Consider the following 57,671-nt stretch of genomic DNA (forward strand, 5'->3'; position numbering starts at 1 on the left):
TACTTCAAGGGCTACGTGGTGGGCGGCGATCTCCGCGCCCAGCTCGCCACCGTCCCCACGCTCGAAGTCCTGCGCGAACTGCTGGACCAGCTGGACCCCGAGGCCCCGTATCCCGGCGTTGACGCCGAAGGCCCCCGCGGCCGCGCGGGCTCACCCAAAAAGACAGCGCTGCCGGAACACTGGCTGGAATCGCGGGAGCTCAACGCCGCACAAAAGTCCATCATTTCCGCAGCTGAACTCAACATCTCAGGCGGCTAAACACCCATGACCTTTCCGCAGGCTTTCCAAACCGCAGGCTATACCGACGTTGACCTTGCACGCTGGGTCACCGAGCCTGCCAAAAACACCAACCGCACCCAGTTCGGCCGCGACCGCGCCCGGGTGCTGCACTCCTCGGCGCTGCGCCGGCTCGGGGCCAAGACCCAGGTCGTGGCCCCGGACACCGACGACTTTGTCCGGACCCGGCTGACCCACTCCCTGGAGGTGGCCCAGGTGGGGCGCGAACTCGGCAATGCGCTGGGCTGCGATCCCGACGTCGTCGACGCCGCCTGCCTCTCACATGACCTGGGCCATCCGCCGTTCGGCCACAACGGCGAGACCGCGCTGAACGATATAGCCCATGCCATCGGCGGGTTCGAGGGCAACGCGCAGACCCTGCGGCTGCTGACCCGGCTGGAGCCCAAGATCATTGCGCCCGACGGCGGTCCGGCCGGCCTTAACCTGACCCGGGCCTCCCTCGACGCCGCCACGAAGTACCCGTGGTCCATCGCGGACGCGCCGCTGGTGAACGGCCACCGGACCACCAAGTTCGGTGTCTATGAAGACGATTTGCCCGTCTTCACCTGGCTGCGCGACGGCGCCCCCGCCGGCCGCTCCTGCCTGGAGGCACAGGTCATGGACCTGGCTGACGACATTTCCTACTCCGTGCACGACGTCGAAGACGCCATTGTTGCCGGCCACGTACAGCTCAAGTGGCTGGACAACCCGGACCAGCGCGCCCGCGTCATCGGTTACACCCAGCAGTGGTACCTGCCCGGCACCGACGGCGCAGCGATCGAGGAGGCCCTCAAGCGGCTCGAAGCTGATCCGGTGTGGGTCCGCGAGTCCGACGGCAGCCGCAAGTCCATGGCCGCGCTCAAGGACATGACCAGCCAGCTGATCGGCCGGTTCTGCAACAGTGCCCTCGAAGCCACCCGCATCATCTACGGCACCGATCCGCTGACCCGCTACAACGCCGAGATGGTGGTTCCGGAAGAGACCAAGCTGGAGATCGCCGTCATGAAGGGACTGGCCACCACCTTCGTGATGACCACCGACCAGCGGCAGCCGCTGTATGAACGCCAGCGCGAGATCCTCACCGCCCTGGTGGCCCAGCTGTCCGCCACGGGGGATCGGCACCTGGAACCGATGTTCGCTGCCGATTGGCGGGAAGCGGCCGACGACGGCGCCCGGCTGCGCGTGGTCGTGGACCAGGTCGCCTCCCTTACTGACGGGTCCGCGCTGGCACTGCACGAGCGCCTGGTGGGCCCGGTTCCCTCGCTCTGGTAAAAACATCTGGTTGTCTCGGATGAAAAAGGACCGATAACTCTGGCGCCGCCCGGTGTGTCTCGTTAGTGTTTCGGCTCTGAGGTGTAACATCCACCCCTTCGGTTACCACTGGCCGCAGGAGCACCTCTACCGGACAACTCTCACGGGGGACTCTTCATGAGCGACCAGCCACACCCATCCCGTTCGCGCCGGCTCAGCGACCCGCTTCCGCCGTCCGCCCGACGCCGCAGCCGGTGGGGCATCCTGCTGGCCGCCCTGCTGTCCCTGATGTTTTTCGTCCCGATGGCAGGCCCGGCCAACGCCGCCGTCGATCCGGAACCGCCGCGCGGGCCGGCTCCGGCGTCCGATGCCGGCACTGACATTGTGATCACGTCCCTGGGCGAAGGACGACGGAACATCTCCGGTTATCTGCCGCCGCTCGGGGCCACCTGGCCCATTGACACCTATCCCACCTCCCGTCCGGCGGGCTACGAGACAGAGAACGTGGGTTTTGCGGGGGTCATCAACACCCAGGAAGTGGGCGGGACCACTACGGCCCAGATGTACTGCATCGATCTGCGCACCTCCACACGGGTGGGCATCGGGTATGAAAACGGCACCTGGGACGAATCCAACGTTCCCAACATCGGATATGTGAACCGGATCCTGAATACCTACTACCCGAGCACGAATCTCCCTGCCGGTGTCACCAACAACAATGATAAGGCCGCGGCCGTGCAGGCAGCCATCTGGTTCTTCACGGACGGCTATGTTGTCAACCGCACCAACAACCTGTATTCCACCGTTGCCTCGATCGTGAACGACACCATCGCGGCCGGGCCGCTGGACGAACCGGACGCCCCGGATATTTCGATCACTCCCGCCACTGCCGAAGCAGCGGTAACCGGTGTCGCCGGACCCTACACCGTGACCTCGGAGGCCGATGAAATCACCGTGACGACCGATGAAGGCTTCGGTCTCTTCGCAGATGAAGCAGGCACCGTACCGCTCACCAACCCCGTCGCCAGCGGTACGCAGGTGTGGGTGCGGAGCGAGGACGGAGGCACCGGGCCAGCCGCCATCAGTGCACGGGCGGTAGTGACCGTTCCCACCGGCAGTGTGTACCTCTATGACGGGGCGACATCCGGGGTGGACGCTGCCCAGAAGCTGATCCTCGCGGACACCCGGGACCTGAGCTCCGCAGCCAGTGCCACGGCGACCTTCTACGAGGTCGGAGCCTTGACGGTTACCAAGTCAATAGAGGGTCCGGCCGCCGGCAGCCAGGGTGCGGTGGTCATCAGTATCGATTGCGGACCGGGATACCAGTTCACCTTCAACATCGACGCCGAAACTACCGGGGCGTCGTCGGAGACCTTCACCGACATTCCTGCGGGAACCGCCTGCACCATCACCGAGCCCACCAACGGCACCACTGCCAGTGTGCAGGTCAGCACTACCATTGTGCCCACCGCTGTCACCATCCCCTCGGGTTCAACGGCAACGGCAACCGTTACGGACACGTACACCTTCACACCGGGAACGCTGGTGGTCACCAAAACCAACACCGGCGAGGCAGACGGCGCCCAGGGCGAGGTGACAATTTCCGTGGTCTGCACCCTGGACGGTGCCACCACCGTACTGGACACCACTATCACGATTCCGGCGGGAACCCTCACCCCGGAGCCCGCAGAATTCCCCGGCCTCGCCGCCGGCACCATCTGCGCCGTGACGGAAACCGCCAGGGGGGAAACCACGGCTGTGTCAGTCGAGGTGGCCGGGGAAGGGACCGTAACGATTCCGGCCGCAGGAAGTGTCACCGCAGCACTGACGAACACCTACACCTTCACCCCGGGAACCCTGGCGGTCCGCAAGGACATCGCCGGCACCGGTGCGGGGCGGCAGGGCGTCGTCACTTTGCAGGTGACCTGCTCCTCCGGCCTGAACCAAACCATCACCATCCCGGCCGGAACCACCCAAACCACCACAGAGGAATTCACGGGCCTTCCCGCCGGGACCACCTGCACGGTTACAGAGACGGCGGACGGTGCGACCACGGAGGTCAGCGTGACCACGGTGGTTGACCCGGCAGGCGGCGCAGTAACCGTCCCGGCCGGCGACGGCGTTGAGGTGACCTTTACGGACACGTACACGGTCAACCCCGGAGCCCTGGTCGTGAACAAGGCCATCGCGGGGGTGGCTGCGGGCCAGCAGGGCGATGTCACCCTGCAGGTCACCTGCACTTTGGAGAGCGCAGTTGTCGCAGAGGGGACCTTCACCGTCACTGCCGGCACCACCGGAACCGTTCCCGCGGGCACCCTGACGGGGATTCCGGAAGGTGCCAGCTGTGCCGTCACCGAACCCGTCACGGGGGAGAGTGCTGAAATAGGCGTGGTGGTGGATCTGCCTGATTCCGTAACCATCACCGCAGGCGCCACTGCCACGGCCACAGTGACGGACACATACAGCGAGAATCCCGGCACCCTGATCGTCACCAAGGTGATTACCGGTGAGGCTGCCGGGAACCAGGACGCCGTTGAGGTGGACGTCCTCTGCACCCTGGCCGGGGAAACTGTGTTCTTCGAAACATCGCAGATCCCCGCTGGACAGACCGGAGAGGTGGGCGCACAGTTCCTGAACATTCCCTCGGGCGCCTCCTGTGCCATAACTGAACCGATCACCGGGGCCACCGAAGTTGTCCAGGTCAGCTCCGAACTCCCGGCGGCGGTTACCATTACCCCCGGTGGCACGGAGAGCGCGACGGTCACGAACACGTACACCTTCGCTCCGGGCACGTTGACGGTTACCAAGTCCATCACCGGTGAAGCGGCCGGTGAGCAGGGCGAGGTGATCCTGGAGGTTCAGTGCGGGCCGGACGGATCCGTGCTGAGCGAGACGGTGACGATCCCTGCCGGGTCCACCGGGGATGTTTCCACGACGTTTGAGGACCTTCCCGCCGGCACCGAGTGCACGGTCACGGAACCGACCAGCGGAGCCACTGAGACCGTCCAGGTCTCGACGGTCCTGCCGGATCCGGTGACCATTCCCGCCGCCGGGGGCTCCGAAGCTACGGTGACCAACACCTACACCTTCGCTCCGGGCACGTTGACGGTTACCAAGGCCTTCGCCGGTGAAGCTGCCGGTGAGCAGGGTGAGGTTGTCCTGCAGGTTCTGTGTGGTCCGGACGGTTCGGTGCTGAGCGAGATGGTGACGATCCCGGGGGGGTCCACGGGGGAAGTTCCCACCACGTTTGGGGACCTTCCTGCCGGCACCGAATGCACGGTCACGGAACCGACCAGCGGAGCCACTGAGACCGTTCTGGTCTCGACGGTTCTGCCGGATCCGGTGACCATTCCGGCAGGCGGCGGTTCCGAGGCTACGGTGACCAACACTTACACGTACGCTCCCGGAACGTTGACGGTCTCCAAGGTCATTACCGGTGAAGCGGCCGGTGAGCAGGGCGAGGTTGTGCTGCGGGTCCAGTGCGGGCCGGACGGGTCGGTGCTGGATACGACAGTGACGATCCCGGCCGGTTCAACGGATCCGGAGAGCGCCACGTTTGAGGATCTTCCGACCGGCACCGAATGCACGGTCACGGAGCCCACGAGTGGAGCCACCGAGACGATCCTGGTCTCGACGGAACTGCCGGACCCTGTGACTATTCCGGTTGGGGGAGGATCCGAAGCCGCGGTAACCAACACCTACACGTTCGCTCCGGGTACGTTGACGGTCAACAAGACCATCACTGGTGAAGCGGCAGGCCAGCAGGGAGAAATTGTCCTGCGGGTCCAGTGTGGCCCGGACGGATCGGTGCTGGATGAGACAGTGACGATCCCGGCCGGGTCCACGGATCCGGAGGGCGCCACGTTTGGGGATCTTCCGACCGGAACCGAGTGCACGGTCACGGAGCCCACGAGCGGAGCCACCGAGACGATCCTGGTCTCGACGGAACTGCCAGACCCTGTGACTATTCCGGCCGCCGGGGGCTCCGAAGCCGCGGTAACCAACACCTACACCTTCGCACCGGGCACGTTGACGGTTACCAAGGCCTTCGCCGGGGACGCCGCCGGGCAGCAGGGTGAGGTTGTCCTGCAGGTTCTGTGCGGTCCGGACGGATCAGTGCTGAGCGAGACGGTGACAATTCCGGCGGGAACGGAAGACAATGTCACCACCACGTTTGAGGACCTTCCCGCCGGCACCGAGTGCACGGTCACGGAACCGACCAGCGGGGCCACTGAGACAGTTCTGGTCTCGACGGTCCTGCCGGAGCCGGTAACAGTGGTCGGGGCTCAGACTGTCACGGCCACGGTTACCAACACCTACACCCTGGCACCGGGCACGTTGACGGTCACCAAGGTCATCACCGGTGATGCATCGGGCGCGCAGGGTGAAGTCGTCCTGCGGGTTATGTGCGGACCGGACGGCACGGTCCTGGATGAAACGGTGACCATTCCGGCCGGAACCACGGGTGGTGTCAGCACCGGGTTCTCGGACCTCCCCACCGGCACCGAGTGCACCGTTACCGAACCTGTTAGCGGAGCAACCAGTACCGTGAATGTGGCGGCGGATCTGCCGGATCCGGTAATGATTCCGGCCGGCGGCGGGGCTGAAGCCATCGTCACCAACACCTACAGTTCGGTGGTTGCTCCGACGCCGAAACCCACCCCGGCACCGGTCAAGCCGGCCCGTCCGGATCTGCCCTCCACCGGCGCCAACGGAACCGTCGGCTTCCTCGCCGCCGGGGCCGGACTGCTCTTGGTCGGTGGCCTCGCAATGGCGGCCAGCCGCCGCAAGGCAAACAGTGCGGAGGATGACAGCAGCCATCAGCAGTAATCCGCAGTAGCAGTCAGAGAGGATCCCGTACGGCCGGTGGCCGTGCGGGATCCTCTTTGTGCGGGACCCTTCTGCACCGGAACCCTAGGGTGTGCCGCGCGTCACCAGCCACGGCGGTTAGGACAGGAAGAATAGACTGGGATCATGGCCGGCCTGATTAAACGCGAAGACATTGACGAAGTACGCTCCCGCACCGACATCAAGGCCGTGATTGACGGCTACGTGACGCTGAAGTCCGCCGGCATCGGGTCCTACAAGGGGCTGTGCCCCTTCCACGACGAGCGCTCGCCGTCCTTCCACGTCCGGCCCCAGGTCGGCACCTACCACTGCTTTGGCTGCGGCGAGAGCGGCGACGTTATCTCGTTCGTCCAGAAAATGGACCACGGCACCTTTTCGGAGACCGTGGAGAAGCTCGCCGCCCGGCTTGGCTACGAACTGCACTATGAAGACGGCGGAACCGGGCCGCGCCGCGAAGACGTCGGCAAACGCCAGCGGCTGTTGGACGCACACAAGATTGCAGCGGAATTCTTCGCCGCGCAGCTGCGGACTCCCGGCGCCCAGGCAGCCCGCGATTTCCTGCAGGAACGCGGTTTCGACCCGGCAGCCGCAGCCCACTTCGGCGTCGGCTATGCACAGCAGGGCTGGGACTCATTGCTCAAGCACCTCACCGACAAGGGATTCACCCGCGAGGAACTGGCGGGCACCGGCATGTTCTCCACCGGTTCGGACGCTTCCCGCTTCTATGACCGATTCCGCGGCCGGCTGATCTGGCCCATCCGCGACCTGACCGGAGCCGTGATCGGGTTCGGCGCACGCAAGCTTTACGAGGATGACCAGGGTCCCAAATACCTGAACACCCCCGAGACCGCGCTCTACAAGAAGTCCCAGGTCCTTTACGGCATTGACCTGGCCAAACGGTCCATTGCCAAGGACCGGCAGATCGTCGTCGTCGAAGGTTACACCGACGTTATGGCCTGCCACCTCGCGGGCATCACCACCGCGGTCGCCACCTGCGGCACCGCCTTCGGCGAGGACCACGTCAAGATTGCCCGCAGGCTGCTCTCCGATGACGGTTCCGGGGGAGAGGTGATCTTCACCTTCGACGGGGACGCCGCGGGACAAAAGGCTGCGCTGAAAGCCTTCGATCTGGACCAGCGCTTCACGGCTCAGACCTATGTGGCCGTAGACCCGGAGGGCATGGATCCGTGCGACATCCGGCAGAAACACGGAGACACCGCCGTCGCTGAGCTCATTCGCTCCCGGCGTCCGCTGTTCGAGTTCTCCATCCGCTCCACGCTGCGCAAATTCGATCTCAATACGGTTGAAGGCCGGGTTCAGGCGCTGCGTGCCGCAGCACCGGTGGTGGCGGAAATCCGCGATCCCGCCATGCGTCCGGCCTACGCCCGTGAGCTCGCCGGCTGGCTGGGCACCGATGTGGACGACGTCACCCGTGCCGTCGGCTCAGCTGCCAAGCGGTTGCGGGAGGGCAACTCCCACGCGAACTCCTCCTCCGGCAAGCCGGGGCACGACGACGCCCGCGGCTCCCAGCATGAGTCCCGGGACCAACGTGGCCAGCAGGGGAATCGGCAGAATCAGGGGAGCGGGCAGGATCAGCGCGGGTATGGCCAGTCCGTGCCTGAACCGGTGTTGGAACAGCCGGCCTTCTCCCGTCCGGACCCGCGGGATCCTGCTGCCCGCATGGAGCGCCAGGCACTGGAAGTGGCCCTGCAGCAGCCGGGACTCCTGGATGAAGGGCAGTGGGAACGCTTCAAAGCCGCCCGCTTCTCCGTTCCGGCTTACTTGGCGGTGCACAACGCGATTATTGCCGCCGGCCACGCAGGCGCAGGTCCGGCGCAGTGGGTGGAACAGGTCCGCGAGGAATTGCCGGACACCCTGCGTGACTTCGTCAGCGAACTGGCGGTCACTCCGCTGCATGCCCGGGACAACGACGCCCTCCAACGGTACTGCCGGGATATCCTCAACCGCCTCTTCGAACTGCAGGTGACGCACTTGAAAGCCGAAAAGCTGGGCCAGCTGCAGCGGCTCGATCCGTCAGCCGATCCGGCTTTGTTCCAGCAGCTGAACCGGGAGCTGATGGAGCTGGAAATGCAGCGCCGCGCGCTGCGCGGAGACCAGTAAGGGGCCCGGGTCTGCACCGATTTCGCTTCCCTGTAAAACCTCTGTAGAGTAGGACACGCGCTTTCCTCCGTAGCTCAATTGGCAGAGCATTCGACTGTTAATCGAAGGGTTACTGGTTCAAGTCCAGTCGGAGGAGCAAGAGAGAAGACCCGTGACCGGGCGGTATGCCGGTCACGGGTCTTTTTGCGTTAATCGCTGTCCACGCCAATGCCTCCAGCCCCCCCCGCCTGCACGCTGCCGGCCCGTTCCCGGGAAGGAGAGGTACGACACACCGTTTGTGGAGAATGCACTCCAAAAACCCTGTATAGTTGATCTCGCGCTTTCCTCCGTAGCTCAATTGGCAGAGCATTCGACTGTTAATCGAAGGGTTACTGGTTCAAGTCCAGTCGGAGGAGCAAGAGACCCCCTGGAAGGCAGAAAATGCCTGCCAGGGGGTCATTTTTTATGTCAGCGGACGGCTCGGGCTTCTCCCGGGCGCAACCGAAGACGCGCGACTGCCTCAAAGTGGCAACTTCTGCGGTTACACTGGGCCGGTAGATCGCCGACGACGGCCAGCCCCGGACATTCCCCGGGGGGCCGCCACCGGCCTGCTGCAGGCAAAACATCCTGTTGCCTCGAATCCGGATCCCAAGGTCCGGATTCCGCCGTGAGCGCCCCCGGGTTCCATCCCGCCGGCCGGCTCACGGCCTATCCCCGGCAACATCGGCAGGAGCCTCGTCATGACATCACACGTACACGCCCGGCAGCCCATTAGCACGGAGGACATCTTCGGTTCGCATGAGGGCGGCAAATTATCCGTCGAATCTCGGCTTCCCCTGGACAGCAGCCGGAACCTGTCCATCGCCTACACGCCCGGCGTGGCAGAGGTAAGCCGGGCGATCGCCGCAGATCCCGCACTGGCGGACACGTACGCCTGGGCCTCCCGCCTAGTGGTTGTGGTCAGCGACGGTACGGCAGTTCTCGGGCTCGGCAACATCGGACCGTCGGCCTCCCTGCCGGTGATGGAGGGCAAAGCGGCTCTGTTCAAGACCTATGGGGGATTGAACTCCATTCCCTTGGTCCTGGACACCACCAACGTTGATGAAATCATCGAAACGCTGGTCCGGCTGCGCCCAAGCTATGGCGCCGTGAACCTGGAAGACATTGCCGCGCCGCGCTGTTTCGAGCTGGAGCAGCGGCTCATCGAAGCCCTGGACTGCCCGGTCATGCATGATGACCAGCACGGCACCGCCATCGTGGTTCTCGCCGCTTTGCTCAATGCTGCGAGAGTCGTCGACCGCGCGCTGGAAGGGTTGCGGGTGGTGATCTCCGGCGCCGGCGCCGCGGGAGTGGCCTGCGCCAACATCCTGCTGGACGCCGGAATCCAAGACGTGGTGGTCCTCGATTCACGCGGGATTCTCTCTCAACGGCGGTCGGATTTCACCGGAGTCAAGGCTGACCTGGCCGCCAGGACCAATCCCCGAGGCGTGGACGGCGGAGCCGCTGAAGCCCTCAACGATGCGGACGTCTTCATCGGAGTATCCTCCGGCACCGTTGATGAGGCAGTTCTGGCCACCATGGCCCCGGATGCGGTGATTTTTGCCCTCTCCAATCCCGATCCGGAGGTCCATCCCGAGGTGGCTGCACGCTATGCCGCCGTGATTGCCACCGGGCGCAGCGACTTCCCGAACCAGATCAACAACGTGCTGGCCTTTCCGGGGGTGTTCCGCGGCGCCCTGGACAGCGGCGCGCGGCGGATCACCCCGGCCATGAAGGTAGCGGCCGCTGCAGCCATCGCAGACCTGGTGGGAGCCGATCTCAGCGCCCGCTTCATCGTCCCCAGCCCGCTGGACCCCCGAGTCGCGCCGGCCGTCGCAGCAGCAGTAGCCGCCGCCGCGCGGGACAGCTAGCCTTACGGGAAAACGCCCCTGCAGGCCGCCGCACGCAGGACATCGGCGGCCTGCAGTGTTTTTCGGCGGTTGTGGAGTTCCGGCCCGGCACCGCTTTCGCCGCAACGACAAGGCCTCTGCTTCTCGGCCTGTTCCCACCTAGGCCCATCGTGCCTAGGGTTATGCGTAGGATTAGTAGGTTTGGGGCGGGACTTTCACAACATCTACGAGAGACAGAGGAACCTTCAATGGGCGCAAGCCAGCCAGAGCCTCACCCGGGTGAATCCGAAAAGGTGGCCCACCCGTTCAAGGTGATTGCAGTTACCGTGGCGGCAGCAGTGGGCGGCCTGCTGTTTGGGTTTGACACGGCGGTGATCAACGGCGCCGTGGACGCCATTGGCGAAGAATTTACACTCAGCCCCGGGATATTGGGCTTTACGGTCGCCATCACTCTTTTGGGTTGCGCAGCGGGTGCCTGGTTTGCCGGTCAGCTGGCAGACCGGCTGGGACGCAAGAAGGTCATGGTCGGCGCTGCCATTCTGTTCGCCGCCAACTCCGTGGGTTCCGCCTATGCCTTCAGCGAGTGGGACCTGATGTGGTGGCGCCTTGTCGGAGGCCTCGCCATCGGCACCGCGTCCGTCATCGCACCGGGCTACATCGCTGAGGTTGCCCCCAGCAAGTGGCGCGGAGCGCTGGGCTCGGTCCAGCAGCTGGCGATCACCCTGGGCATCTTTGCCGCGCTGCTGTCCGACGCTTTCCTGGCTGATGCCGCGGGCAGTGCCCTCGGAGAACTTTGGTGGGGCTTGGCGGCGTGGCGCTGGATGCTGCTGGTTGGTGTCCTTCCCGCCATCGTTTACGGTGTGCTGGCCCTGACCATTCCGGAATCTCCCCAGTATCTGGTCCGCCACAACCGGGACGAAGACGCGGCGAGGGTGCTGCGCTCCGTGTCCGGGGTTCAGGACACGGACCTGAAGATCCGACAGATCAGGGAGAGTTTCAACAGCAAGAAGCCCACTTTCAAGGACCTGCGCGGCCCGAAGTTCGGACTCCAGCCGATCCTCTGGGTTGGCATGGCCATCGCCGCTTTCCAGCAGCTGGTGGGCATCAACGCCATCTTCTACTACTCCACGACGCTGTGGAAGTCCGTGGGATTCAGCGAAAGCGACTCGTTCACGACGTCGGTCATCACCTCCGTCATCAACGTCGTTATGACCATCGTGGCCATTGCCTTTGTCGACAGGATCGGACGCCGCAAGCTGCTGATGATCGGTTCCGCCGGAATGTTCGTTGGCCTTTTGATGGCCACGATTTCCTTTTCCCAGGCCGAAGGCATCGGTGACAGCGTCGAGCTGACCGGTATCTGGGGGCCGGTGGCGCTCGTGGGCGCGAACCTCTTCGTGATTTTCTTTGCTGCCACCTGGGGGCCGGTCATGTGGGTCACCCTCGGCGAGGTCTTCCCGAACAACATCCGTTCCCTGGCCCTGGGGCTGGGCGCGATGGTCAACTGGATCTTCAACTTCATTGTCACGCTGTCGTTCCCCTGGGTGAGCGACAACTTTGGCGTCTGGATCATGTACGCCATCTTCACCGTCTTCGCCGTGATTTCCTTCTGGTTCGTGAAGACAAAGCTGCCGGAATTCTCCGGACGGGACCTCGAAGACCGGGAAGGTCTGGAAACCACGTAGGCAGGATCGTCCTGTTCACAATGTGAAAGCTGGGGACAATGGTAATTTTGGGTAATGGCAACGGCGAAGGTTAATCAGGGGACGGAGGCTGGGCGCATGAAACGCTCTGCTAATACACGAAGGACCGCAGGGAATTCCTCGCTGGTCGGTTTGGCGAAAGTAATGGCCCGGCTGACCCCCCGCCAGCTGACCGACGAGCTTGGTTTGGCCACTGCCGAAATGAAGCAGAAGGGCATCAAGGCCGGCATTGCCGCTGCGTTTATGGTGGTGGCGCTGCTCTTCATCGCCGGCCTGGCCGTTGCACTGGTTGTCGCCGCGATCCTTGGTCTGGGCACCGTTATGCCGGACTGGCTTGCCGCCCTGCTCGTGGCACTGCTCTTCCTGATCATTGCCGCCGTGGGCGGGCTGATCGGATACAGCCGCTTCAAGAAGACACTGCCGCTTCTTCCGGAAGAAGCCATCTACGGCCTGCGGTATGACCTTGGCGTCCTGAAGGAAGGCCGCAGCTTCGATCCGGCCACGCTGGAGAAGAAGCCGGCGGAACCCAAGGACAAAGACAAGGACAAGAAGGACAAAGACAAGGACAAGAAGAAGGACTCGAACGAGGACGGCCCGAAACCGGCCACTCCCGAGGAGCTGCGCACCCGCACAAGGCAGCGCCGCGAACATATGGCTGCCGTACGCGACGGCCTGGCCGAAAAAGTCGATGTCAAGGACCAGATCCGGGAGCTGAAGGCACGCCGCGCGGCTCAGCACCGCAGCTCCGACTCCAACGGACAGGGCGCCGAGTCGTCGTCCAGCGATGAGATCATGGCCCTGATCAAGGAACGCTGGCAGCCGCTGACGGTGCTGGCGGCTTCCCTGCTGGCCATGGTCATCATGATGCGCAGGATCTCCCAAAAATAGGTCCCATTATCGCTGACAAGGGGAGTGGGCCGTGATCAGAGTCATCGGTGCGGGAACGCGTCCGGACCGTGTGGACACGGAACTGGACACCTTCTGGACCGTTCCGAACCTGATCACGGTCCTTCGCTTTCTCGGAGTGCCGCTGTTCGTCTGGTTCACCGTTCACGAAGAGTACGGTCCGGCGTTCATGACACTTGTGTCCGTGGGCTGCACCGATTGGGTGGACGGTTATCTGGCCCGCCGGCTGGGCCAGGTATCCCGCGTGGGCAAATGGCTGGATCCCGTGGCTGACCGCCTTGCCCTGATCATTGTCGCGACAACATTCGTTGTGCAGGGGATTGCACCCTCGTGGCTGGTGCTGGCCATTGTGATTCCCGACGCCGTGCTGATCCTCAACGCCCTGCTGTTGTTCCGCGGAAGTCCCAATCTTCCCGTCAGCACCATCGGCAAAATCCGGACCGCACTGCTCCTGCTGGGTGCCCCGCTGCTGTTGCTCGAGCTGGTCCCCGGATTTGGTTACGGCTGGCTCTCCGCCGCCGGAACGGGCCTCCTCCTGCTGGGCTGCGTGGGCCACATCCTTGCGGCGGCAGGATATTTGCGGGCGTCCTGGCTCAAGCATGGCCGGGAACGCACTGCCGCCGGTAACGGCTGATGGTCGGCATAGCCATCACCTGCGCCCTGGCCAGCGCGGTGTTCCTGGCCTTTGGCGCCCAGCGCCAAGGGAGCGCGGTCAGCGCTGACACCGGCGGCCTGGAGCTGAATTCTTCACAGTTGCTGCGGCTGCTGCGCAATCCCCGCTGGCTGCTGGGGCTGTTCCTGCTGGGGGTGGGGACGGCGCTCAACGTCACCGCACTGACGCTGGCTCCGCTGACCGTGGTCCAGCCCATCGGCTCCATTGCCCTGGTGATCACCACCATCGTGAACTCGCGGGATCAGGGCCTGCGGATGAACCGCATTACCGTCGTCTCCATCGTGGCATGCGTGGTGGGCAGCGCTCTGTTTGTCTCCCTCGCCGTCGGCGTCACCCGGGACCAGCAGGAGGTCCGCCCCGCGCAGGAGCTCACCATCGTCTTGATTCTGGCGGTGGCTGTGGTGTTCTTCGGCACACTGAACGCACTGTTCGGCCGGCGAATCGGCGCTATCGGCTTCATTGTGGGCGCCGGAGTGCTTTTCGGTTTCGTGGCCGTACTGACCAAGGTCATTGCGGCCGATTTGCTGAATCCAAACGGGCGGTTCCTGCTCAACGTGCCGTGGTACACCCTCCTGGGAATTGCCGTCGCGGGAGGGCTGGGGGCCTGGTTCGTGCAGAGCGCCTACTCCAGCGGCCCGCCGGACCTGGTCATCGCCGGATTGACGGTTATCGATCCGATGGTGGGCATTGCCATCGGCATCGGAGTCCTCCATGAACTGGTGCCGAATGTGCCTGCCGTGGCTGCCGTTGCCATGGGGGTGGCAGCTTTGATTGCTATCGTGGGGGTTGTTGCCCTCTCCCGATATCATCCGGACGTTATCCAACGACGGGCAGAGGCACGGCGCCGGCAAAAGCAGGCCGCCGCAAAAACTCCCAAAGATCAAAAGAGGGGCTCCCCGTGACCGACGACGCATCGGCCGACAAACCGCTGACCATCCTCATTGCGTGTGACACTTACCCGCCCCATCTGAACGGTGCCGCGCAGTTCGGCTACAGGCTCGCCCGCGGGTTGCACGGGCGCGGTCATGACGTCCACGTGCTGGCGCCCAATGATGTCGACGGCGGCAGCAGGAGCGATCTTGACGGGGAGTGGCCCGTCCACCGCCTTCGGTCCCACGGCGTCCCCACGCACGAGTACTGGCGCATCTGCCTGCCCTGGGAGATCAAGAAGGAAATCAGCCTGCTCTTTGACCGGGTGCAGCCCGACGTCGTTCACATCCAGTGCCACTACATGGTGGGGGAGTACACGCTGTACGAGGCGGAGAAGCGGGGCATCCGCGTGATTGCCACGAACCACTTCATGCCTGCAAACCTTGATCCCTTCCTGCCGTTTCCCCGCTGGCTCAAGAACATCGTTGCCAAGAACTCCTGGAAGGATATGGGCAAGGTCATGGGCCGCGCGGCAGTGGTCACCACGCCCACTCCGCTGGCTGCAAAAGCCATGCACGCGCACGCGTTCCTGCCGGATGTCCTGCCACTGTCCAACGGCATCGACGCAGCCGTTTACGAGCTCAAGCCCGGCGAGAGCATCGAACCACATCCGTATCCCACCGTTCTGTTTGTGGGACGGCTGGCCGAGGAAAAGCACGTGGACGTGCTGATCGACGCCGTCGCCAAAGCCCCTGACCACCTCAACGTGCACGCCGAAATTATCGGCGGCGGCGAAGTCAAGGGCAGTCTGCAGGAGCAGGTCAAACGGCTGGGTCTGGAAGGCCGCGTGGTCTTCCGCGGTCTGGTGTCCGACGAAGAACTGCGCCGGGCCTACCAGCGCGCGGATGTCTTTGTCATGCCCGGAACCGCCGAACTCCAGTCACTGGTCACGCTGGAGGCCATGTCAGCGTCCACCCCGGTGGTACTGGCTGATGCAATGGCTCTGCCGCATCTCGTGGACCCGGCCCGCAACGGTTACTTGTTTGAACCTGGAAACAGCGACGAACTCAGCGAACGGCTGACCTCCATCCTCGAACTGGACCCGGATGAACGGACCAGGATGGGTGCCCACAGCCGCTCCATGGTGGAACGCCACAGCCTGGACGCGACCCTCTCCACGTTCGAGGACCTCTACTACGGGCGGCCGCAGGGCCAGGGAACCATCTAGTTCCCGTGTCCCTCCCGCCGGATTGGGAGGAGGGACACGCCTGCCACTAGGATGTCCATGTTGCCTTCGGCGCAACACCCGCCCCGCAGGGGGCAGCACGGGGCTGTAGCTCAGCTGGTCAGAGCAGCGGACTCATAATCCGTGGGTCGTGGGTTCAAGCCCCACCAGCCCTACCGTGTGATGAGTCGGGACATCGTTCACGGATGACTCGCGACATAGGCAACACCCCGGTCTTCGGACCGGGGTGTTTCCTTTTGCACCGCAGGCCGGCAGCCCCTGCCCGCAGAAAGCGATCGTGTTGTACATCATGTTACTGATGGGTAACATGGGTGAGACCGGCTTCACAGCCCCGGATCACTGATGATCAGCAGCGAAGGATATTTCCCATGGCAATTATCGACGTCGACAACCTTCCGTACGCGGACGGCGACTTCTACGCATTTGAGGACCTGCTCTCGGACAAGGAGCGGGACCGCCTCCACGAAGTCCGGGCCTGGTTGAAGACCGAGGTCACGCCGCATGCCGCTGACTGGTGGAATGCCGGTGAATTCCCGCACCACATGATCCCCAAGATTGCCGAACTGGACGTCATGAGCCCGGTGTACCGCCAGGGCCACTCCAATCTCTTTGCCGGCCTCTGCCATGCCGAGTTCACCCGTGCGGACACCTCGTTTGCCACTTTCATGGGCGTGCATGACGGCCTCTTCACGGGTTCCATCGAGGCTCTCGCCTCGGAAGAGCAGAAGGCCGCGTGGCTTCCGGACATCTACTCGCTGAAGAAGATCGGCGCCTTCGGCCTGACCGAGCCGCTCGGCGGCTCCGATGTGGCCGGCGGAACCCGCACCACGGCCCGCCGCGACGGGGACAACTGGATCCTCAACGGTGAAAAGCGCTGGATCGGCAACGCCACCTTCTCCGACTGGGTTGTCATCTATGCCCGCGACGTCGAAGACAACCAGGTCAAGGGGTTCCTGGTGGACACCAAGACCGAGGGGTACAGCGCCACCAAGATTGAGAACAAAATTGCGCTGCGCACCGTGCAGAATGCCGACATCGTCCTGGACAACGTGGTGGTCAGCGACGATTTCCACCTGAAGGGCGCCAATAGCTTCAAGGACACCAACAAGGTCCTCAAGGTCACCCGCCTCGCCGTGGCGTGGCAGGCCGTGGGTCAGCAGATGGCGGCCTTCGACGTGGCCCGCAAGTACGCCGTGGAGCGTCATCAGTTCGGCAAGCCGCTGGCATCCTTCCAGCTGGTGCAGGAACAGCTCGTGAAGATCCTGGGCAACACCGTCAGCTCCATGGGCATGATGGTTCGCCTGGCACAGTTGGAGGACCTGGGCCAGGCCAAGGACGAACAGTCCGCCCTGGCCAAGGCTTTCACCACGGCCCGCATGCGCGAGTCGGTGGCGATGGGGCGCAGTATTCTCGGTGGAAACGGGATTGTCACGGACTACGGCATGGCCAAGATTTTCGCTGATGCCGAGGCCATCTACTCCTACGAAGGAACATACGAGATCAACACCCTGGTCACCGGGCGTGCCATCACCGGTGTTGCCGCGTTCGTGTAACCGGAAAATGGTTGACCGCGGCTGAACGTTTCAACAGAGAATTAAATAACGAACCGATCTGCCCGGTTGTTGTATCCGCAGTGCGGCCAGTCCCTCAGGGGGCTGGCCGCACTCCGTTGCCGGAGTAAATCTGTTCCTCCTTTCACTGCCGGCAGAGGCGAAGGACTTGCGCAGCGGCAGCAGGACCGACGGCCTGCGGTCGGTGACATAACGCAGTGGATTCACGTACTCGCCGTTTAGCCGCACACCCCAGTGCAGGCAGGATGCCGCGCAGTGCCCCTGCGTCGATTCGGCCAGTACTCCAATGAGTTCGCCTTCCGCCACCCGGTCTCCGGTGGATGCCGCGGCATCCACGGGTTCAAAGCTCGTCAGCAGGCCCCCGCCCACGTCCACTGTCATGACGGGCCGGTTGACCACCCGCCCGGCAAAGACCACGGTGCCCGCTGCTGGACTGAGAACCTGCGTGCCGGACGGTGCGGCAAGGTCCACTCCCCGGTGGCCGGCCAGCCAGCGTTGCGGCGGCGGACGGAAACCCCGGACCACTTCCGGTGCCGGTGAAACCGGCCAGCTCCAAGCGGGCTCGTATGCCGCGGCGGACCAGGCAAGGTCCGGGCCGGCTCCGTCCCGCGCGGCCGCGGCCGGTGCTGCCCCGGCTTCGAGCGGCACGGTGGCGGAGACCGGCAGGATCAGGAGAACAACGAGCAAGCGGCAGCCCCACGTTCGAAAGTTCATGCTTCATCGTGTGCCGGACGCCCTGCCGTTACCGGAGGATCCGGGACGGGGGTGGAAAAGTTCACTGCTGCGGCGGTCGAAGCGGCGCTGGGGAGGACGGAAGCGCCCCGCAGCTGGTGTATAGTTGACGAAGCAGTTTGCTGTGCCATGTTCCCTGCCCGCAGGGGGATGCCGCTTCCGCGTTTCACCGAAGCGCAGGCGATTTCCGGCACTGGAGACTGACTACGCGTGCCCCAATTATCCGTGACCTTCCTTCGGGAAAGCCGCGGGTGCCTTTCCATCGGTCCGGTAAGCCGGCAGGAGAGGCATGCTGACTCAGCTGATGGGCGCCAGGAGCTTCGCCCGCCCGGGCGTACAGCTATCAACCGTCAATTGGCAGCAGGAAACATGTGCTTCGGCACGCCGACTGCTGCCGGAAGGAGTGACGACATGCCCGTCGTTACAATGCGCCAGCTGCTCGACAGCGGCGTCCACTTTGGACATCAGACCCGTCGCTGGAACCCGAAGATGAAGCGCTTCATCTTCACCGAGCGCAACGGCATCTACATCATCGACCTGCAGCAGTCGCTGTCCTACATCGACCGCGCCTACGAATTCGTCAAGGCCACCGTTGCCCACGGCGGAACCGTACTCTTTGTCGGTACCAAGAAGCAGGCTCAGGAAGCCATCGCCGAGCAGGCCACCCGTGTTGGCCAGCCGTACGTGAACCAGCGCTGGCTCGGCGGTATGCTCACCAACTTCCAGACCGTTGCCAAGCGCATCCAGCGTCTGAAGGAACTCGAAGAGATCGACTTCGATGACGTTGCCGGTTCCGGCCACACCAAGAAGGAACTGCTGCTGCTGAAGCGCGAGCTCACCAAGCTGCAGACCAACCTCGGCGGCATCCGCAACCTGACCAAGGCACCGTCCGTGGTCTGGATCGTTGATACCCAGAAGGAACACCTCGCCATTGACGAGGCCAAGAAGCTGAACATCCCCGTTGTTGCCATCCTGGACAGCAACTGCGATCCCGATGACGTCGACTTCCCGATCCCGGGCAACGACGACGCCATCCGCTCGGTCAACCTGCTGACCCGCGTTATCGCCGACGCCGTTGCTGAGGGCCTGATCGTCCGCCACAACAAGTCCGGCAACACGGAAGCTCCGGCTGAGCCGCTGGCCGAGTGGGAGCGCGAGCTCCTCGAAGGTGCAGCAGCCCCCGCCGCTGAAGCAGCTCCCGCCGAAGCTCCGGCTGAAGCAGCCCCGGCTGCTGAAGAGGCTCCGGCCGAGGCCGCTGCTGAGGCTCCCGCCGCGGACGCAACAGAGAAGTAAATAGAAAGTTCCCGAATCACCGCAGCTGAGGCCAAAGTGATTTCGGGATGTCTGCTGGCGCGGCTGGCCGGAGTTTTCCGGCCAGCCGCTCTGGCGGAATCTCACCAAAACTTATAACGGGAGGACTGGAGTTCAAATGGCGAACTACACCGCTGCTGACATCAAGGCACTGCGCGAGCGCACCGGCGCCGGCATGATGGATGTAAAGAAAGCTCTGGACGAGGCCAACGGCGATGCCGACAAGGCCATGGAGCTCATCCGCATCAAGGGCCTGAAGGGCGCGACCAAGCGCGAAGGCCGTTCCACCGCTGAGGGTCTGGTTGCGGCCAAGGTCATCGACGGCACCGTCGGCGTCATGATCGAACTGAACTGCGAAACTGACTTCGTTGCCAAGTCCGCCAAATTCATCGAGCTGGCCGACAAGGTCCTGGCTGCAGCCGTTGAATCTGCTGCTGCCGACGCCGAAACCCTCCTCGCCTACAACGTTGACGGCAAGCCGCTGTCCGAGGTTGTTATCGAGGAAGGCGCAATCTTGGGCGAGAAGGTTGTTGTCCGTCGCGTGGCACGCATCGAGGGCAAGACCGTTGATGCCTACCTGCACAAGACTTCCAAGGACCTGCCGGCCCAGGTTGGCGTGCTGTTCGCCGTTGACGGTGACAGCGAAGAAGCCAAGACCGCTGCACACGACATCGCCGTGCACACCGCTGCTTACGCTCCCACCTACCTGACGCGCGAAGAAGTTCCCGCCGAGACTGTGGAAAACGAACGCCGCATCGCTGACGAGACGGCACGCGCCGAGGGCAAGCCCGAAGCCGCGCTGACCAAGATCGTTGAAGGCCGCCTGACCGGTTTCTTCAAGGAAATCGTTCTGCTGGACCAGCCGTTCGCGAAGGACGCCAAGAAGACCGTTGCGAAGGTCCTCGAAGAGGCAGGAACCGCACCGTCCGGTTTCGCCCGTTTCCGCGTAGGCGCCTAGCCCACAAGGCACTGGACCTGACGGACACGTCATCATGAACAAAAGGGGCAGTCACCAAGGTGGCCGCCCCTTTTGTTTGCCCAAAACCAGTTCTCCAATCCTGAACCACGCACGTTCCTATGCCCGGGAGGCACCATGGCCCACGTCCTGAAAGACACCGATTTGACGCGCCGCCGCGTACTGCTGAAGCTCTCCGGCGAAGTTTTTGGCGGCGGCAAGCTGGGCGTCGACCCTGACACCGTCCGCGCCGTCGCCAAGCAAATCGCCGCCACCGTTGGTGAAGTGGAAGTTGCCATCGTCGTGGGCGGCGGAAACTTCTTCCGTGGCGCTGAACTCTCACAGAGCGGCATGGACCGCTCGCGCGCCGATTACATGGGCATGCTCGGTACCGTCATGAACTGCCTGGCGCTGCAGGACTTCCTGGAGCAGGCCGGCGTCGAGACCCGTGTCCAGAGCGCCATCACCATGGGCCAGGTCGCCGAGGCCTACATCCCGCGGCGCGCCATCCGCCACCTGGAAAAGGGCCGCGTGGTGATCTTCGGCGCCGGCGCCGGCCTGCCCTACTTCTCCACCGACACGGTTGCCGCGCAGCGCGCCCTTGAGGTGCACGCCGACGAGGTCCTGATGGCCAAGAGCGGCGTGGACGGGGTCTACACCGCTGACCCGAACAAGGATCCCTCCGCCGTGCGGCTGGAAACCCTGACCTACGACGACGCCCTGCGCCAGGATATCCGCGTCATGGACCAGACGGCGATGACCATGTGCAAGGACAATGACCTGAACATGGTGGTCTTCGGCATGGAAGGCGAAGGGAACGTCACCCGGGCCATCCGCGGCGAGAAGATCGGCACCGTCGTTTCGAACTAGCCTGCTGTGCCCGGCGGTGTCCCTTCGGGACCTGAGCGGCGGCAACGATATTCCCTCGGCCTCGGACGGCCTCCGGAATAATAAAGCCGCCTTCCTCCAGCTCCCTACGGGACCCGTCGGGCCGTCATGCTGCTCACCCGCCGGCTTGAGGGCAAGGTCGGTGCAGGGAACCTAAGACCCTTTTGCGCCAAGAGGGTCCCCCCTCCGCCTCGCAAGCTCGGTGCAGGGAACCCTGACCCTTTTGGCTTAGGATGAATAAGAGAGCCCAGCCACCACCGCGTGGACATTTTTTGCGTGTTAGGAGACACCATGATCGAAGAAACACTGGCCGAGGCCACCGACAAAATGGACAAGGCGGTGGAAGTTGCCAAAGAGGATTTCTCGACGATCCGCACCGGCCGCGCCACTCCCGCTCTGTTCTCCAAGGTCCTGGTGGACTACTACGGCACTCCCACGCAGCTGCAGCAGCTGGCCTCGTTCGGCACGCCGGATGCACGGACCCTGCTCATCACTCCCTACGATGTCTCCGCACTGCGGGCCATTGAGCGCGCACTGAGCGACTCCGAGGTGGGCGCCAATCCGTCCAACGACGGCAAGGTCATCCGGGTTGTCATGCCGGAGCTGACGCAGGACCGCCGCAAGGAATACGTCAAGATCGTCAAGACCAAGGGCGAAGACGCCAAGGTCTCGGTCCGCAACATCCGCCGCAAGGCCAAGGATGCGCTGGACCGCCTGGTAAAGGACGGCGAAATTGGCGAGGACGACGGCGCCCGTGCCGAAAAGGATCTTGACGCGCAGACAAAGGCCCACACCGAGGCCATCGATGATCTGCTCAAGCGCAAGGAAGCCGAGCTGCTCGAGGTCTGATGAGCAACGACCAGCCTCCCAACAAGGCTGGCGGTACGTCCCTTGAGACTCCGGCAGCAAAGGCCACGGACATGAGTGCCACCGACGGAACAGGTTCAGACGAACCGGCGAAGGTATCCAAGCGAGAAGGCAAAAAGCCGAAAGCACCGGCAAAGCCCTCGAAGGCCGGCCGCAATCTGCCGGCTGCCATCGCCGTCGGCGTTGTCCTGCTTGGCGCGCTGCTGTCCGGTTTGCTCTTCTTCCCCTTTGCGATTGTGGCCATTGCAACGGTCTTTGCCGCCGTCGGCGTGTGGGAAGTCAGCCGGGCGCTGGAAGTGCGGGGGATGAAAGTCCCCTTGGTTCCCGTTTTGGTGGGAACCGTGGCGCTGCCCTTCGCCGCTTATTTCGGCGGCAGCGAGGCGTTGGCTTTTGCCCTCGTGGCATCGGTTGTCGCACTCGTGCTGTGGCGCACCATCGACACCGCGGAAGACGCCGTGCGCAGTATTCTGGCCGGAATTTTCGTGTTGCTCTGGGTGCCTTTCCTGCTGAGCTTTGCCCTGCTGCTGCTGGGCGAGCCCGGCGGCCAGGTTCGCGTAGCCGTGCTGCTCCTTTTGGTGGTTTCCAATGACACCTTCGGGTACATCGTGGGCGCAGTCTTTGGCAAGCACCCCATGGCGCCGAAAATCAGCCCCAAGAAGTCCTGGGAGGGATTCGCCGGTTCGGCGGGCGGGGCCACCGTTGTTGGCATCGTGGCTGCGCTCTACTTCCTGGACCAGCCCTGGTGGTTCGGCCTCGTGCTCGCCGTTGCCACGGTGGCCGCAGCAACGGCCGGAGACTTCTCCGAATCCATGATCAAGCGGGAGCTTGGGGTCAAGGACATGTCCAACCTGCTGCCCGGGCACGGAGGCATCATGGACCGGCTGGACTCGATTGTGTTCGCTGCACCCGTGGTCTTCATGCTCTCGGTGCTGCTGGTGCCCGGGGCCTAGCTCCGGAGTGCGGCAGCAGCGGCGACGCTCCCCGGCGGCAGGCCTGGCCGGCCGCAGGGGAGCGGCAACGTAGGATAGTTAAAGGTTTTCCACCAGTCTCGGCAAGCGGCATGACCACAGAGGAACAGTTAAGACATGGACGAAGCGCGGCAGGCCAGCGCCCCTTTCGAGTGTGTGGGGCGTCGGGAATACGGGTACAACACGCGGCAGGTTGATGAGTTTCTGGCTAAGGCCCGCAGCTACTACAACGCCGAAAGCCCGGCCGCAAAGGCGATAACCAGCCGCGACGTCCGCTCCATGGCGTTTGACCCGGCCAAGGCCGGCTACGAACCGCAGGCCGTGGACGCAGCGCTGGACCGGCTCGAAGATGTCTTTGCACAGCGCGAACGAGATCAGTTGATTCAGGACAAGGGCGAAGAAGCCTGGCTCCTGCAGATCGGGCGCACGTCGGCCGTCCTTCGGGGCCGGCTGCACCGCAAGCCCGGGGAACGGTTCCGCCGTCCCAGCAAGCGCAAGGTGCCCAGCTACAACGTGCAGGACGTCGACGCGCTTTGCAACGAACTGCTTGGCTACTTCGAAAACGACAAGCCGCTCAGCGTGGACGTGGTGCGCCGCGCCGTTTTCCGCGAGGCCAAGGGCCCCGAGGGGTACGAGGAAACGCAGGTTGATGTGTTTCTTGACCGCGTCGTGGAACTGATGGCCTCGATCGATTAGGGCCATCGCTGACCGGCAGCGGCGTCAGTCCCGCCGTTCCGGGGTGTGCAGCCGGGCCAGGATTTTGGCGGCGCCCGCGGGAGCGAGATCCGGCCGCAGCCGTGACACGGCGACGGTCACCATGAAGGCAGCGGGAACGGTCCAGGCCGCCGGCTGCTCCAGCCAGACCGGTGCCGCCAGGCCCGCGGTGGCCAGCACACCCCCGGCCACCATGGCGCCTCCGCACAGCACCGCTCCGGTCACCATGCCGGCCACAGCTCCGGGGGAGGTGAGCCCCCGCCACCAGATGCCCAGCACCAGCAGCGGACAGAGCGTTGACGCCGTAAAGGCGAACACCATGCCCACGCTGCCGGCGAGTGCCTGCGAGCTGGTCAGCAGGGCCAACCCCAGGGGTACGACGGCGGCCAGCACGGCCGAGAGCCGGAACCCGCCGACGCTGCCGCGGAAGAGCTCCTGGCTGACCACCCCCGCCAGGGACACCACCAGCCCGGAAGTGGTGGACAGGAAGGCGGCGAAGGCGCCGGCCGCCACCAGCGCCGAGAGCAGGTCTCCCACAGCGCCGTCGAACACCCGCCCCGGGAGCAGCAGCACCGTCGAATCCGAGCCTCCGGCGGCCAGCTCCGGCGTGTAGATGCGGCCCAGCACCCCGTAAATAATGGGGAAGATGTAAAACAGCGAGAGCAGGCCCAGCACGATCAGGGTGGTCCGCCGGGCAGAAGCCCCGTCGGGGTTGGTGTAGAAGCGCACCAGGACGTGCGGCAGGCCGAGCGTGCCGCAGAGCAGTGCAATGCTCAGTGAAATATTCCGGTAGAGGGACGCGTGCGTCTCCGGGTCCAGGGCGGCGGCAAATGCTGCACCGCCGTCGGTCCACGGCAAGCCCTCGCGGGAAAGCCGAAAGAGGACAAAGAGCACCGGCACGGCGATGGCGACCAGCTTGAGCCAGTATTGGAAGGCCTGCACAAAGGTGATCGAGCGCATGCCTCCGGTCATGACGCTTAGGCAGACCACCACCACCACCGCAACCGAACCGACCCACCCCGGCAGGCCGGTGGTGATCCGGATCGTCAGAGCGGCACCGTGAAGCTGCGGCACGATGTACAGCCAGCCGACGGCGATCACCAGCAGGCTGGTGATCCTGCGGGCGGACAGCGATTCAAGCCGGGACTGGGCAAAGTCCGGGATGGTGTATGCCCCGGACCGGCGCAGCGGGGCGACCACAAACAGCAGGAGCATCAGGTAGCCCGCGGTGTAGCCGATGGGGAACCAAAGGGCATCCACGCCGGTCACCAGGATCAGTCCGGCCACGCCCAGGAAGCTCGCAGCGGACAGGTACTCCCCGCCGATGGCCGAGGCGTTCCACCAGGGACGAACGGTGCGGGAGGCCACATAGAAATCTCCCGTGGTCCGCGAAATCCGCAGTCCGTAAACGCCGATCAGCAGCGTGGCGGCAGTGACCGCTGCCAGGGCTGCGTAGCCTGTTGCCGGGTTCATGCCGGCCATCCTGCTTTAAGGATCATCACATCAGACATCATCAACCAGATCCCGGAATCTCTGCTCGTTGCGGGCGGCGCTGCGGACATACAGTGCGCCGCAGACGATCACCAGGGGGTAGACGCCGGCCCCCAGCAGGAACCAGGGCAGCGGAACGGTGAAAAGCGTCAGGCTGGCGATCACGGGAAGGAAGGCCAGCAGCACCGGAACGCCGAGCAGGATCAGCATGAAGCCGCCTCCCACCACCAAAGCGAGCCGCAGCTGGGAGCGGATCAGCGAGTTGATGAAGAGCTCACCCACTTCGGTCTGCTCATCCAGTTCCCGCGACACGGTGTACGGAGCCCCTGATGCCGGGGCGGATCGGGGAGCGGTGACCCGCACGCGCTGCGGAGGGCCGGCCGGTGCCGAAGGCGGTCCGAAGGGTACCGGGGAAGGAGGCGCCGATGCGTCCGCCGCGGGTTCATGGTTCATGCGCGGGGCCGCACGCGGCTGGAGGCGAGTGTGCTGCGCACTCCCGGCAGGTGGCGGCGGCTGACCGGCAGCTCAGCAGACCCCACGGTAATGCTGGCACGACCGCCGGCCACCCGCACCTGCCGGATGTGGGCGCGGGACACCAGGTAGGAGCGGTGGATTCGCACAAAGCCCGCCTCGGCCCACTGCTCTTCCAATTCCGCGAGCGGAACGCGGATCAAATAGGATGCCGCGTCCGTGTGCAGACGGGCGTAATCGCCCTGCGCCTGCACATACCGGATGTCTTCGCGGCGGATGATGCGGGTGGTGCTGCCCTGGACCACGGTGACGACGTCGCTGTCCCCGGCCGCCGCTTCCGCCGCCAAGTCACAGATCCGCCGCACCGACTCGGCCAGGCGAGCGGGGCGCACGGGCTTGAGCAGGTAGTCCACCGCGGCGAGGTCGAAGGCTGCCAGTGCCTGTTCTTCGTCCGCCGTCACAAACACCAGTGCGGGCGGACGTTCCTTGCCGCCGAGCACCCGGGCGATGTCCAACCCGGACAGGGCGGGCATGTGAATATCCAGGAACACTGCGTCCACGGCATGGTTTTCAACCAGGTTCAGCGCCTGCGCCCCGCTGGAAGCCCGGTGTATTTCGCCGACCCGGGAATCCTTGCCGAGCAGGAACGCCAGCTCGTTGACGGCCGGCAGTTCGTCATCGGCAACGACCACTGAAATTTGCCGGGGACTGGGTTTACCGAGAGCGGACATGTGAATCAGGTTACAAGATTCAGGTGCGGTGGCCCGGCTGCGACTTGGGGATTCGCATGGTAATCAGGGTGCCGGCGCCCGGGGCGGTGTCGATGACCAGCCCGTGATCCTCGCCGTATACCTGGCGGAGCCTGACATCCACGTTGCGCAGGCCAACATGGTCGCCCTCGGCGTGCCCGGCCAGGACCGCCTGCAGGTATTCGGGATCCATGCCCACGCCGTTGTCTTCGACGGTGATCACCGCCATGGCGCCCGCATCGGTGGCCGTGATCGTGATGTGCCCCTCGCCGTCGGCGGCTTCCAGGCCGTGGCGCACCGAGTTCTCCACGAGCGGCTGCAGCGACAGGAAGGGGATGACCGTACCGAGGACTTCCTGGCCGATCTGCAGGCTGATCTTCAACCGGTCGCCGAAGCGGGCACGCTCCAGCAGCAGGTAGCGGTCGATGGCCTGCAGCTCCTCGGCCACGGTGGTGAAGTTGCCGCTGCGGCGGAACGTGTAGCGGGTGAAATCGGCGAATTCCACCACCAGCTCCCGCGCCCGTACGGGATCGGTGGTGATATAGGAGGCGATGGCATTGAGGGAGTTGTAGATGAAATGCGGGCTGATCTGTGCCCGCAGTGCCCGTACTTCGGCCTCCATCAGCAGGGTGCGCGAGGTGTCGAGTTCAGCCAGTTCCATCTGGGCGGCAACCCATCCGGCAACGTCGTTGGCGGCGCGGACGAGCCCGGCGCTTACCGCTGGAGCGAAGACGGCAAGGGTGCCCACGGTTTTCCGGTTGACCTGCAGGGGGCACACGAGCAGCTGCCGGCCGCCGTCATCGTCGTCAAACCCCAGGGAGCGCAGCGATGCGCCGCGGAAGACCCGGGTCCGGCCGCTTTCCAGCACGGTCCGGGACGCCGCCAACAGCCGGGTGCGGGATACGGGGACGTCCGGAAGCGAGCCCTCCCAGGCAAGGACGGCGGCCGCGTCCGCAAGGACCAGCGTGTCGCAGCCCAGCAGGGCGCGCAGATGCCGGCCGGCCTTTCCGGCTCCGGAGGCCGTGAGTCCGGCACGCAGATGGCGGGAGGCCAGCGTGGCGGTGTGCAGCGCGGCATAGGCGGCCCGCTCCGTGTCGGAGCCGAGGTCCCGCTGGGAGCGGCTGAGGCGATAGCCCAGCGCGGCGACGGCGGCCACGGCCACCAGCGCGACGGCGCAGATCACGGCGATGTCGACGGCTGGGCTGAACATGCCCTTAGCCTAGCCGCAGGCCATTCGGTTCCCCGTTCAGCGCAGGCTGCCGCACCGCTCACCGCAGGGGAGTGACCGTTCAGCGAGGCCGGGGAGAAGAATGTGGTGCTGGCCGGGCATCCATAGCAGGGTGATGCTGATCACATTTTGTACGTGCGTGCTGTCCGGCGCGTGGTGCCCGAGGGGGCTGCCGCCGGGACGTGCCCAACTCAAGGAGGAGCGATGGCAAAACAGCAATCCACCGGATCAGGCGCCCATGCGGCGCCGGTCGATTTCACGGAGGTTCAAAAATCTCCTGAGCTGCAGGAGCTGCGCAAGCGGCAGCGCAGCTTTATTTTCCCCATGGCCGTGATCTTCCTGGTCTGGTACTTCGCCTATGTGCTGCTGGCTGACTACGCCCACGACTTCATGTCCACCCAGGTCTGGGGCAACATCAACATCGGCCTGATCCTGGGACTGCTGCAGTTCGTCACGACCTTCGGCATCACCATGTGGTACGTCAGCTACGCCAACCGCCGGATGGATCCCATTGCCGCGGACCTGCGCGAAAAACTTGAGGCCAAGGGCGTCTCGCGTCCGGAGGAGACCAAATGAGAACGGTGAACATCACGGCGGCCGAGGTGTCCGCCGAGGCTGTCCGGGAAACCGGCTGGCTGAACATGCTGATCTTCGGCCTTTTCGTGGCCGTGACGCTCGTCGTCGTGCTTCGGGCCAGCCGCAACAACAAGACCGCGGCGGATTACTACGCCGCCGGCCGGTCCTTCACCGGACCGCAGAACGGCACGGCCATTGCCGGGGACTATCTCTCAGCGGCGTCCTTCCTGGGCATCGTGGGAGCCATCGCCATCAACGGCTATGACGGCTTCCTCTACTCCATCGGATTCCTGGTGGCCTGGCTGGTGGCACTGCTCCTGGTGGCTGAAATGCTCCGCAATACGGGCAAGTTCACCATGGCTGATGTGCTGTCCTTCCGCCTGAAGCAGCGCCCGGTCCGGATCGCGGCCGCGATCACCACCCTGGCTGTCTGCTTCTTCTACCTGCTGGCCCAGATGGCCGGCGCCGGCGGGCTTGTCTCCCTGCTGATGGGCATCGACTCCAAGATCGGCCAGTCCCTGGTCATCACCGTCGTCGGCGGACTGATGATCATCTATGTACTGATCGGCGGCATGAAGGGCACCACCTGGGTGCAGATCATCAAGGCCTGCCTGCTCATTGCCGGTGCGGGCATCATGACCATCTGGGTCCTGGCGCTTAACGGTTTCAACCTGTCCGAACTGCTGGGCTCCGCCGTGGAAATGTCCGGAAACCCGGAGCTCCTGAACCCGGGCCTCCAGTACGGCAAGACCGGCACCACCCGCCTGGACTTCGTGTCCCTGGGCATGGCCCTGGTACTTGGCACCGCAGCCCTGCCGCACGTGCTGATGCGTTTCTACACGGTGCCCACGGCCAAGGAAGCCCGCCGCTCCGTGGTTTGGGCCATCTGGCTGATCGGCATCTTCTACCTGTTCACCCTGATCCTGGGCTACGGTGCCGCTGCGCTGATCCCGGCCGAGACCATCACCTCCGCTCCCGGCGGCGTGAACTCTGCGGCTCCGCTGCTGGCCTTCGCCCTCGGCGGACCGGTGCTGCTGGGATTGATCGCTGCAGTGGCCTTCGCGACTATCCTGGCCGTGGTGGCGGGCCTGACCATCACGGCGGCCGCTTCCTTCGCCCATGACATTTACGCGAACGTCATCCGCAAGGGCAAGGTGGATGCCGACGGCGAGGTCAAGGTGGCCCGCCGGACGGTAATCGTCATCGGAGTGGTGTCCATCCTCGGCGGCATTGGTGCGCAGGGGCAGAACGTTGCCTTCCTGGTGGCCCTGGCCTTCGCGGTAGCGGCCAGCGCCAACCTGCCCACCATCCTGTACTCGCTCTACTGGCGGCGCTTCAACACCCAGGGCGCCATCTGGAGCATGTACGGCGGCCTGGGATCCGCCATCCTGCTGATCCTTCTCTCGCCGGTCTTCTCCGGGTCCGAGACGTCCATGGTTTCGGGCATCGACATCTCGATCTTCCCGCTGAACAACCCGGGACTGGTGTCCATCCCGCTGGCCTTCTTCCTTGGCTGGCTGGGAACCGTTGTGGGCAAGGACGACGAGTCTCCTCAGAAGCAGGCGGAAATGGAAGTCCGGTCTCTGACCGGCGTCGGCGCGGAAAAGGCAGTGGACCACTAGCCCCGCCCGACCTCAAATGCTGGGGGGACACCCGGGTTCCGTACTTCGGTACGGAATCCGGGTGTTTTGGGTTAACCCGGCGGTGCGGGTCAGCTGGGTTCAGACGCCGTTCAGGCGCCGGCCTCGCCGCGCTCCAGCAGCGGCGAGACGCGGAAGGGAATGAGCTCGCCCATGGCCAGGTTGGTGTCACAGCGTTCGACGCCGGACACCGCAAGGATTGCCTTGTTGACGCGGAACAGGTCCTCGGCGTCCTCCGCCACCACGCGCAGCAGGATGTCTGCGTCACCGGTCAGTCCGTGCGCCTCCACCACCTCGGGGATGCCGGCCAGCGCCTCGGTAATCTCCGCCAGCCGCTGCTGCTGCACGTGCACATGAACAAAAGCCATCAGCGGATAGCCCAGGGCGGCCGGGCTGATTCTGCGCTCAAAGGACAGGAACACCGACTTCTTTTCCAGTTGTGTCAGCCGGGCCTGGACGGTGTTGCGGGAGATGCCGAGGGCACTGGCCAGCGCGACCACTGTCCGCCGGGGGTCCTTTGCCATCGCCAGAAGCAGTCGGGTGTCGGTACTGTCCAGCAGGCGCATAGTGCGAAAGATTAGCACGGCGTTGAGGCGGGTCGTAGGGCATAGTGCTCAGCGATGGTGTTGATGGTTGTGCCACCTGCTGAGTGTGAGTAGTGTCACACTTATCCGGGCAACGTCGCCCGGGCATCGGTTCGGTCCCGCCACCCCTGGGGCCCAACACGGAAGGATGCGTACCGACGTGTCTCTGCATACTCCTGTTCGACCCCCTCAGGATGCCGGCGCCAGCGCGTCCGGCCCCTACGTCCAGCTGGTCCGCCCCGACGGCTCCCGGGCACCCTCCTCCTATGACCACTGGGTCTCCGATGTTGACGCCGACCAGCTGCGCAGCCTCTACGAGGACATGGTCATCATCCGCCGGATCGATACAGAGGCCACCGCACTCCAGCGCCAGGGCCAGCTGGGGCTCTGGCCCCCGCTGCTGGGCCAGGAAGCCGCCCAAATCGGTTCCGCCCGCACCCTGCGTCCCAGTGACTTTGTCTTCGGCAGCTACCGGGAAAACGGCGTCGCCTGGTGCCGCGGCGTGGATCCGGAATCCCTGATGCGGGTGTGGCGCGGCAATGCCGCCGCCGGCTGGGATCCCTTCACCGTCAACATGGCACCCACCCAGGTGATCATTGGCGCCCAGGCACTGCATGCCGCCGGTTACGGCATGGGCGTGGTCGCCGACGGCACGGACGACGCCGTCATCACCTACTTCGGCGACGGCGCCACCAGCCAGGGAGACGTGAATGAGGCAATGGTCTTCGCGGCCAGCTTCCACACGCCCGTTGTCTTCTTCTGCTCCAACAACCAGTGGGCCATCTCCGAGCCGGTGGGCCTGCAGGCACAGGTTCCGATCGCCAACCGTGCCCCCGGATTCGGCATTCCCTCCGTCCGGGTGGACGGCAACGACGTGCTTGCGGTGATGGCAGTGACCCGCGAAGCCCTGGAACGGGCGCGCAGCGGGGGAGGCCCCAGCTTCATCGAGGCCGTCACCTACCGGATGGGCCCGCACACCACAGCGGATGATCCCACCCGGTACCGCGACGCCGCGGAACTGGAGGAGTGGCGGGCCAAGGATCCGATCAGCCGCGTGGAAGCACTCCTGCGCGCCGAAGGCCATTTCACCGAGGAGTTCGCGGCCTCGGTGGCCGCCTCAGCGGATGCCGTTGCCGCCGAGCTGCGCAGCTCCTGCATCAACATGCCCGCGCCGCCGGCCCTGGACATCTTTGCCCACGTTTACGCCGAGCCCAACTCCTGGCTGGAAAACCAGCAGGCGGACTATGAGCGCTACCTTGCCCTTTATGGCGCAGAGGGCGACGGCGGCACCCACCCGGCGGACAATGCCGGAGTGAACGGAGAGTCCGCATGAGCACCATGACTTTTGGCCGGGCCATCAACGCCGGCCTGCGCGCCGCCATGGAGGCCGATCCCAAGGTAGTCCTGATGGGCGAGGACATCGGCACCCTCGGCGGTGTCTTCCGCATCACCGACGGACTCAAGAAGGACTTCGGCGGGCAGCGCGTGATCGACACCCCGCTGGCGGAATCCGGGATCATGGGCACCGCCGTCGGGCTGGCGTTCCGCGGCTACCGCCCGGTGGTCGAAATCCAGTTCGACGGATTCATCTATCCGGCCTTTGACCAGATTGTCTGCCAGGTTGCCAAGATGCATTACCGCAGCCGCGGAACGGTCAACATGCCGCTGACCATCCGGGTCCCGTTCGGCGGCGGCATCGGTTCGCCCGAACACCACTCGGAATCCCCGGAAGCCTACTTCACGCACACCTCAGGGCTGCGCGTTGTCAGCGTGTCCAACCCCCAGGATGCCTACACCATGATTCAGCAGGCCATCGCGTCCAACGATCCGGTGCTGTACTTCGAGCCCAAGCGCCGCTATCACGTCAAGGGCGAGGTCAATGAAACGCTCGACGGCGCACTGCCGATGGGCGCCGCGCGCGTTGTCACCGAGGGGACCGACGTCACCCTGGTGACCTACGGGCCGCTGGTCATGACCGCTGTCGACGCCGCCGTGGCCGCCTCCGACGAGGGCGTCTCCGTGGAGGTCATCGACCTGAGGTCACTGTCTCCGGTGGACTTCGCCACCGTGGAGGCGTCGGTGCGCAAAACCGGGCGGCTCGTCATCACCCACGAGGCCGGCCAGTCCGGCGGCGTGGGCGCCGAGATCTCCGCCAGTATTACCGAGCGCTGCTTCGACTATCTCGAGCACGCTCCCGTGCGGGTCACCGGATTCGACGTTCCGTATCCGTCTTCCAAGCTGGAACACCACCATTTGCCGGACCTCGACAGGATCCTGGACGGTGTGGACCGCGCCATGCGCCGCCCCAACTCCCTGAGCCCGCTCGGCACTGCCGGAGCCGCCGCTCTTGAAGGAGCCGGCCTGTGATCAAGGAATTCCTGCTGCCGGATCTGGGCGAAGGCCTCACCGAGTCTGAAATTGTCACCTGGTATGTGGCTGTGGGCGACAAGGTGACGTTGAACCAGGTCATTGCCGACGTCGAGACGGCCAAAGCCGTGGTGGAACTGCCCTCGCCCTATGCCGGAACGGTCGCGCAGCTGCATGAACAGGCCGGCACCGTGGTGGAAGTCGGCGCCCCCATTGTGTCGTTCGACGTGGGCGGCGGAACCGATCCGAGCAGCGGAACCGATTCCAGCAGCAAAGCACCTGCGGGCAGCGCAACCGCCGAAGGCATTGCGCCGGCCGCGTTCGCCCCGGCAGAACCACAGAAACGCACGCCAAACCTCGTGGGATACGGTGCCGTGCCGGAGCGGACCGGCAGGCCGGCCCGCCGGCGCTGGCTGACCGAAGCACCGGCACCGGCGCAGGTTGCCTCAACGCCAATCGCTTCACCGCCCGCTGCTCCGCCGCCCGCCGTTCCAGCGGGATCGGCCATCGTGGCAGATGATTCCTCGGCGCCGGCAGCTGAACGCCCGCGGTCCACTCCGCCGGTGCGCAAGCTGGCACGGGACTTGGGTGTCGATCTGACGGACATTGATGGAACGGGGCCCAACGGGCTGATCGTCCGCACCGATGTCACCCGTGCAGCGGAGCAAAACGCTGATGTGGCCGATGTGCTGGGTGATGTTGCGGCGCCGGTGCCGGACTTTGGCGCGGACCCGCTGCCGCCGTCGTCCGATGCCCTGCCGCTGTCCGTCGCTGGAACTTCCCGTGCCCGCGAGGAACGGATTCCCATTGCCGGGATGCGCAAACACACCGCGGCGGCGATGGTCGCCAGTGCCTTTACCGCACCGCATGTGACCGTCTTCCTGACCGTTGACGTCACCGCGTCCATGGAGCTGCTGGCGCGGCTTCGCGGGCAGACGGCGTTCGACGGCGTGAAACTCACGCCGCTGACGCTGGCGGCCAAGGCGGTGTGCCTGGCGCTTTCGCGGCATCCGTCACTGAACTCGCGCTGGGACGAAGCAGCCCGGGAGATTGTGCAGTACCGCTATGTGAACCTGGGCATCGCGGCGGCCACTCCGCGCGGGTTGATGGTTCCGAACGTTAAGGATGCCCAGTCGCTCGGTCTGCGTGAGCTTGCTGCCGCTTTGGGAACGCTGGCGCAGACCGCCAGGGCGGGCAAGACCACGCCGGCGGACCTTGGCGGGGGAACGTTCTCCATTTCCAACGTGGGGGTCTTCGGCATCGACGCCGGAACACCCATCCTCAACCCGGGCGAAGCGGGCATCCTGGCGCTCGGCGCGGTCCGGGAGCAGCCCTGGGTGCATGAAGGTGCACTCGCGGTGCGCCAGGTGATGACCCTCAGCCTCTCCTTCGACCACCGGCTGGTCGACGGCGAACAGGGCGCCCGCTTCCTGAGCGACGTGGGAGCGGTGCTGACGGAACCGGCAATGGCGCTTGCGCTGATGTAGCTGGCGGACGGTCCGCCGGATGCTCCGGCGGACCGCCCTCGCAGCGCCCTAGCGCAGCTCGAGCTCGAGTTCGCGCACCACGGCGCCGCGTGCGTTGGCGAAGCCCTGCGTCTCGCCCACCACGGTGAAGCCGTACTTCTCCAGGATGGCGATGGAGCCTGCGTTGTCCGCCACGGCCCGTGCCCGGATGGGCCGCTCCGAGAATTCCGCCAGGAACTGCCCGACGGCATTGGTCGTGATGCCCTGGCCCCAGTGATTGGTGTCAATCCAGTAACTGATCTCCGGGATGCCGCCGTCACGGTAGGCCATGATGCCGCCGACCACGTCGCCGTCGGCCACAATGGTGCGGACCGTCACGCTGGGGTCGTTCAGGATGGTCTGCCAGTGGTGGTCAAACACACCGCGGTCGGAAGGATTCTTGGCGGCAAACGCCGTCATATGGTTGGCGCTTGGATCCAGCTGATGGGTAAAGAATTCATCCAGGTCGGCGGGAACTACGGCACGAAGCTCAATCACAGCAGGTCTTTCTGCTCGAGGGGTTTGGTTCAGGGTACTAGGCATTCAGGGCCGCCCAGGCCATTGTTTCCAGCAGCGACCGCAGCCGTGCCGTCTCCCGGGGCCTCATTTTGCCGAACAGCGTATGCGAGGTGGAGTTGATGAGTCCGAAGACGGCCTGGGCGCGGTGCCGCAGCAGCGGGAGGCCGCAATCGGGATGCAGGGCAGACAGGGCGTCAACCCACACCTCCACGTACTGGCGCTGGAGGGACCGGACAGTGCGTTCGTCCTCGGCGGGCAGGCTGTTGAGGTCCCGGTCCTGGACCCGGATCACGTTGGCCTGGCGCAGGGCGAAGTCCACCTGGAATTCCACCAGTCCGCGCAGGGCCGCCTCGGCCGTGGCGGACTCGGCCATCACGGCCTTTCCGCCCTCCAGCAGGTCCTCGCTGACACCGACCAGGAGCGCCGACAGGACAGCGGGCTTGCCGCTGAAATGCCGGTAGACGGCCGGGCCGCTGACGCCTGCGGCGGCGCCGAGTTCTTCAATGGAGACGCCGTTGTAACCGCGTTCGGCGAAAAGCGAGGCGGCGGCGTCCAGCATCGCTGCCCGGCGGGATGCCTTGGCCAGACTTCGTCCGGTGGCTCGGGCGGCCGGTATGGGGGTTCCTTGTTTCGAAGGCGCTGCGGGGGATGCTTCTTCTTTGGCTGCGTCCATGCCAACCTTTCCGGCAGATTCGATTCACAAGCAACCTCCATTGTGGTGGACAGGTGAGTTAATAACCAATAACCTGACTTGAGTTAGCAGTCATTAACTGGCGCCGGTGCTTCCGGCATATGCGGGGAACCGCCGCCCGCGCTGAGCAGAGAGACGTCAATGGAGACCCTTGCAACCCGGCTCGATCCCGCAGCACCCGAGTACGCCCGCAACGCCGTCGCACAGGCTGAGCTTGCCCAGGACCTGCGCAAGCGCCTGGCGCAGGCCGCCCTTGGCGGTCCCGAACGGTCCCGGGACCGCCATGCCGCCCGGGGAAAGCTGCTGCCCCGCGAACGCGTGGACCGGCTGCTGGATGAAGGCAGCCCGTTCCTTGAGATTTCGCCGCTGGCGGCGGACGGCATGTACGACGGCGAGTGCCCCGGGGCGGGACTGATCGCCGGGATCGGCCTGGTGCAGGGCCGGCATGTGATGGTGTTGTCCAACGACGCCACCGTCAAAGGCGGCACCTACTATCCAATGACGGTCAAAAAACACCTGCGGGCACAGGAAATTGCGCTGGAGAACCGTCTGCCGTGCATCTACCTGGTGGATTCCGGCGGCGCCTTCCTGCCCAAGCAGGACGACGTTTTCCCGGACCGGGAGCATTTCGGCCGCATCTTCTACAACCAAGCGCAGATGTCCGCCCGCAAGATTCCGCAGATTTCCGCGGTGCTGGGTTCCTGCACGGCGGGCGGGGCCTACGTCCCGGCCATGAGCGATGAAACGGTCATTGTCCGCAACCAGGGCACCATCTTCCTGGGCGGTCCACCGCTGGTGAAGGCCGCCATCGGCGAAGTGGTCACCGCGGAAGAGCTCGGCGGAGGAGACCTGCACTCGCGCGTCAGCGGAGTCACCGACCATCTGGCGGACAATGACGCCCACGCGCTGGAAATCGTGCGCACCATCGTGGAAACCCTGCCCGAGCACGCCCCGGCCTGGGAGATCCTGCCGACCCGGCCGCCGTCGTACTCCGAAGAGGAAATCTACGGAACGGTGCCCGCGGACCTGCAGACCCCCTACGACGTGCGCGAACTGATCGCCCGCCTGGTGGACGGCAGCGAGTTCTCCGAATTCAAGAAGGAATACGGCGCCACCCTGGTCACCGGCTTCGCCCGGCTGCACGGGCACCGCGTGGGCATCGTGGCCAACAACGGCGTCCTGTTCTCCGAATCCGCACTCAAGGGCGCGCACTTCATCGAGCTGTGCGATCAGCGCGGCATTCCGCTGATCTTCCTGCAGAACATCTCCGGATTCATGGTGGGCCGCGATTACGAGGCCGGCGGCATCGCCAAAAACGGCGCCAAAATGGTCACCGCCGTGGCCACCTGCCGGGTTCCCAAGCTCACCGTGATTGTGGGCGGCTCCTTCGGTGCCGGCAACTACTCCATGTGCGGGCGCGCGTACTCGCCGCGCTTTTTGTGGATGTGGCCCGCGGCCCGGATCTCGGTGATGGGCGGCGCCCAGGCCTCCTCCGTCCTGGCCACCGTCAAGCGTGACCAGCTGGAAGCCCGCGGCGAGGAATGGGCCGTGGAGGACGAAGAAGCATTCAAGGCACCCATCCGCGACACCTACGAAACCCAGGGCAGCCCGTACTACTCCACAGCCCGGCTGTGGGATGACGGCGTCATCGACCCGGCGGACACCCGCACCGTCCTGGGCCTGGCCCTGGACGTGTGCGCCAACGCCCCGCTGCCGGAGACCTCCTTCGGCCTGTTCCGGATGTGAGGCAGAAATGACCGAAAAGCTCTTCGACACCGTCCTGGTAGCCAATCGCGGCGAAATCGCCTGCCGCATCATCGCCACCCTGCGGCGGATGGGCATCCGTTCCGCTGCGGTGTACAGCGACGACGACGCCGGCGCCCGGCACGTGCGTGAAGCCGACATCGCGGTGCGGCTGGGTCCGGCCGCACCCCGGGAAAGCTACCTCAACGTGGAGGCCGTCCTGACCGCATGCCGGGCAACGGGCGCGCAGGCAGTCCACCCGGGTTACGGCTTCCTCAGCGAGTCCCTCGATTTCGCGCGCGCGCTGGACACGGCCGGAATCGTGTTCATCGGTCCCGGAGTGAAGGCCCTGGAACTGATGGGGGACAAGATCCGGTCCAAGAACCATGTCTCCTCCCACGGGGTTCCCGTGGTTCCCGGCATCGCCGAGCCCGGACTGACCGATGAGCAGCTCATCGCCGCCGCGGCCGGGGTGGGGTTTCCGCTGCTGATCAAGCCTTCCGCCGGGGGAGGCGGCAAGGGCATGCACGTGGTGGAGCGGACGGAGCAGCTCCCGGATGTACTGCCCACCGCACGCCGGGTGGCCGCTTCGGCCTTTGGCGATGACACCCTCTTCCTGGAACGGCTCATCGCGGTGCCCCGGCACATCGAAGTGCAGATCCTGGCGGACACGCATGGCAACGTCATTCACTTGGGGGAGCGGGAGTGCTCGCTGCAGCGACGGCACCAGAAAGTCATTGAGGAAGCACCGTCGGTCCTGCTGGACGAGGCGACGCGTGCCCGGATCGGCGAAGCGGCCTGTGACGCCGCCCGGTCCGTGGACTACACCGGCGCCGGCACAGTGGAATTCCTGGTCTCCGATGCGTCACCGGGTGAGTTCTTCTTCATGGAGATGAACACGCGGCTGCAGGTGGAGCATCCGGTCACGGAAATGGTCACCGGACTGGACCTGGTGGAATGGCAGGTGCGCATTGCCGCCGGAGAAAAGCTGGACCTGGACCAGGGCGATGTCCGCCTGCACGGACACGCCGTTGAGGCCCGCGTTTACGCGGAAAACCCGGCCCGGGACTTCCTGCCCACCTCCGGTCAGGTGCACATCCTGCAGGAGCCTTCGGGGGAGGGAATCCGGGTGGACTCCTCCCTGCTTCCCGGTCTGACGGTATCTTCGAGCTATGACCCGATGCTGGCGAAGATTATCGCCTGGGGCCCGGACCGGGACACCGCGCTGCGCCGGCTGGACGCGGCGCTGGCGCAGACGGTCATCCTTGGCATCGGCACCAACATTGAATACCTGCGCCTGCTGATCAATGACCGGGATGTGCGGGCCGGACGCCTGGACACCACTTTGATCGAGCGCAAGCTGCCGGACCTGGCCTTCCGCCGCCCCGGCGAGGCGGAACTGGCAGCCGCAGCGCTGGCGACGGCGGAGGGACTCGCGGCTCCGACCCCCTCTCCGGCCTCGTCACCGGCGCCCTCACCGACCCCCGCGCCGTGGCGCCGCGCCGACGGCTGGCGGGTGGGCGCCCACGCCCCGCTGACCCTGGTGTTCGCCGCGGCGGATCCCCGGCATCCCGACGACGTCGTGACCGTCCGCGGCAATCCCTCCGGTGCCGGTGCCGATGCAATCGTCACCGTCAACGGCGGACCGGAGCGGCGGACCTCGCTGAGCCGGGACGGGCACCGTGCCTTGGTGACGCTGAACGGCGTCGTACATCCGTTGATGCTGGCCTCGCTTCCCGGCGACGGCAGCGCGGGGACCACCCTGTGGACCGGCGACGCCGGCTATGCCGCGCCCCTGCGGCGCAGGACCCGGGCTGAACTGCTGGCCGCGGACCGGGCGGCCGCCGGACGGGCGGAGGGCGCCGCCGATCCTGTGCTGCGCTCGCCGATGCCCGGAACCGTGGTGGCCGTGGCAGTGGCCGACGGCGACCGGGTCACCGCCGGGCAGCCGCTGCTCAGCGTTGAGGCCATGAAGATGGAACACCAGCTTGTTGCTCCGGCCGACGGCACCGTGTCCCTGAACCTGCGCCCCGGCGACCTGGTGAAGGCCGACCAGGTGCTCGCCGTGGTGACGGCCGATCCCGAACCTGTTGGACCCGAAGAACCCGGAGAACCTGAAGAACCCTTAGCATCCCCGGCCGCAGCTTCCGCCGCCGGAACACCCGAACCGCGTGAAGGAGCAGGACATGCCGGATTTTGAACTGAGCGAGGACTACCAGGACCTGGTGGACATGGTCCGCGACTTCGCGGACACCGTGGTGGCACCCGTCTCCGCCCAGCACGACGAAGAGCACAGCTTCCCGTACAAGGTAGTGGCCCAGATGGGTGAGATGGGCCTGTTCGGCCTGCCCTTCCCGGAAGAGTTCGGCGGCATGGGCGGCGACTACTTTGCCCTCGCCCTGGCCCTGGAGCAGCTGGCCCGGGTGGACCAGTCAGTGGCCATCACCCTCGAAGCCGGCGTGTCCCTGGGCGCCATGCCCGTCTACCGGTTTGGCACCGAGGAGCAGAAACAGCAGTGGCTGCCCATGCTGGCCTCAGGGGAGGCGCTCGCAGGTTTCGGACTGACCGAGTCCGAGGCCGGATCGGACGCCGGCGGCACCCGCACCAAGGCCTACCGGGACAACGGACAGTGGGTGATTGATGGAACCAAGCAGTTCATCACCAACTCCGGCACCGACATCACGCGCCTGGTCACCGTCACCGCCGTCACCGGCACCTCCGAAGTCCCGGACGGGCAGGGCGGCACCCGGGTCAAGAAGCAGATCTCCACCATCCTGGTCCCCACTGACACTCCGGGGTTCACAGCGGAAAAGGCCTACAACAAGGTGGGCTGGAACGCTTCGGACACCCATCCGCTCACGCTGGACAATGTGCGCGTCCCGGAAGCAAACCTGCTTGGCGCCGAGGGGCGCGGGTATGCAAACTTCCTGCAGATCCTCGATGAAGGGCGCATAGCCATCGCCGCATTGGCCACGGGCGCGGCACAGGGCTGCGTGGAGGAGGCGCTGCGCTACGCCAAGGAGCGGGAACAATTCGGCGCAGCCATCGGCACCAACCAGGCCATCTCCTTCAAGATCGCCCGCATGCAGACCCGCGCCCACACCGCCCGCCTGGCCTACTACGACGCAGCGGCGCGGATGTTGGCCGGCAAGCCGTTCAAGACCCAGGCCGCCATGGCCAAGCTGGTGGCCGGTGAAGCTGCCATGGACAACGCCCGCGACGCCACCCAGATCTTTGGCGGCTACGGGTTCATCAACGAGTACCGCGTGGCCCGGCACTACCGCGATTCCAAGATCCTCGAAGTCGGCGAGGGCACCACCGAGGTTCAGCTGATGCTCATTGCCCGCGAACTGGGGCTCTAGGATAGGCGGAACACTCCGGTGGAGTGCATGGCAGGTTGGTCAAGGACGATTAACGAACGGACACATTCATGATTGACAAGGTGATAGCCACGGCTGCCGAAGCCGTAGCCGACATCCCCGACGGTGCCTCGCTGGCAGTGGGCGGCTTTGGGCTGTGCGGGATTCCCGTGGTGCTGATCGACGCCCTCCACGATCAGGGAGCCACCGATCTGGAAACGGTGAGCAACAACTGCGGCGTCGACGACTGGGGGCTGGGCCGGCTGCTTGCCGATCACCGCATCCGCCGAACCGTGAGTTCCTACGTCGGTGAAAACAAGGAATTTGCCCGCCAGTTCCTCGCCGGGGAGCTGGAGGTCATCCTGACACCGCAGGGCACGCTCGCGGAAAAGCTCAGGGCCGGCGGCGCCGGAATTCCCGCCTTTTACACCAGCGCCGGAGTGGGCACACAGGTCAGCGAGGGCGGGCTGCCGCAAAAGTACGACGCCGACGGCACAGTCCTGCAGGCATCGGATCCCAAGGAAGTGCGGACCTTCCGCGACGCACCGTTTGTGCTGGAAGAATCCCTCACCCCGGATTACGCCCTGGTGCATGCGTGGAAGGGGGACCGGCACGGAAACCTCGTGTTCTCGGCCACCGCCATGAACTTCAACCCGCTCTGCGCCATGGCCGGGCAAATCACGATTGCCGAAGTGGAGGAACTGGTGGAACCCGGCGAGCTGGACCCCGCATCCGTCCACGTCCCCGGAATCTTTGTCCAGCGCGTGGTGGAGGTGGGGCCCGGAGAGAAGCGCATTGAAAAACGCACCGTGACCCCCGCAGCCGCCTCAACTTCCCAGAAGGAGGCCTGACATGGCCCTGACCCGTGAAGAACTGGCCGCCCGGGTGGCCCGCGAACTGGAAAACGGACAGTACGTCAACCTCGGCATCGGCATGCCCACGCTCATCCCCAACTACATTCCCGAGGGAGTGGAAGTGGTGCTGCACTCCGAAAACGGGGTGCTCGGCGTCGGGCCCTATCCGCTGGAAGAAGACCTGAACCCGGACCTGATCAACGCCGGGAAGGAAACCGTGACGGTGAACTCCGGTGCATCGTTCTTTGATTCCGCGGCGTCTTTCGGCATGGTGCGCGGCGGGCACGTGGACGTAGCCGTGCTGGGCGCCATGGAAGTGGCTGCCAACGGGGACCTCGCCAACTGGATGATCCCGGGCAAGATGGTCAAGGGGATGGGCGGGGCCATGGACCTGGTGTTCGGCGCCAAGCGGCTGATCGTGATGATGGACCACACCGACCGCAGCGGCAATCCGAAGATTGTCTCGGAATGCTCCCTGCCCCTGACTGGACGAGCCTGCGTGAACCTGATCATCACTGACCTTGCCGTCATTGAGGTGGGCCCGGAGGGACTGATCCTGCGGGAAACGGCCCCGGGAGTCAGCGTGGATGAGGTCATCGCCGCCACTGGTGCACCCCTGGAGGTAAGCCTTGACGTATGAGGAACCGGACGCCGGCACCGAAGAGCTGGCCATGGCACCGCGTGTCGTGGAGCAGCGCGGGCTCTGGTTCGAGGAGTTCGAACCCGGGGCGGTGTACCGGCACCGGCCCGGGCGCACCGTCACGGAGGCGGACAACGTCCTGTTCACCACCCTGACCATGAACACCCAGGGGCTGCATCTGGACGCCGCCTACAGTGCGGAGCAGCCGTTTGGGCAGCGGCTCGTGAACTCCATGTTCACGCTGGCCACCATGGTGGGCCAATCCGTGGGCCAGCTGACCCAGGGCACCCTGGTGGCGCAGCTGGGGCTGGGAGACATCAGTTTCCCGATGCCGCTTTTCCACGGGGACACCCTGTACACGGAAACGGAAGTGCTGGACAAGCGGCTCTCCGGCTCTCGCCCGGGCCAGGGAATTGTCACCTTGGCGCACACGGGCAGGAACCAGTCCGGTGACGTCGTGGGGCGGTGTACCCGGACCGCCCTGGTGTGGACGCAGGCAGCCGGCAACCCCGAGTGACGGGACGGCACCGGCACCGTTTGCAGGCAGACGGGCGCGTGGGTGCGGAAGGATAAGTTGAAGGCAACGATCCAAACTGAAGGAGATCTCGGCGTGACCACATTCCCCATGGGACCAGCACTGCTCTTTTGCCCGGGAGACCGGCCGGAACGGTTTGCCAAAGCAGCCGAGCGGGCAGATGCGGTGATCCTCGACCTGGAAGACGCCGTCGCACCCGCAGACAAGGAAGCCGCCCGCCGGAACCTCATCGCCTCCACCCTCGATCCGGCCACCACCATGGTGCGCGTCAATCCCGTGGGAACCGAGGACTTCGAAAAGGATCTTGAGGCCGTGCGGCAAACCCCGTACCGGACCTTGATGGTGGCCAAATCCGAAGACGCTTCCGCCATGGGCGAGGCGCTCGCCGACTTCACCGTCGTCGCGCTGCTGGAAACCGCCCTGGGCGTGGTTCGGGCTCCGGAGATTGCCCAGCTTTCCTGTGTTGCCGCGCTGATGTGGGGTGCCGAGGACCTGATGGCCTCCCTGGGCGGTGACTCCAGCCGCGGTCCGGACGGCACGTATCGCGGTGTTGCCCTGCACGCCCGCGCTGCCGTGCTGCTGGCAGCCGGCGCGTTCGGCAAGGGTGCCATCGACTCGATCTACGGCAACATTGGGGACACTCAGGGACTGGAAGTGGAAGCGCGGGACGCCGTGGCTTCCGGATTCGCTGCGAAGGCCTGCATCCATCCCGGCCAGGTGGCGGCGGTCCGGGCTGCCTATGCGCCGTCCGAGGACGAGGTTTCCTATGCTTCCGACGTGATCGCCGAAGCCGCGAACCACGGCGGTGTCTTTAGCTTCCGCGGTGAGATGATCGACGGTCCGCTGCTGAAGCAGGCACGCCAGACCCTGCGCCGGGCAGGCCGCTGACGTGCCCTGCGGTTGACTGCTGGTGCCTGCCCGCGGCTGGCTGCAGGACCTGAGCCGGATTTGCGGCGTGCACCCGGGACACCGGCAGTTCGCTGCGCTACCTTCGAGAGATGCGCATAGTAATAGCAGGAGCCCATGGACAGATTGCCCGCGAACTGGGCAGGCTGCTCGTCGCCCACGATCATGACGTCGCCGGCCTGATCCGCAACCCCGACCAGGCGGCGGACCTTGAGTCCGACGGCGTGGCTCCTGTGGTGATCGACTTGGAGAACAGCCTGCTGGACGATGTCCTCCAGGTGCTGACCGGAGCTGATGCTGCTGTGTTCGCCGCCGGCGCGGGGCCGGGCAGCGGAGCGGAGCGCAAGGACAGCGTTGACCGCGGCGCCGCGGTGCTCCTCGCGGAAGCAGCCGAACAGGCCGGTGTGGTCCGCTTCGTCCAAATTTCCTCCGTGGGTCTGGACGCAGTGCGGGACGGTGCCCGTCCAGAGGGACTGGACGACGTCATGTATGCCTACCTCACGGCCAAGCTCGCGGCCGAGGAGGACCTGAAAACACGGGACCTGGACTGGACCATCCTGCGTCCGGGACGGTTGACCAACGATCCCGCTGAGGGACTGGTGGATTTGGCACCCTCGGTGGAGCAGGGCAGCATTCCCCGCCACGACGTCGCCGCCGTCCTGGCCGAGCTGATAAACAGCGGCCGCGGCAGCCGGCAGGTCCTGGAAGTTGTCACCGGTTCGTCGAGCATCCCGGATGCCGTGGCGGCGCTGCCCATCACGCTCTAGCGGCGTTCCTGCGCTGTCAGGCCACGTGTGCGCAGATGTGCCGCGATGCTGGGCGCAGCCATCCAACCTGTGTGCAGGTATGGCGACTGCGAACGGCGGGAAGCCGCCATACCTGCACACTGGATGAGCTGGCGGCGGCAGGAAGCCGCCAAAGCTGCACCCTCGTTGGCAGTGCCGGATCTTTCGTGCAGATAACGGGCCTTGCCAAAATCCTCTGTGCAGATCAGGGGCCTATTCGGGCCGAATGCCCATGAATGAGCCCGTTATCTGCACGAAGGATTGGCGCGGTGCCTGTTTGAGCCCGTTATCTGCACGATGGATTGGTGCGGTGCCTGTTTGAGCCCGTTATCCGCACGAAGGTTCCCGGGAAACCGCCGCACGTCCGGGCCGTCCCTCCCGACGGAGAGTCATCGAAGGCTTCCGGACCGTTCCGGCTGCTTCCAGGCACTCCCGTCCCTTCCGGTCCCCGTCCCGACCGCGCCGGACCGTCCGGGTGGGCGATACTGGAAGCATGCAGCTTCCCGGAACTTCAGGCACCCCGTCCGCAGCCACCCACCGGCCCTTCGGCAGCACCGAAGGCGTGCCCCGCCGCGTGGTGCTTCTGGGCTCCACCGGTTCCATTGGCACCCAAGCCATCGACGTGGCGGACGCTGCCCCGGACCGCTTCACCATCGTCGCGCTCGCCGCTGGCGGCTCCAACCTGGACCTGCTCGCGCAGCAGGCCGTCCATACCCGGGCCGCCGCCGTGGGTTGCGCCCTGGCGGACAACGACACCCTGCACAAAGCCGTGCAGGACGCCGCCCGCGCCGCCGGCGTCACGGACTACGATCCCGAGCTTTTCACCGGCCCCTCCGCCGCCACCGCCATTGCCGCCTGGCCCGAAGCCGAAGTGGTGCTCAACGGCATCACCGGCTCCATCGGCTTGGAACCCACCCTGGCGGCGCTGGCTGCCGGACACCTGCTGGCCCTGGCCAACAAGGAATCCCTGATTGTCGGGGGAGAGCTGATCAAGAAGGCCGCCGCCCCCGGACAGCTGGTACCCGTGGACTCGGAACACTCCGCCCTGGCCCAGGCGCTGCGTTCCGGCACGCCGGAGGAAGTGGACCGGCTGGTGGTCACCGCCTCCGGCGGACCGTTCCGCGGCATGAACCGGGCCGAACTCCAGAACGTCACCCCCGATCAGGCGCTGGCCCACCCCACGTGGAAAATGGGACGGATGGTCACCACCAACTCGGCGTCGATGGTCAACAAGGCACTGGAAGTCATCGAAGCCCACCTGCTCTTCGATATCCCGCTGGAACGGATCGACGTCGTTGTCCATCCCCAGTCAGTGGTCCATTCCATGGTCCAGTTCGTGGACGGCTCTACCATCGCCCAGGCCTCGCCGCCGGACATGCGCCTGCCGATTGCCCTGGGCATGGGCTGGCCGCACCGCGTGCCCGGAGCCGCGAAGCCCTGCGACTGGTCCAAGGCCGCGGAGTGGACGTTCGAGCCGTTGGACGAAGAGGCCTTCCCCGCCGTCGCGCTGGCCAAGCGCACCGCCGCGGCCGGCGGCACCGGCATGGCCGTTTACAACGCCGCCAACGAAGAAGCCGTGGACGCCTTCCATGACGGTCTCATTGGATTCACAGACATCGTTGATACGATCTCCGCCGTACTGGCCGAACACACCGACACAGCGCCATTGACGCTGGAGTCCGTGCTGGCAGCTGAGAAGTGGGCCCGCGCGGCTGCACGGGAACGCTGCGGGCGCTGAAGCCATGACCCGTTGTTCCGTTGAACCTAAGGAAATCCGTTGACCGTTCTGCTCTTCATCCTGGGCGTCTTGTTCGTGGCGGTGGGCATCGCCGTGTCCATTGCGCTGCACGAGGTGGGCCACCTGGTGCCGGCGAAGGCCTTCAAGGTCCGGGTGACGCAGTACATGATCGGGTTCGGTCCCACTGTGTTCTCCCGGCGCCGCGGCGAAACCGAATACGGCGTCAAGGCGCTGCCGCTGGGCGGTTACGTTTCCATGGTGGGCATGTACCCGCCCAACAAGGCCGACGACGCCGACGGCACGGTCCGGAGCTCCAGCACCGGAATGTTCCAGCAGTTGGCCACGGATGCCCGGGCGGCTGCCGCCGAGCAGCTTCAGCCCGGCGACGAGAACCGGATGTTCTACAACCTGCCGATCTGGAAGCGGATCATCGTCATGCTCGGCGGGCCCTTCATGAACCTGCTGATCGGCGTCGTGCTTTTCGCCGTGCTGCTCATGGGATTCGGCACGGCACAGACAACCACCCGGCTCGCCGAGGTCAATCAATGCGTGATCACCTCCGACCAGGCCGCGCAGGGTCAGACGGAATGCACGGACGCGGATCCTGCCGCTCCCGCGTATGAAGCAGGGCTGCTGCCCGGTGACACCATCACCGCCTTTGACGGGCAGCCGGTGAACGGCTGGACCGATCTCTCGGAGCGGATCAGGGAAGCCGCGGGCCGGTCGGTTTCCGTCACCTATGTGCGCGACGGCGTCGAGCAGGACACCATGATCACCCCGCTGCTCACTGAGCGTCCGGTGACCGACGACGACGGCGCCCCCGTCACCGACGACGCCGGCAACCCGGTGACCAAGGAAGTTGGATTCATCGGGGTGGCCGCCGACACGGAACTGGTCCGGCAGCCGGGCACCGAGGTCCTGCCCGCGGTGGGGGACAACCTGCGCAGCATTGCCGGAGTGGTCATTAACCTGCCGCAGCGGGTCGTGGACGTGGCGCAGGCAGCGTTCTCCTCGGAAGAGCGTGATCCGAACGGGCCGATCAGCGTGGTGGGCGTGGGCCGCATCGCCGGTGAAATCTCAGCCCTCGAGGAAGTGCCCGTTGCCAGCAAGGTGGCCACTCTGGTGGGCCTGGTGGCCAGCGTGAACCTGGCACTGTTCGTGTTCAACCTGATCCCGCTGCTGCCGCTGGACGGCGGCCACGTGGCGGGAGCGCTCTGGGAGGGGCTGCGCCGGCGCATAGCAAAGCTGTTCAAGCGGCCCGACCCGGGCCACTTCGATCTGGCGAAAATGCTGCCCGTGACCTACGTGGTGTTTGCCCTGCTGATGGGGATGAGTGTCCTGCTCATCTACGCGGACATCGTGAAACCGGTCAGCCTTTTCAACTAGGCGGCGCAACACCGCGACCCCGGCGCGCCGGACCGGACCCGAACTTGAACCCGTGAACGGTTGTTATTTGAATTACAACCGCATACGGTTTCAACATGTTTGTGCTGACGATTGATCAAAAAGGCAGCCGCAGCGGCCGGGACCGCGTGCCGGACCTGCTGGAGCTGCTGGGGTCCGTGCCCATGGACCGGCCCTTCGAGCGGTCGGTCGGCGATGAAGTCCAGGGCATCACCAGCGATGCCGGCGCGGCGGTGGAGGCGGCGCTGCGCGCCCTGCGGAACGGCCACTGGTCCGTGGGCATCGGCGTCGGTGCAGTGGATTTGCCCTTGCCGGCCACAACCCGGGAAGCCTCGGGGCCGGCGTTCGTGGCAGCGCGTGAAGCCGTGGAGCGGGCCAAGAAGACCGGTGACCGTCCGCCCCTGGCCGTGGCCGGAGCGCCCGGTGCCGCTGATGCCGAGGCCGTTCTTGTGCTGATCGGACGGCTGATCCGGGACCGCACCCCTGAACAGTGGCGGATCCTGGAACACGTTGAGCCCGGAACCTGGGGTTCGCAGAGCGCCGCGGCCCGCCGGCTCGGAATCAGTCCGCAGTCCGTGGGCAAGACCACGGCCCGCGCCGGATGGCAGGAAGAATGGGCAGCCCGTCCCGCGGCGGCCGTGCTCCTCGCCCGCGCCGATGATCTGGCCCGCGGAAATGATCCGGCCAGCATCCACGCCACGCCGGGTGCCGCCGCCGACGGAACGGAGCTCCGATGACGGATTTCATCTGGATTGTCCTGACCCTGCTGGCTGCAGCAGCCCTGGGATGGCCCGTCACGGCAGTCGTGCTCCGCCTGGCCCGGGCCGTGGAAAGCTCCGGCCCGCCGTTCTCCGAAGCCGATCCGGCAGCAGACCAGAACCTCGATGCCGGTTTCGGCGCCGAGCCCCAAGCAGTTACGGACACGGCAGGGCCCGGCGGAACGGTGACCCCGGTGCGGGCAGGGCCGATCAGGCGCGCCCCGGCTCCGGGATCCGTGCTCCGGGGAGGCCTGATGATCGGCGTGCTGGAAAGGCTCGCTGTTGCCGGCGCCATCCTCGGCTCCGAACCGGTGGCGATCGCCTACGTGGTGGCGATCAAGGGCCTGGGCCGGTATGCCGAGCTGAAGGAAACCCCGGCCGCAGCCGAGCGCTTCATCATCGGCACCCTGGCCTCCATGCTGTGGGCTGTGGCGGTGGCCACGGCGGCGCGTGCCTTCCTCTTGTGAGAGGGGCATCCCGTAGGCTGGGGCAATGAGCATTTTCGCAGTTGAATACGTGTACGACGCCGACTCCGCCGCCCTCCGTGACGAGCACCGCCCCCGCCACCGCCAGTGGCTGTCCGGTCTGGCGGAAGAGGGCCGCGTGCTGGCCTCGGGTCCGTTCGTGGACGGAGCGGGAGCGCTGCTCATCTTCACCGCTGAAGATGAGGCGGATCTGGTGTCCCTGCTGAAGCAGGACCCCTTTGCCGCCGTCGGCGCCATTTCCGGGATGAAGACCACGCAGTGGTCACCGGCGGTAGGCGCGTTCGCCCACCTCGTCTAAGCCCTGAACGATATTCGCACACCCCGCACCCGTCAGGGTGGATAATGGATTAGCGCGGATCCGTACCGTGCTTTTGCCGAATAACTGCCGATGAGGCACATGGAGGACGTTTTGACCTCGGTCAACCTTGGAATGCCAGCAGCACCGCCGCCCACCCTGGCACCGCGGCGAAAAACCCGCCAGATCAAAGTGGGCTCGGTGGGAGTCGGCTCCGATTTCCCCATCAGCGTCCAGTCCATGACGACCACGCCCACCACGGACATCAACGCGACCCTGCAGCAGATCGCAGAGTTGACGGCCTCGGGCTGTGACATTGTGCGCGTCGCGTGCCCCAGTGCCGACGACGCCGCCGCTTTGCCCATCATTGCCAAGAAGTCGCAGATTCCCGTGATTGCGGACATCCACTTCCAGCCGAAGTATGTCTTTGCGGCCATCGACGCCGGCTGCGCCGCCGTTCGCGTGAACCCCGGAAACATCCGCAAGTTCGATGACCAGATCAAGGAAATCGCGCAGGCGGCAAAGGATCATGGAACATCCATCCGCATCGGCGTCAACGCCGGCTCGCTGGATCCCCGGTTGCTGGCCAAGTACGGCAAGGCAACGCCTGAGGCGCTGGTGGAATCCGCTGTCTGGGAGGCGTCCCTCTTCGAGGAGCACGATTTCCACGACTTCAAGATTTCCGTCAAGCACAATGATCCCGTGGTCATGGTCCGGGCCTACGAGCTCCTGGCCGAACGCGGCGACTGGCCGCTGCACCTGGGTGTGACCGAAGCCGGTCCGGCGTTCCAGGGAACCATCAAGTCCGCCACCGCCTTCGGGGCACTCCTGTCCAAGGGCATCGGCGACACCATCCGCGTCTCCCTGTCGGCTCCGCCGGTGGAGGAAATCAAGGTGGGCAACCAGATCCTGCAGTCGCTGAACCTGCGTCCGCGGAAGCTGGAAATCGTGTCCTGCCCGTCCTGCGGCCGCGCCCAGGTGGACGTGTACACTCTCGCTGAGCAGGTCACCGCCGGACTTGAGGGCATGGAGGTTCCGCTCCGCGTCGCCGTCATGGGCTGCGTGGTCAATGGACCGGGCGAGGCCCGCGAAGCTGACCTCGGAGTGGCCTCGGGCAACGGCAAGGGCCAGATCTTTGTGAAGGGAGAAGTCATCAAGACTGTTCCCGAAGACCAGATCGTTGAGACCCTCATTGAAGAGGCTATGAAGATCGCAGAGAGCATGGGGGAGCCTGATGGCGAAAATGCTGGCACGGGTGGCCCCATGGTTACTGTCGGCTAAAACCGTGACAACCGTCCGCAGCGGACAGGACGTCCGCGGCGGCAGTTCCGGTACGCTGCGGATCCTTGGCGGCGAGGACACTGCGGCTCTCCGCGCCCTCGCCGAGCAGGACCCGGTGGCGAACATCTTTCTGCTGTCCCACCTCGAAACAACCCGCACGGCGGCGCCCACTTCGGCCGGCGGACGGATTGTGGGGGTGTTCGACGGCGGAGACCTCACCGCGGCCTGCTGGTCCGGCGTCAACGTGGTTCCGGTGGGGGTGACGGCTGAGAACGGGCCGGAAATTGGCCGGTTCCTCGGCCGGTCGGGGCACCGCTATTCCTCCATCTTTGGTCCGGCGGAAGCCGTGCTGTCCATTTGGTCCGAGCTGCAGCACTCCAGCCCCCGGCCCTTCGACGTGCGCAGCGACCAGCCCCTGCTCCAGATGACCGGAGTTTCCCCGGTGCAGCCGGCTCCGGGACTGCGCTACGCCCAGCCTTCGGAACTGGATGTCCTGCTGCCGGCCTGCGCCGCCATGTTCGAAGAGGAAGTGGGCTATTCGCCGATCAGCGGCGGGAGCCACCACTACCGGCAGCGGGTCAAGTCCCTCATTGCCCGCCGGCAGTCCCTGGTGGACTTCGATGCCTCAGGCCAGGTGGTGTTCAAAGCCGAGCTGGGCACGGTTTCCAGCAGTGCGGTTCAGGTGCAGGGCGTGTGGATGAACCCCGCCTACCGCGGCCGCGGACTGAGCGCCCCCTATATGTCAGCCGTGGTTGAGGCAGCCCGGCAGGTTGCCCCGCTGGTGAGCCTGTACGTCAATTCCTACAATGCTCCGGCCCGCGCCACCTATGAGGCCGTGGGATTCGAGCAGGTGGGCACCTTCGCCACCATCCTCTTCTGAAGCGCCGTGTCCTGAAACGCCGCAATTTCGCGTGAGGCGCGTCACGGCCCTAGGATCGTCAGTGCACTTCCGATGAGGAACGTGCATTGACTATCACGTTCCGTCGCCGGTCTGGCCGGCAGCGGAGCAACACTGGGGGAAACATGAAGAACACCATGAAAGCCGGTGCCCTGTTGCTTGCGGGAATGCTGGCTCTTTCTGCCTGCGGCAGTTCCGATGAGCCGGCCGAGGCCTCGGACGGAGAGACAGTGTCCTCCCCGTCGCCAACGGCCACACTGGCCGTCGGGCAGGAGCAGTACACAGCAGATGAACTCCTTGCGGCCCTCGAGGCAGTGAACGCCGCTCAGGGCGGAACCGGCGTCATATCCGACGATGCGACCCTCCGTCAGTACCTGGACGAGCAGTCACTGCCCGAGGGCATCACGATTACCCCCGCGACGTGCGAGGGGATCGCCAGTTTCGCGAACTTCTTCGGGGATGTGGAGCAGGCCAACATTGCGTCCGTGAGACTCGGCTCCGATCAGAAGCTCACGCTGGTCAGCCACCCGGAAGCCTCGGCCCTGGACACGCTGATGGAGGACAATGAAACCGGGCTGAGCGAATGCGCCGAGTTTGAGATGGGCGACGACGAATTCACCGCCGCCGGCACCACTGAGCGCCGCGATGTGTCCACGGAGGCACCGACAACGCAGGCCTTCACCCTGACGATGACTGCCGAAGGCACCACCCTGAGCGGTTTGAAGGTCTCAGCCGCTTCGGGCACCACCAACGTTGTGGTCACCGACAGTGACGCAGCGGACCCGGAGGAAGCATCAGCCCAGGCCGCGGAACTCATCGACGCGGTCCTCGCGGAGCTGGAGAAGTAAGCACTGCACAAGCTTGGTCCTTTCCGAACGGGAAGGTACAGGAATCAACAGCACGGTTGCCCGGGAACGGCCCGGCCAACAGAAAATACTGGGGGAACAACCATGAAGAAATCCATGAAAGCCGGAGCACTGCTTGTGGCAGGCGTTTTTGCACTTTCCGGCTGCGGCAGTTCGGACGACGGCAGCGAGGCCGCGTCCGAATCCTCGCCGTCGGCAACCGCCACGCCCACGCCCACCCTGGCCGTGGGCCAGAGCCAGTACACGCCGGAAGAGCTTGAGGCCGCACTCCAGGCCGTCAAGGCTGATCAGGGCCTGAGTGGAGAAATCGCCAATCAGGAAATGCTCAGTCCGCTGCTTCAGGAAGCCCCGGATGCCTTGGCCGGAGTCACCATCACCCCTGAAAAGTGTGATGTGCTGGCCACCACCGACATCGCAGGCATACTGGAAAGCGCCAACATGGCGATGCTGATGCTCACGGCAACGGATATGCTGATGATTGCCAGTCATCCGGACGAATCGGTGATGGAAAAGCAGTTCGCCGATAACAGCCTCCTGCTGGAAGAATGTGCGCAATTCCAGATGGAAGCTGCCGGACAGGTCATGACCGCGAGCATCGAACCCGTTGACGCGACGACGGATGCCGAGCAGACGCAGGCCTTCCGGACGGCCATCACCGCAGGCGAGGAAGTGACCGAATCAACGCAGCTCAGCGTCGTCTCCGGCACCACCAATATCCAGATCACGTTGAATGGCCCCGAGGGCGGCGCATCCATGTCCAAGGCCGAGGATCTCGCCAACGCCCTGCTCGCAGAACTGGCGAAGTAGCTGACACAACCCCCGCAACCAACCGTTCAGGGTAGACGACCCGAACCAGCGCGAACCGGGGCCGGACCTGCACCGCAGGGCCGGCCCCGCCGTCGTCGTCCGCTTGTCCGGCAGCGGGGGCGGCAGGCGCTAGATTAGAGGGGAGCAGTATTTCCCTCATTTGTCCCAGCATGAATGCAGCCACCGGCTGCAGAAACGGATACCCAGCGTGGTCCTTCGACTCTCCACTCTTTTCCTGCGCACCCTGCGCGAAGATCCCTCCGACGCGGACGTTGCCAGCCACCGCCTCCTGGTGCGTGCCGGTTACATCCGCCGCGCCGCTCCCGGCATCTATTCCTGGCTGCCGCTCGGGCTGCGCGTTCTGAATAAGGTCGAGACCATCATCCGCGAGGAAATGGCCGCCATCGGAGCGCAGGAAGTGCATTTCCCGGCCCTGCTGCCGCGTGAACCCTATGAAGCCACCAACCGCTGGACCGAGTACGGAGACAACCTGTTCCGGCTGCAGGACCGCAAGGGCGGCGACTACCTGCTGGCTCCCACGCACGAGGAAATGTTCGCCCTGCTGGTCAAGGACCTGTACAACTCCTACAAGGACCTGCCGGTCTCACTGTTCCAGATCCAGAACAAGTACCGCGACGAGGCCCGCCCCCGCGCCGGCCTGCTGCGCGGCCGCGAGTTCATCATGAAGGATTCCTACTCCTTCGACATCGACGACGACGGCCTGGAGGCCAGCTACCAGGCGCACCGCGGCGCGTACCTGCGCATCTTCGAGCGCCTCGGCCTGGAGATTGTTGTGGTGTCCGCTGTTTCCGGCGCCATGGGCGGTTCCAAGAGCGAGGAATTCCTGCACCCCACCCCGGTGGGCGAGGACACCTATGTCCGCTCCGCCGGCGGCTATGCCGCAAACGTCGAAGCCGTCACCACGGTACGCCCCGCCGACATTGACTACGCCGGAGCACCTGCGGCGAAGGTCGTGGACACGCCTGACACGCCCACCATCGACACTCTGGTGGCTGTGGCAAACGAACGGTTCAGCCGCGAATCGGGGGAGTGGACGGCTGCTGACACCCTGAAGAACGTTGTCCTGGCCGTGACGCTGCCCACCGGCGAACGCCGGATCGTCGTCGTCGGCGTTCCCGGAGACCGCGCCGTGGACCTCAAGCGCATCGAAGCCAACATTGCCGCGCACGTCGAAATCGGCGGCGAGCTGGAAGTGGAAGCAGCCACCGACGAGGACATCAAGAAGCATCCGGGTCTGGTCAAGGGCTACATTGGCCCGGGCCTGTCCACGGAGGAGCCGGTTCTCGGCACCGAGTCGGCCACCGGCCTGTTGTACCTGGTGGACCCGCGCGTGGTCTCCGGCACCAGCTGGATCACCGGCGCCAACTCCGCCGGCAAGCACGTCATTGGCCTGGTGGCCGGGCGCGACTTCACCTGGGACGGCGTCATCGAAGCTGTTGAAGTCCGCGAGGGCGACGAGGCTCCGGACGGAACCGGTCCCCTGGAAGCGGCTCGCGGCATTGAAATGGGCCACATTTTCCAGCTCGGCCGCAAGTACGCCGAGGCACTGGGCGTGAAGGTGCTGGACAAGAACGGCAAGCTGGTCACCGTGACCATGGGCTCCTACGGCGTTGGGGTCACCCGTGCCGTCGCAGCGCTGGCCGAGTCCAACCACGACGACAAGGGAATCGTCTGGCCGCGCTCCGTCGCACCCGCCGATGTCCACGTGGTGGCCACCGGACGCGGCGAGGAAATCTTTGAAGCGGCAGCCAAGCTGTCCGAGGAACTCGAAGCTGCGGGACTGGAAGTCATTTACGACGACCGTCCCAAGGTGTCCCCGGGCGTGAAGTTCGGCGATGCCGAGCTCATTGGTGTTCCGACCATCCTGGTGGTGGGCCGCGGCCTGGCCGACGGCGTCGTGGAAATCAAGGACCGTGCCACCGGCAACGCCGAGAACGTTCCCGTGGCCGAAGCGGTGGAGTACGTGCGCCGCGCAGCGGCACAGTAACGACGCCGCCGCGTGGTCTCCGGTCTCGAGGAGATCCAGCTCGCCACCATCCTTCTTGTGGTGGTGGCGGGCCTTGCCGCCGGCTGGATTGACGCCGTCGTGGGAGGCGGGGGGCTGCTGCAGCTTCCCGCCCTGCTGCTGATCCCGGGAATCACTCCGGTGCAGGCGCTGGCCACCAACAAGATGGGCTCCATCTTCGGCACCACCACCAGCGCCATCACGTATTACCGCCGCGCCCATCCCGACTTGAAGACGGCCCTGCCCATGGCCGCCGTCGCGCTGGTCGGCAGCTTCGGGGGAGCGGCGCTGGCAGTCTCGCTGCCGTCCTCGGTGTTCAAACCGATCATTGTGGTGGCGCTGATCGCGGTGGCCATCTTCACCGCCCTGCGGCCCTCTGTCGGGGAACTGACCAAGCTTCGCCACACCGGGCGGCGGCATTACGGAACCGCGGCCGGCATCGGCCTGGCGATCGGGTTCTACGACGGGCTGATTGGCCCCGGCACGGGTTCCTTCCTGATCATCGCCATGGTCACGTTCCTGGGCTACAACTTCCTGGCGGCCAGCGCCAAGGCGAAGATCGTCAACATGGCGACCAACCTCGGGGCGCTGGCCTTCTTCCTGCCCAACGGTGCGCTGCTGTGGGGAATCGGCCTGGTCCTGGGCTTTTCCAACATGATCGGCGGTTACATCGGTGCGCGGATGGCCGTGAAGCAGGGCAGCAAGTTCATCCGCGTCGTGTTCCTGGTGGTGGTCAGTGCGCTGATCTGCAAGCTCGGCTACGACGTGTGGGTGGAGAACATCCGCGGATAGGTGCGGTGTTGCACCGGCGGAAGCCCTTACGCCGCCAGTGCGTTGGCCACCCACACCGAGCGGTCGGCGTCGGCCCGCTGCCCGGTCCTGACGTAGTCCAGGGCATTCGCCGTCTCCCGCAGCACGCTCCATTGCCGGGCAATCTCAGGGTCCAGCCCCGCGGCGCTGCACATCCGGGCCAGCCGCCGGCGCAGGGCTGCCCGTGGCCGGTCCGGGTCCAGCTCTTCCAACCGGTTCCACAGCATGGGCGCGGCCGCGAATTCCGGCTCCCCGACCATGGCCTGCGGATCAATGGCGACGAATCCCTGCTCCGCGCCGGATCCGCCGTCGCGGTACAAAATGTTTCCGAAGTGCAGATCGGTGTGGACCAGCACGTCATTGCTGCTGCGCCGGCCCACGGCGCCGCGGGTCTGGCACACCTCCAACGCCGCCTCCAGGAGCGACCGTTCAAACGGGCGGCCCAGATCCTCCCAGTCAGCAGGCAGTTCGTCGGACAGCTGCTCGGCCCGTTCCGCCAGCGACGGAACGCCGGCCCACGCGGGGGAGTCCGCCACCGGCAGGGAGAGTTTCCGCACCAGCCCGCCCCAAACGTCCAGAGCGGCGTCCATCTCGGTATCGGACAGGTCCCGCCGATGGTTCAGCCTCTCCAGCAGCAGTGTGCCCGTGTCGGAATGGCTGGCGTACAGCCGCACCGCGCCGTGCCCGGACCACAACCCCAGGGCGGCCGGTTCGGTAAGGGCCTCGGCGTGCGGGTAGGCGGCCTTCAGGACGGCGGGCCCGTGGGGAGATGTCACCGGCAGCACAAGCGCCCCGTGTCCATGCCACGGTTCAACCCCGCGGGGCAGGTCCGGAGCCAGTTCCCAGCGCTCCATTGCCTCGGACAACACAAGCGGAAGCCGGAGGAGCCAATCGCGGCCGGACCGCGAGCGGCCATACTGTCGCTGCAGCGCAGCGGGAACGGTAACAGGAACAGACATGACTACAAGGCTAGGCGGTGCCGGCTGCCCGCGGCAGCCCCTCCGGCTCGGCGTCGAGACCGGGCGAAGCCGGCACTGAGGCGTCCTCCAGGTACAGCTCCGTGCTCAGTTCGGCCAGCCGGTCAACGGCCCACGCCCGGACACTTCCCGTGCCAAGCCCGGCCAGATCGGCGTACACGGCGGGCAGGGCGGCCTCCAGATCCGCCAGGTCCCCGGCAGGGTCATCGCTGAACGACGCCGGCAGCGAGTAGGCGGGCGCGGGAGTGAGCGCCGGCAGGCAAAGCTCAGGCAGCAGCAGCACGCCGCGCGCGCCGGCGGCGAGATGGTCTTCCCGGGTCTCCCCGAGGGCGGTGCGGGTGGCTGCGGAGGAAGTGCGGGCCATGGCTACTTCGTGGGCGTACGCTGCTCCGTATTCCGCGTCGATGGCGCCTTGAAGGGCTCCGGCAGCATCGGGCTGGTCCTCGTCCTCCGGGCCGGCCGCCGGGGACGCGTTCGATTCAGAAGCAACACCAGCATGAGCCACCCCGGACGAAGCAGCCCCGGACGATGGCGATGACGGTCCCGCCTGACCGTCGGAGCAGCTGTTGCTCCCGCCGGCGGCTGCAGCAGGTTCCCAGAGCGGGGGAGCATCCAGGCCGGCGGCTTGGGCGGCGCGCAGGGCCAGCGCCTGCTGTGCTGCGCCGGTGGAGGCCAGCAACCGTGCAGTCCCGCCGTCGGCGCGCAGTGCCGCGTCCATGCTGCTCCGGGCGGAATCGGCAAGAGCCTGTACGTACAGCGCGGCCGGTTCACTGCCGGGTCCGGAACTGGAATCGGGGACCGGCGCAGCGGAGGGCGGAGTGCCGCGCCGAAGGCTGCCGGTGCGGGTCAGCACCGCTGATTGCTCCCCCAGGATCTCTGCCTGGCTGTTGAGCTCGTCAGCGAGGGACGCCGAAG

General features: G+C 65.5%; 51 protein-coding genes and 3 tRNA genes (2 of these 54 only partly in view). 44 read left to right on the forward strand and 10 right to left on the reverse strand.

The window, feature by feature from the left end; translation table 11 throughout:
* The 14 genes from dusB to MUG94_RS05480 form a co-directional block, all read left to right on the forward strand.
* Positions 1-258 carry the final stretch of a tRNA dihydrouridine synthase DusB gene (gene dusB / locus MUG94_RS05415; protein ID WP_227908126.1) on the forward strand. It extends 915 nt beyond the left edge of the window, so only the last 258 of its 1,173 coding nucleotides appear in the window; its start codon lies beyond the left edge, outside the window; its stop codon occupies positions 256-258.
* Between the two features lie 6 nt (positions 259-264).
* Entirely contained in the window at positions 265-1,548 is a 1,284-nt protein-coding gene (locus MUG94_RS05420; RefSeq protein ID WP_227908127.1) for a deoxyguanosinetriphosphate triphosphohydrolase, read from the forward strand.
* A gap of 156 nt (positions 1,549-1,704) precedes the next feature.
* Positions 1,705-6,357: a thioester domain-containing protein gene (locus MUG94_RS05425; protein WP_227908128.1), complete on the forward strand. Its 4,653-nt coding sequence runs from the start codon at positions 1,705-1,707 to the stop codon at positions 6,355-6,357.
* Positions 6,358-6,501: 144 nt separating this feature from the next.
* Positions 6,502-8,496, forward strand: a complete 1,995-nt coding sequence (gene dnaG / locus MUG94_RS05430) for a DNA primase (RefSeq protein WP_227908129.1) — start codon at positions 6,502-6,504, stop codon at positions 8,494-8,496.
* Positions 8,497-8,559: 63 nt separating this feature from the next.
* A tRNA-Asn gene (locus MUG94_RS05435) sits at positions 8,560-8,632 on the forward strand.
* Between the two features lie 186 nt (positions 8,633-8,818).
* Positions 8,819-8,891: transfer RNA gene (locus tag MUG94_RS05440), tRNA-Asn, on the forward strand.
* Between the two features lie 324 nt (positions 8,892-9,215).
* Positions 9,216-10,385, forward strand: coding sequence for an NAD(P)-dependent malic enzyme (locus MUG94_RS05445; protein WP_227908130.1), 1,170 nt, complete (start codon positions 9,216-9,218; stop codon positions 10,383-10,385).
* A gap of 227 nt (positions 10,386-10,612) precedes the next feature.
* Entirely contained in the window at positions 10,613-12,049 is a 1,437-nt protein-coding gene (locus MUG94_RS05450; RefSeq protein ID WP_227908131.1) for a sugar porter family MFS transporter, read from the forward strand.
* Between the two features lie 96 nt (positions 12,050-12,145).
* Positions 12,146-12,955: a phage holin family protein gene (locus MUG94_RS05455; RefSeq protein WP_227908132.1), complete on the forward strand. Its 810-nt coding sequence runs from the start codon at positions 12,146-12,148 to the stop codon at positions 12,953-12,955.
* A gap of 31 nt (positions 12,956-12,986) precedes the next feature.
* Positions 12,987-13,607 carry a CDP-alcohol phosphatidyltransferase family protein gene (locus MUG94_RS05460; protein WP_341482159.1) on the forward strand — a complete coding sequence of 207 codons (621 nt, stop codon included), beginning with the start codon at positions 12,987-12,989 and terminating at the stop codon, positions 13,605-13,607.
* Entirely contained in the window at positions 13,607-14,548 is a 942-nt protein-coding gene (locus MUG94_RS05465; RefSeq protein ID WP_227891274.1) for a DMT family transporter, read from the forward strand. Before MUG94_RS05460 ends, MUG94_RS05465 begins: the two co-directional genes overlap by 1 nt.
* Entirely contained in the window at positions 14,545-15,744 is a 1,200-nt protein-coding gene (locus MUG94_RS05470) for a glycosyltransferase (RefSeq protein ID WP_227908133.1), read from the forward strand. The genes MUG94_RS05465 and MUG94_RS05470 overlap by 4 nt, the downstream gene beginning before the upstream one ends.
* Before the next feature lie 99 nt (positions 15,745-15,843).
* Positions 15,844-15,917: transfer RNA gene (locus MUG94_RS05475), tRNA-Ile, on the forward strand.
* Between the two features lie 213 nt (positions 15,918-16,130).
* Positions 16,131-17,315, forward strand: coding sequence for an acyl-CoA dehydrogenase family protein (locus MUG94_RS05480; protein WP_227891270.1), 1,185 nt, complete (start codon positions 16,131-16,133; stop codon positions 17,313-17,315).
* Between the two features lie 30 nt (positions 17,316-17,345).
* On the opposite strand, the gene MUG94_RS05485 is transcribed toward MUG94_RS05480, so the two are convergent.
* Positions 17,346-18,047 carry a M23 family metallopeptidase gene (locus MUG94_RS05485; RefSeq protein ID WP_227908134.1) on the reverse strand — a complete coding sequence of 234 codons (702 nt, stop codon included), beginning with the start codon at positions 18,045-18,047 and terminating at the stop codon, positions 17,346-17,348.
* A 429-nt stretch (positions 18,048-18,476) separates the two neighbouring features.
* On the opposite strand from MUG94_RS05485, the gene rpsB reads away from it, so the two are divergent.
* The 6 genes from rpsB (at position 18,477) to MUG94_RS05515 (ending at position 23,750) form a co-directional block, all read left to right on the forward strand.
* A complete protein-coding gene (gene rpsB, locus MUG94_RS05490; RefSeq protein ID WP_227891267.1) occupies positions 18,477-19,358 on the forward strand; it encodes a 30S ribosomal protein S2 in 882 nt (293 codons plus the stop codon).
* Between the two features lie 136 nt (positions 19,359-19,494).
* Entirely contained in the window at positions 19,495-20,334 is an 840-nt protein-coding gene (tsf, locus tag MUG94_RS05495) for a translation elongation factor Ts (protein WP_227891266.1), read from the forward strand.
* 135 nt (positions 20,335-20,469) lie between these two features.
* The gene (gene pyrH, locus MUG94_RS05500; protein WP_227891265.1) at positions 20,470-21,201 is read left to right on the forward strand and encodes a UMP kinase; all 732 of its coding nucleotides are present in this window, start codon (positions 20,470-20,472) and stop codon (positions 21,199-21,201) included.
* A gap of 309 nt (positions 21,202-21,510) precedes the next feature.
* Entirely contained in the window at positions 21,511-22,068 is a 558-nt protein-coding gene (frr, locus tag MUG94_RS05505; protein WP_227891264.1) for a ribosome recycling factor, read from the forward strand.
* Between the two features lie 71 nt (positions 22,069-22,139).
* Positions 22,140-23,036, forward strand: a complete 897-nt coding sequence (locus MUG94_RS05510; RefSeq protein ID WP_227908205.1) for a phosphatidate cytidylyltransferase — start codon at positions 22,140-22,142, stop codon at positions 23,034-23,036.
* 135 nt (positions 23,037-23,171) lie between these two features.
* A complete protein-coding gene (locus MUG94_RS05515; RefSeq protein WP_227891262.1) occupies positions 23,172-23,750 on the forward strand; it encodes a DivIVA domain-containing protein in 579 nt (192 codons plus the stop codon).
* A 24-nt stretch (positions 23,751-23,774) separates the two neighbouring features.
* On the opposite strand, the gene MUG94_RS05520 is transcribed toward MUG94_RS05515, so the two are convergent.
* From MUG94_RS05520 to MUG94_RS05535, 4 genes are all read right to left on the reverse strand, one after another.
* Positions 23,775-25,241, reverse strand: coding sequence for a sodium/solute symporter (locus MUG94_RS05520; protein ID WP_227908135.1), 1,467 nt, complete (start codon positions 25,239-25,241; stop codon positions 23,775-23,777).
* Positions 25,242-25,271: 30 nt separating this feature from the next.
* A complete protein-coding gene (locus tag MUG94_RS05525) occupies positions 25,272-25,571 on the reverse strand; it encodes a DUF485 domain-containing protein (protein WP_227908136.1) in 300 nt (99 codons plus the stop codon).
* A gap of 137 nt (positions 25,572-25,708) precedes the next feature.
* The gene (locus MUG94_RS05530) at positions 25,709-26,461 is read right to left on the reverse strand and encodes a LytR/AlgR family response regulator transcription factor (protein ID WP_227908137.1); all 753 of its coding nucleotides are present in this window, start codon (positions 26,459-26,461) and stop codon (positions 25,709-25,711) included.
* A gap of 19 nt (positions 26,462-26,480) precedes the next feature.
* Entirely contained in the window at positions 26,481-27,689 is a 1,209-nt protein-coding gene (locus tag MUG94_RS05535) for a sensor histidine kinase (protein WP_227908138.1), read from the reverse strand.
* Between the two features lie 222 nt (positions 27,690-27,911).
* Here MUG94_RS05535 and MUG94_RS05540 point away from each other — a divergent pair, with 222 nt between their 5' ends.
* On the forward strand, positions 27,912-28,283 hold the full coding sequence (locus tag MUG94_RS05540) for a DUF485 domain-containing protein (protein ID WP_227891256.1): 372 nt from the start codon (positions 27,912-27,914) through the stop codon (positions 28,281-28,283).
* Positions 28,280-29,905, forward strand: coding sequence for a solute symporter family protein (locus MUG94_RS05545; RefSeq protein ID WP_227908139.1), 1,626 nt, complete (start codon positions 28,280-28,282; stop codon positions 29,903-29,905). Before MUG94_RS05540 ends, MUG94_RS05545 begins: the two co-directional genes overlap by 4 nt.
* Positions 29,906-30,015: 110 nt before the next feature.
* On the opposite strand, the gene MUG94_RS05550 is transcribed toward MUG94_RS05545, so the two are convergent.
* Positions 30,016-30,489: an Lrp/AsnC family transcriptional regulator gene (locus tag MUG94_RS05550; RefSeq protein ID WP_227891252.1), complete on the reverse strand. Its 474-nt coding sequence runs from the start codon at positions 30,487-30,489 to the stop codon at positions 30,016-30,018.
* Between the two features lie 166 nt (positions 30,490-30,655).
* On the opposite strand from MUG94_RS05550, the gene pdhA reads away from it, so the two are divergent.
* The 3 genes from pdhA to MUG94_RS05565 are packed head-to-tail and all read left to right on the forward strand — an operon-like array spanning position 30,656 to position 34,361.
* Positions 30,656-31,840 (forward strand): pyruvate dehydrogenase (acetyl-transferring) E1 component subunit alpha, encoded by a 1,185-nt coding sequence (gene pdhA / locus MUG94_RS05555; protein WP_423724379.1) that lies wholly within the window; start codon positions 30,656-30,658, stop codon positions 31,838-31,840.
* Positions 31,837-32,874: an alpha-ketoacid dehydrogenase subunit beta gene (locus MUG94_RS05560; protein ID WP_227908140.1), complete on the forward strand. Its 1,038-nt coding sequence runs from the start codon at positions 31,837-31,839 to the stop codon at positions 32,872-32,874. Before pdhA ends, MUG94_RS05560 begins: the two co-directional genes overlap by 4 nt.
* A complete protein-coding gene (locus MUG94_RS05565; protein WP_227908141.1) occupies positions 32,871-34,361 on the forward strand; it encodes a dihydrolipoamide acetyltransferase family protein in 1,491 nt (496 codons plus the stop codon). The genes MUG94_RS05560 and MUG94_RS05565 overlap by 4 nt, the downstream gene beginning before the upstream one ends.
* 48 nt (positions 34,362-34,409) lie before the next feature.
* Here MUG94_RS05565 and MUG94_RS05570 read toward each other — a convergent pair whose 3' ends face one another.
* On the reverse strand, positions 34,410-34,877 hold the full coding sequence (locus MUG94_RS05570; RefSeq protein ID WP_227908142.1) for a GNAT family N-acetyltransferase: 468 nt from the start codon (positions 34,875-34,877) through the stop codon (positions 34,410-34,412).
* A 37-nt stretch (positions 34,878-34,914) separates the two neighbouring features.
* Positions 34,915-35,571: a TetR/AcrR family transcriptional regulator gene (locus MUG94_RS05575; RefSeq protein ID WP_227908143.1), complete on the reverse strand. Its 657-nt coding sequence runs from the start codon at positions 35,569-35,571 to the stop codon at positions 34,915-34,917.
* Positions 35,572-35,730: 159 nt separating this feature from the next.
* Between MUG94_RS05575 and MUG94_RS05580 the strand changes: the two genes are divergently transcribed.
* The 19 genes from MUG94_RS05580 (at position 35,731) to MUG94_RS05670 (ending at position 55,761) form a co-directional block, all read left to right on the forward strand.
* Positions 35,731-37,335, forward strand: a complete 1,605-nt coding sequence (locus MUG94_RS05580; RefSeq protein ID WP_227908144.1) for a carboxyl transferase domain-containing protein — start codon at positions 35,731-35,733, stop codon at positions 37,333-37,335.
* Positions 37,336-37,342: 7 nt separating this feature from the next.
* Positions 37,343-39,532 carry an acetyl/propionyl/methylcrotonyl-CoA carboxylase subunit alpha gene (locus MUG94_RS05585; protein WP_227908145.1) on the forward strand — a complete coding sequence of 730 codons (2,190 nt, stop codon included), beginning with the start codon at positions 37,343-37,345 and terminating at the stop codon, positions 39,530-39,532.
* A complete protein-coding gene (locus MUG94_RS05590) occupies positions 39,519-40,694 on the forward strand; it encodes an acyl-CoA dehydrogenase family protein (protein WP_227908146.1) in 1,176 nt (391 codons plus the stop codon). The genes MUG94_RS05585 and MUG94_RS05590 overlap by 14 nt, the downstream gene beginning before the upstream one ends.
* A gap of 68 nt (positions 40,695-40,762) precedes the next feature.
* Positions 40,763-41,542, forward strand: a complete 780-nt coding sequence (locus MUG94_RS05595) for a CoA transferase subunit A (protein ID WP_227891241.1) — start codon at positions 40,763-40,765, stop codon at positions 41,540-41,542.
* 1 nt (position 41,543) lies between these two features.
* Positions 41,544-42,185: a CoA transferase subunit B gene (locus MUG94_RS05600; protein ID WP_227891240.1), complete on the forward strand. Its 642-nt coding sequence runs from the start codon at positions 41,544-41,546 to the stop codon at positions 42,183-42,185.
* Between the two features lie 31 nt (positions 42,186-42,216).
* On the forward strand, positions 42,217-42,702 hold the full coding sequence (locus MUG94_RS05605; protein ID WP_227908207.1) for a MaoC family dehydratase: 486 nt from the start codon (positions 42,217-42,219) through the stop codon (positions 42,700-42,702).
* Positions 42,703-42,810: 108 nt separating this feature from the next.
* Positions 42,811-43,608 (forward strand): HpcH/HpaI aldolase/citrate lyase family protein, encoded by a 798-nt coding sequence (locus tag MUG94_RS05610; RefSeq protein ID WP_227908208.1) that lies wholly within the window; start codon positions 42,811-42,813, stop codon positions 43,606-43,608.
* Positions 43,609-43,718: 110 nt separating this feature from the next.
* Positions 43,719-44,393, forward strand: coding sequence for an SDR family oxidoreductase (locus MUG94_RS05615; protein WP_227891239.1), 675 nt, complete (start codon positions 43,719-43,721; stop codon positions 44,391-44,393).
* A gap of 511 nt (positions 44,394-44,904) precedes the next feature.
* On the forward strand, positions 44,905-46,149 hold the full coding sequence (gene dxr / locus MUG94_RS05620) for a 1-deoxy-D-xylulose-5-phosphate reductoisomerase (protein ID WP_227908147.1): 1,245 nt from the start codon (positions 44,905-44,907) through the stop codon (positions 46,147-46,149).
* A gap of 39 nt (positions 46,150-46,188) precedes the next feature.
* Complete coding sequence (locus tag MUG94_RS05625) at positions 46,189-47,535, forward strand: M50 family metallopeptidase (protein ID WP_227891236.1); 1,347 nt, start codon at positions 46,189-46,191, stop codon at positions 47,533-47,535.
* 95 nt (positions 47,536-47,630) lie between these two features.
* Positions 47,631-48,290, forward strand: coding sequence for a MarR family transcriptional regulator (locus tag MUG94_RS05630; RefSeq protein WP_227908148.1), 660 nt, complete (start codon positions 47,631-47,633; stop codon positions 48,288-48,290).
* Entirely contained in the window at positions 48,287-48,778 is a 492-nt protein-coding gene (locus MUG94_RS05635; RefSeq protein ID WP_227908149.1) for a hypothetical protein, read from the forward strand. Before MUG94_RS05630 ends, MUG94_RS05635 begins: the two co-directional genes overlap by 4 nt.
* A gap of 25 nt (positions 48,779-48,803) precedes the next feature.
* Positions 48,804-49,094, forward strand: coding sequence for a YciI family protein (locus MUG94_RS05640; RefSeq protein ID WP_227891232.1), 291 nt, complete (start codon positions 48,804-48,806; stop codon positions 49,092-49,094).
* A gap of 111 nt (positions 49,095-49,205) precedes the next feature.
* Positions 49,206-50,372, forward strand: coding sequence for a flavodoxin-dependent (E)-4-hydroxy-3-methylbut-2-enyl-diphosphate synthase (ispG, locus tag MUG94_RS05645; protein ID WP_227891796.1), 1,167 nt, complete (start codon positions 49,206-49,208; stop codon positions 50,370-50,372).
* 4 nt (positions 50,373-50,376) lie between these two features.
* A complete protein-coding gene (locus MUG94_RS05650) occupies positions 50,377-51,252 on the forward strand; it encodes a GNAT family N-acetyltransferase (protein ID WP_341482160.1) in 876 nt (291 codons plus the stop codon).
* A gap of 143 nt (positions 51,253-51,395) precedes the next feature.
* Positions 51,396-52,118, forward strand: coding sequence for a hypothetical protein (locus tag MUG94_RS05655; RefSeq protein ID WP_227908150.1), 723 nt, complete (start codon positions 51,396-51,398; stop codon positions 52,116-52,118).
* A 102-nt stretch (positions 52,119-52,220) separates the two neighbouring features.
* A complete protein-coding gene (locus MUG94_RS05660; protein ID WP_227908151.1) occupies positions 52,221-52,943 on the forward strand; it encodes a hypothetical protein in 723 nt (240 codons plus the stop codon).
* 208 nt (positions 52,944-53,151) lie between these two features.
* A complete protein-coding gene (locus MUG94_RS05665) occupies positions 53,152-54,951 on the forward strand; it encodes a proline--tRNA ligase (RefSeq protein WP_227908152.1) in 1,800 nt (599 codons plus the stop codon).
* A gap of 12 nt (positions 54,952-54,963) precedes the next feature.
* Complete coding sequence (locus MUG94_RS05670) at positions 54,964-55,761, forward strand: sulfite exporter TauE/SafE family protein (protein ID WP_227891227.1); 798 nt, start codon at positions 54,964-54,966, stop codon at positions 55,759-55,761.
* Positions 55,762-55,787: 26 nt separating this feature from the next.
* Here MUG94_RS05670 and MUG94_RS05675 read toward each other — a convergent pair whose 3' ends face one another.
* Together MUG94_RS05675 and MUG94_RS05680 are read right to left on the reverse strand one after the other, a co-directional pair.
* The gene (locus tag MUG94_RS05675; RefSeq protein WP_227908153.1) at positions 55,788-56,738 is read right to left on the reverse strand and encodes an aminoglycoside phosphotransferase family protein; all 951 of its coding nucleotides are present in this window, start codon (positions 56,736-56,738) and stop codon (positions 55,788-55,790) included.
* Positions 56,739-56,748: 10 nt separating this feature from the next.
* On the reverse strand, positions 56,749-57,671 hold the 3' portion of the coding sequence (locus tag MUG94_RS05680; RefSeq protein WP_227908154.1) for a DUF4439 domain-containing protein. 313 nt of this gene lie beyond the right edge of the window; 923 of the gene's 1,236 nt are visible here — the last part of the coding sequence; its start codon lies beyond the right edge, outside the window; its stop codon occupies positions 56,749-56,751.

Source organism: Arthrobacter gengyunqii (assembly GCF_023022985.1).
GTDB lineage: Bacteria > Actinomycetota > Actinomycetes > Actinomycetales > Micrococcaceae > Arthrobacter_B > Arthrobacter_B gengyunqii.

Coding starts and splice junctions, on each gene's coding strand:
- MUG94_RS05660 (WP_227908151.1), top strand. CDS start 52,221: ATGAAGAAATCCATGAAAGCCGGAGCACTGCTTGTGGCAGGCGTTTTT.
- MUG94_RS05540 (WP_227891256.1), top strand. CDS start 27,912: ATGGCAAAACAGCAATCCACCGGATCAGGCGCCCATGCGGCGCCGGTC.
- MUG94_RS05590 (WP_227908146.1), top strand. CDS start 39,519: ATGCCGGATTTTGAACTGAGCGAGGACTACCAGGACCTGGTGGACATG.
- MUG94_RS05535 (WP_227908138.1), bottom strand. CDS start 27,689: ATGTTCAGCCCAGCCGTCGACATCGCCGTGATCTGCGCCGTCGCGCTG.
- pdhA (WP_423724379.1), top strand. CDS start 30,656: ATGCGTACCGACGTGTCTCTGCATACTCCTGTTCGACCCCCTCAGGAT.
- MUG94_RS05675 (WP_227908153.1), bottom strand. CDS start 56,738: ATGTCTGTTCCTGTTACCGTTCCCGCTGCGCTGCAGCGACAGTATGGC.
- MUG94_RS05420 (WP_227908127.1), top strand. CDS start 265: ATGACCTTTCCGCAGGCTTTCCAAACCGCAGGCTATACCGACGTTGAC.
- MUG94_RS05585 (WP_227908145.1), top strand. CDS start 37,343: ATGACCGAAAAGCTCTTCGACACCGTCCTGGTAGCCAATCGCGGCGAA.
- MUG94_RS05485 (WP_227908134.1), bottom strand. CDS start 18,047: ATGAACTTTCGAACGTGGGGCTGCCGCTTGCTCGTTGTTCTCCTGATC.
- MUG94_RS05455 (WP_227908132.1), top strand. CDS start 12,146: ATGAAACGCTCTGCTAATACACGAAGGACCGCAGGGAATTCCTCGCTG.
- MUG94_RS05515 (WP_227891262.1), top strand. CDS start 23,172: ATGGACGAAGCGCGGCAGGCCAGCGCCCCTTTCGAGTGTGTGGGGCGT.
- MUG94_RS05595 (WP_227891241.1), top strand. CDS start 40,763: ATGATTGACAAGGTGATAGCCACGGCTGCCGAAGCCGTAGCCGACATC.
- MUG94_RS05425 (WP_227908128.1), top strand. CDS start 1,705: ATGAGCGACCAGCCACACCCATCCCGTTCGCGCCGGCTCAGCGACCCG.
- MUG94_RS05605 (WP_227908207.1), top strand. CDS start 42,217: ATGGCACCGCGTGTCGTGGAGCAGCGCGGGCTCTGGTTCGAGGAGTTC.
- MUG94_RS05655 (WP_227908150.1), top strand. CDS start 51,396: ATGAAGAACACCATGAAAGCCGGTGCCCTGTTGCTTGCGGGAATGCTG.
- frr (WP_227891264.1), top strand. CDS start 21,511: ATGATCGAAGAAACACTGGCCGAGGCCACCGACAAAATGGACAAGGCG.
- MUG94_RS05630 (WP_227908148.1), top strand. CDS start 47,631: ATGTTTGTGCTGACGATTGATCAAAAAGGCAGCCGCAGCGGCCGGGAC.
- MUG94_RS05560 (WP_227908140.1), top strand. CDS start 31,837: ATGAGCACCATGACTTTTGGCCGGGCCATCAACGCCGGCCTGCGCGCC.
- MUG94_RS05445 (WP_227908130.1), top strand. CDS start 9,216: ATGACATCACACGTACACGCCCGGCAGCCCATTAGCACGGAGGACATC.
- MUG94_RS05610 (WP_227908208.1), top strand. CDS start 42,811: ATGGGACCAGCACTGCTCTTTTGCCCGGGAGACCGGCCGGAACGGTTT.
- MUG94_RS05600 (WP_227891240.1), top strand. CDS start 41,544: ATGGCCCTGACCCGTGAAGAACTGGCCGCCCGGGTGGCCCGCGAACTG.
- MUG94_RS05580 (WP_227908144.1), top strand. CDS start 35,731: ATGGAGACCCTTGCAACCCGGCTCGATCCCGCAGCACCCGAGTACGCC.
- MUG94_RS05530 (WP_227908137.1), bottom strand. CDS start 26,461: ATGTCCGCTCTCGGTAAACCCAGTCCCCGGCAAATTTCAGTGGTCGTT.
- MUG94_RS05480 (WP_227891270.1), top strand. CDS start 16,131: ATGGCAATTATCGACGTCGACAACCTTCCGTACGCGGACGGCGACTTC.
- MUG94_RS05545 (WP_227908139.1), top strand. CDS start 28,280: ATGAGAACGGTGAACATCACGGCGGCCGAGGTGTCCGCCGAGGCTGTC.
- rpsB (WP_227891267.1), top strand. CDS start 18,477: ATGCCCGTCGTTACAATGCGCCAGCTGCTCGACAGCGGCGTCCACTTT.
- MUG94_RS05520 (WP_227908135.1), bottom strand. CDS start 25,241: ATGAACCCGGCAACAGGCTACGCAGCCCTGGCAGCGGTCACTGCCGCC.
- MUG94_RS05635 (WP_227908149.1), top strand. CDS start 48,287: ATGACGGATTTCATCTGGATTGTCCTGACCCTGCTGGCTGCAGCAGCC.
- tsf (WP_227891266.1), top strand. CDS start 19,495: ATGGCGAACTACACCGCTGCTGACATCAAGGCACTGCGCGAGCGCACC.
- MUG94_RS05450 (WP_227908131.1), top strand. CDS start 10,613: ATGGGCGCAAGCCAGCCAGAGCCTCACCCGGGTGAATCCGAAAAGGTG.
- MUG94_RS05465 (WP_227891274.1), top strand. CDS start 13,607: ATGGTCGGCATAGCCATCACCTGCGCCCTGGCCAGCGCGGTGTTCCTG.
- MUG94_RS05615 (WP_227891239.1), top strand. CDS start 43,719: ATGCGCATAGTAATAGCAGGAGCCCATGGACAGATTGCCCGCGAACTG.
- MUG94_RS05510 (WP_227908205.1), top strand. CDS start 22,140: ATGAGTGCCACCGACGGAACAGGTTCAGACGAACCGGCGAAGGTATCC.
- pyrH (WP_227891265.1), top strand. CDS start 20,470: ATGGCCCACGTCCTGAAAGACACCGATTTGACGCGCCGCCGCGTACTG.
- MUG94_RS05575 (WP_227908143.1), bottom strand. CDS start 35,571: ATGGACGCAGCCAAAGAAGAAGCATCCCCCGCAGCGCCTTCGAAACAA.
- MUG94_RS05640 (WP_227891232.1), top strand. CDS start 48,804: ATGAGCATTTTCGCAGTTGAATACGTGTACGACGCCGACTCCGCCGCC.
- MUG94_RS05550 (WP_227891252.1), bottom strand. CDS start 30,489: ATGCGCCTGCTGGACAGTACCGACACCCGACTGCTTCTGGCGATGGCA.
- dxr (WP_227908147.1), top strand. CDS start 44,905: ATGCAGCTTCCCGGAACTTCAGGCACCCCGTCCGCAGCCACCCACCGG.
- dnaG (WP_227908129.1), top strand. CDS start 6,502: ATGGCCGGCCTGATTAAACGCGAAGACATTGACGAAGTACGCTCCCGC.